At 40.0% G+C, this 57,671-nt stretch carries 52 protein-coding genes and 1 other RNA gene (2 of these 53 cut by a window edge); 27 read left to right on the top strand and 26 right to left on the bottom strand.

Annotated features, from left to right (window positions below):
- The 4 genes from HPE63_RS03325 to HPE63_RS03310 all read right to left on the bottom strand — a co-directional run.
- Window positions 1-339: the 5' portion of a hypothetical protein gene (locus HPE63_RS03325; protein WP_188312799.1), read on the bottom strand. 303 nt of this gene lie to the left of the window's left edge; only the first 339 of its 642 coding nucleotides appear in the window; it begins with the start codon at window positions 337-339; its stop codon lies beyond the left edge, outside the window.
- An 11-nt stretch (window positions 340-350) separates the two neighbouring features.
- Window positions 351-1,223 carry a BKACE family enzyme gene (locus HPE63_RS03320; protein ID WP_188312798.1) on the bottom strand — a complete coding sequence of 291 codons (873 nt, stop codon included), beginning with the start codon at window positions 1,221-1,223 and terminating at the stop codon, window positions 351-353.
- A 629-nt stretch (window positions 1,224-1,852) separates the two neighbouring features.
- The gene (locus HPE63_RS03315) at window positions 1,853-2,416 is read right to left on the bottom strand and encodes a hypothetical protein (protein ID WP_188312797.1); all 564 of its coding nucleotides are present in this window, start codon (window positions 2,414-2,416) and stop codon (window positions 1,853-1,855) included.
- Between the two features lie 30 nt (window positions 2,417-2,446).
- The gene (locus HPE63_RS03310) at window positions 2,447-2,890 is read right to left on the bottom strand and encodes a hypothetical protein (RefSeq protein WP_188312796.1); all 444 of its coding nucleotides are present in this window, start codon (window positions 2,888-2,890) and stop codon (window positions 2,447-2,449) included.
- Window positions 2,891-3,130: 240 nt separating this feature from the next.
- Between HPE63_RS03310 and HPE63_RS03305 the strand changes: the two genes are divergently transcribed.
- Genes HPE63_RS03305 through HPE63_RS03285 form a run of 5 tightly spaced genes read left to right on the top strand, consistent with a single transcriptional unit; the run spans window position 3,131 to window position 7,745 of the window.
- Window positions 3,131-4,240, top strand: coding sequence for a DUF2891 domain-containing protein (locus HPE63_RS03305; RefSeq protein ID WP_188312795.1), 1,110 nt, complete (start codon window positions 3,131-3,133; stop codon window positions 4,238-4,240).
- Window position 4,241: 1 nt separating this feature from the next.
- Entirely contained in the window at window positions 4,242-5,435 is a 1,194-nt protein-coding gene (locus HPE63_RS03300; RefSeq protein ID WP_188312794.1) for an Nramp family divalent metal transporter, read from the top strand.
- Window positions 5,436-6,179, top strand: a complete 744-nt coding sequence (pxpA, locus tag HPE63_RS03295) for a 5-oxoprolinase subunit PxpA (protein WP_188312793.1) — start codon at window positions 5,436-5,438, stop codon at window positions 6,177-6,179.
- Window positions 6,176-6,913 carry a 5-oxoprolinase subunit PxpB gene (gene pxpB / locus HPE63_RS03290; RefSeq protein ID WP_188312792.1) on the top strand — a complete coding sequence of 246 codons (738 nt, stop codon included), beginning with the start codon at window positions 6,176-6,178 and terminating at the stop codon, window positions 6,911-6,913. The genes pxpA and pxpB overlap by 4 nt, the downstream gene beginning before the upstream one ends.
- Window positions 6,906-7,745 carry a 5-oxoprolinase subunit C family protein gene (locus HPE63_RS03285; RefSeq protein WP_188312791.1) on the top strand — a complete coding sequence of 280 codons (840 nt, stop codon included), beginning with the start codon at window positions 6,906-6,908 and terminating at the stop codon, window positions 7,743-7,745. Before pxpB ends, HPE63_RS03285 begins: the two co-directional genes overlap by 8 nt.
- Here the strand turns inward: HPE63_RS03285 and HPE63_RS03280 are convergent.
- Together HPE63_RS03280 and HPE63_RS03275 are read right to left on the bottom strand one after the other, a co-directional pair.
- Window positions 7,742-8,470 carry a nitroreductase family protein gene (locus tag HPE63_RS03280; RefSeq protein ID WP_188312790.1) on the bottom strand — a complete coding sequence of 243 codons (729 nt, stop codon included), beginning with the start codon at window positions 8,468-8,470 and terminating at the stop codon, window positions 7,742-7,744. The genes HPE63_RS03285 and HPE63_RS03280 overlap by 4 nt on opposite strands.
- 4 nt (window positions 8,471-8,474) lie before the next feature.
- The gene (locus tag HPE63_RS03275) at window positions 8,475-9,839 is read right to left on the bottom strand and encodes an aldehyde dehydrogenase (protein WP_188312789.1); all 1,365 of its coding nucleotides are present in this window, start codon (window positions 9,837-9,839) and stop codon (window positions 8,475-8,477) included.
- 357 nt (window positions 9,840-10,196) lie between these two features.
- Between HPE63_RS03275 and ilvD the strand changes: the two genes are divergently transcribed.
- The 8 genes from ilvD (at window position 10,197) to HPE63_RS03235 (ending at window position 21,264) form a co-directional block, all read left to right on the top strand.
- On the top strand, window positions 10,197-11,873 hold the full coding sequence (ilvD, locus tag HPE63_RS03270; RefSeq protein ID WP_188312788.1) for a dihydroxy-acid dehydratase: 1,677 nt from the start codon (window positions 10,197-10,199) through the stop codon (window positions 11,871-11,873).
- Between the two features lie 75 nt (window positions 11,874-11,948).
- Window positions 11,949-13,682, top strand: coding sequence for a biosynthetic-type acetolactate synthase large subunit (ilvB, locus tag HPE63_RS03265; RefSeq protein WP_188312787.1), 1,734 nt, complete (start codon window positions 11,949-11,951; stop codon window positions 13,680-13,682).
- Between the two features lie 78 nt (window positions 13,683-13,760).
- Window positions 13,761-14,291, top strand: coding sequence for an acetolactate synthase small subunit (ilvN, locus tag HPE63_RS03260; protein WP_188313150.1), 531 nt, complete (start codon window positions 13,761-13,763; stop codon window positions 14,289-14,291).
- A 41-nt stretch (window positions 14,292-14,332) separates the two neighbouring features.
- Window positions 14,333-15,808 (top strand): ketol-acid reductoisomerase, encoded by a 1,476-nt coding sequence (gene ilvC / locus HPE63_RS03255; protein WP_188312786.1) that lies wholly within the window; start codon window positions 14,333-14,335, stop codon window positions 15,806-15,808.
- Between the two features lie 77 nt (window positions 15,809-15,885).
- Window positions 15,886-17,136 (top strand): threonine ammonia-lyase IlvA, encoded by a 1,251-nt coding sequence (gene ilvA, locus HPE63_RS03250; RefSeq protein ID WP_188312785.1) that lies wholly within the window; start codon window positions 15,886-15,888, stop codon window positions 17,134-17,136.
- A 132-nt stretch (window positions 17,137-17,268) separates the two neighbouring features.
- Window positions 17,269-18,846, top strand: coding sequence for an NADP-dependent glyceraldehyde-3-phosphate dehydrogenase (locus HPE63_RS03245; protein ID WP_188312784.1), 1,578 nt, complete (start codon window positions 17,269-17,271; stop codon window positions 18,844-18,846).
- Between the two features lie 156 nt (window positions 18,847-19,002).
- Window positions 19,003-20,256 carry a serine hydrolase domain-containing protein gene (locus tag HPE63_RS03240; RefSeq protein ID WP_317172893.1) on the top strand — a complete coding sequence of 418 codons (1,254 nt, stop codon included), beginning with the start codon at window positions 19,003-19,005 and terminating at the stop codon, window positions 20,254-20,256.
- Window positions 20,257-20,421: 165 nt separating this feature from the next.
- Window positions 20,422-21,264: a DUF4493 domain-containing protein gene (locus HPE63_RS03235; RefSeq protein ID WP_188312782.1), complete on the top strand. Its 843-nt coding sequence runs from the start codon at window positions 20,422-20,424 to the stop codon at window positions 21,262-21,264.
- 102 nt (window positions 21,265-21,366) lie between these two features.
- Here the strand turns inward: HPE63_RS03235 and leuB (HPE63_RS03230) are convergent, their stop codons facing one another.
- The 5 genes from leuB (HPE63_RS03230) to leuC all read right to left on the bottom strand — a co-directional run bounded on the left by leuB (HPE63_RS03230) (window position 21,367) and on the right by leuC (window position 26,492).
- Window positions 21,367-22,422: a 3-isopropylmalate dehydrogenase gene (gene leuB / locus HPE63_RS03230; protein ID WP_188312781.1), complete on the bottom strand. Its 1,056-nt coding sequence runs from the start codon at window positions 22,420-22,422 to the stop codon at window positions 21,367-21,369.
- Between the two features lie 63 nt (window positions 22,423-22,485).
- Window positions 22,486-22,719, bottom strand: coding sequence for a four helix bundle protein (locus HPE63_RS03225; RefSeq protein ID WP_394355013.1), 234 nt, complete (start codon window positions 22,717-22,719; stop codon window positions 22,486-22,488).
- Between the two features lie 169 nt (window positions 22,720-22,888).
- The gene (locus tag HPE63_RS03220; RefSeq protein ID WP_188312780.1) at window positions 22,889-24,406 is read right to left on the bottom strand and encodes an alpha-isopropylmalate synthase regulatory domain-containing protein; all 1,518 of its coding nucleotides are present in this window, start codon (window positions 24,404-24,406) and stop codon (window positions 22,889-22,891) included.
- A 30-nt stretch (window positions 24,407-24,436) separates the two neighbouring features.
- A complete protein-coding gene (gene leuD / locus HPE63_RS03215; RefSeq protein WP_188312779.1) occupies window positions 24,437-25,033 on the bottom strand; it encodes a 3-isopropylmalate dehydratase small subunit in 597 nt (198 codons plus the stop codon).
- Between the two features lie 43 nt (window positions 25,034-25,076).
- Window positions 25,077-26,492: a 3-isopropylmalate dehydratase large subunit gene (gene leuC, locus HPE63_RS03210; RefSeq protein ID WP_188312778.1), complete on the bottom strand. Its 1,416-nt coding sequence runs from the start codon at window positions 26,490-26,492 to the stop codon at window positions 25,077-25,079.
- A gap of 191 nt (window positions 26,493-26,683) precedes the next feature.
- On the opposite strand from leuC, the gene HPE63_RS03205 reads away from it, so the two are divergent.
- The 4 genes from HPE63_RS03205 to fsa all read left to right on the top strand — a co-directional run bounded on the left by HPE63_RS03205 (window position 26,684) and on the right by fsa (window position 29,797).
- Complete coding sequence (locus HPE63_RS03205; protein WP_188312777.1) at window positions 26,684-27,793, top strand: DUF2911 domain-containing protein; 1,110 nt, start codon at window positions 26,684-26,686, stop codon at window positions 27,791-27,793.
- A gap of 264 nt (window positions 27,794-28,057) precedes the next feature.
- Window positions 28,058-28,156, top strand: an RNA gene (gene ffs, locus HPE63_RS03200) — signal recognition particle sRNA small type.
- Between the two features lie 125 nt (window positions 28,157-28,281).
- On the top strand, window positions 28,282-29,091 hold the full coding sequence (locus HPE63_RS03195) for an SDR family oxidoreductase (protein ID WP_188312776.1): 810 nt from the start codon (window positions 28,282-28,284) through the stop codon (window positions 29,089-29,091).
- Between the two features lie 52 nt (window positions 29,092-29,143).
- Window positions 29,144-29,797: a fructose-6-phosphate aldolase gene (gene fsa / locus HPE63_RS03190; protein WP_188312775.1), complete on the top strand. Its 654-nt coding sequence runs from the start codon at window positions 29,144-29,146 to the stop codon at window positions 29,795-29,797.
- Between the two features lie 60 nt (window positions 29,798-29,857).
- Here the strand turns inward: fsa and HPE63_RS03185 are convergent, their stop codons facing one another.
- Window positions 29,858-31,243 (bottom strand): transaldolase, encoded by a 1,386-nt coding sequence (locus HPE63_RS03185; protein ID WP_188312774.1) that lies wholly within the window; start codon window positions 31,241-31,243, stop codon window positions 29,858-29,860.
- Between the two features lie 174 nt (window positions 31,244-31,417).
- Between HPE63_RS03185 and HPE63_RS03180 the strand changes: the two genes are divergently transcribed.
- Together HPE63_RS03180 and HPE63_RS03175 are read left to right on the top strand one after the other, a co-directional pair.
- Window positions 31,418-33,046 carry an ABC-F family ATP-binding cassette domain-containing protein gene (locus HPE63_RS03180; RefSeq protein WP_188312773.1) on the top strand — a complete coding sequence of 543 codons (1,629 nt, stop codon included), beginning with the start codon at window positions 31,418-31,420 and terminating at the stop codon, window positions 33,044-33,046.
- Window positions 33,047-33,072: 26 nt separating this feature from the next.
- Window positions 33,073-34,200: a hypothetical protein gene (locus HPE63_RS03175; RefSeq protein ID WP_188312772.1), complete on the top strand. Its 1,128-nt coding sequence runs from the start codon at window positions 33,073-33,075 to the stop codon at window positions 34,198-34,200.
- 17 nt (window positions 34,201-34,217) lie between these two features.
- Here the strand turns inward: HPE63_RS03175 and HPE63_RS03170 are convergent, their stop codons facing one another.
- Entirely contained in the window at window positions 34,218-34,937 is a 720-nt protein-coding gene (locus HPE63_RS03170) for a hypothetical protein (RefSeq protein WP_188312771.1), read from the bottom strand.
- Between the two features lie 212 nt (window positions 34,938-35,149).
- Between HPE63_RS03170 and HPE63_RS03165 the strand changes: the two genes are divergently transcribed.
- On the top strand, window positions 35,150-35,725 hold the full coding sequence (locus HPE63_RS03165; RefSeq protein WP_188312770.1) for a fasciclin domain-containing protein: 576 nt from the start codon (window positions 35,150-35,152) through the stop codon (window positions 35,723-35,725).
- Here the strand turns inward: HPE63_RS03165 and pheT are convergent.
- Window positions 35,717-38,143, bottom strand: a complete 2,427-nt coding sequence (gene pheT, locus HPE63_RS03160; RefSeq protein ID WP_188312769.1) for a phenylalanine--tRNA ligase subunit beta — start codon at window positions 38,141-38,143, stop codon at window positions 35,717-35,719. The two genes, HPE63_RS03165 and pheT, sit on opposite strands and share 9 nt — an antisense overlap.
- Window positions 38,144-38,273: 130 nt before the next feature.
- On the opposite strand from pheT, the gene HPE63_RS03155 reads away from it, so the two are divergent.
- Entirely contained in the window at window positions 38,274-39,512 is a 1,239-nt protein-coding gene (locus HPE63_RS03155; RefSeq protein WP_188312768.1) for a TlpA family protein disulfide reductase, read from the top strand.
- Here the strand turns inward: HPE63_RS03155 and leuB (HPE63_RS03150) are convergent.
- Together leuB (HPE63_RS03150) and HPE63_RS03145 are read right to left on the bottom strand one after the other, a co-directional pair.
- Window positions 39,505-40,623 carry a 3-isopropylmalate dehydrogenase gene (gene leuB, locus HPE63_RS03150; protein ID WP_188312767.1) on the bottom strand — a complete coding sequence of 373 codons (1,119 nt, stop codon included), beginning with the start codon at window positions 40,621-40,623 and terminating at the stop codon, window positions 39,505-39,507. The two genes, HPE63_RS03155 and leuB (HPE63_RS03150), sit on opposite strands and share 8 nt — an antisense overlap.
- Window positions 40,624-41,796 (bottom strand): 2-isopropylmalate synthase, encoded by a 1,173-nt coding sequence (locus HPE63_RS03145; protein WP_188312766.1) that lies wholly within the window; start codon window positions 41,794-41,796, stop codon window positions 40,624-40,626.
- A 146-nt stretch (window positions 41,797-41,942) separates the two neighbouring features.
- Between HPE63_RS03145 and HPE63_RS03140 the strand changes: the two genes are divergently transcribed.
- Together HPE63_RS03140 and HPE63_RS03135 are read left to right on the top strand one after the other, a co-directional pair.
- Window positions 41,943-43,487, top strand: coding sequence for a hypothetical protein (locus HPE63_RS03140; protein ID WP_188312765.1), 1,545 nt, complete (start codon window positions 41,943-41,945; stop codon window positions 43,485-43,487).
- 8 nt (window positions 43,488-43,495) lie between these two features.
- The gene (locus HPE63_RS03135) at window positions 43,496-44,353 is read left to right on the top strand and encodes a DMT family transporter (RefSeq protein ID WP_223198033.1); all 858 of its coding nucleotides are present in this window, start codon (window positions 43,496-43,498) and stop codon (window positions 44,351-44,353) included.
- A gap of 28 nt (window positions 44,354-44,381) precedes the next feature.
- On the opposite strand, the gene HPE63_RS03130 is transcribed toward HPE63_RS03135, so the two are convergent.
- The 4 genes from HPE63_RS03130 to panB are packed head-to-tail and all read right to left on the bottom strand — an operon-like array spanning window position 44,382 to window position 46,976.
- Window positions 44,382-44,909, bottom strand: a complete 528-nt coding sequence (locus tag HPE63_RS03130; protein WP_223198032.1) for a DUF4252 domain-containing protein — start codon at window positions 44,907-44,909, stop codon at window positions 44,382-44,384.
- 41 nt (window positions 44,910-44,950) lie between these two features.
- Window positions 44,951-45,643, bottom strand: a complete 693-nt coding sequence (locus tag HPE63_RS03125) for an RluA family pseudouridine synthase (RefSeq protein ID WP_188313147.1) — start codon at window positions 45,641-45,643, stop codon at window positions 44,951-44,953.
- 2 nt (window positions 45,644-45,645) lie between these two features.
- On the bottom strand, window positions 45,646-46,128 hold the full coding sequence (gene lspA, locus HPE63_RS03120; protein ID WP_188312764.1) for a signal peptidase II: 483 nt from the start codon (window positions 46,126-46,128) through the stop codon (window positions 45,646-45,648).
- Window positions 46,129-46,157: 29 nt separating this feature from the next.
- On the bottom strand, window positions 46,158-46,976 hold the full coding sequence (gene panB / locus HPE63_RS03115; protein WP_188312763.1) for a 3-methyl-2-oxobutanoate hydroxymethyltransferase: 819 nt from the start codon (window positions 46,974-46,976) through the stop codon (window positions 46,158-46,160).
- 135 nt (window positions 46,977-47,111) lie between these two features.
- Between panB and HPE63_RS03110 the strand changes: the two genes are divergently transcribed.
- Both HPE63_RS03110 and HPE63_RS03105 read left to right on the top strand, forming a co-directional pair.
- Window positions 47,112-47,570, top strand: a complete 459-nt coding sequence (locus HPE63_RS03110; RefSeq protein ID WP_188312762.1) for a nuclear transport factor 2 family protein — start codon at window positions 47,112-47,114, stop codon at window positions 47,568-47,570.
- A 42-nt stretch (window positions 47,571-47,612) separates the two neighbouring features.
- Window positions 47,613-48,545, top strand: coding sequence for a 3-keto-disaccharide hydrolase (locus tag HPE63_RS03105; protein ID WP_188312761.1), 933 nt, complete (start codon window positions 47,613-47,615; stop codon window positions 48,543-48,545).
- A 33-nt stretch (window positions 48,546-48,578) separates the two neighbouring features.
- Here HPE63_RS03105 and HPE63_RS03100 read toward each other — a convergent pair whose 3' ends face one another.
- From HPE63_RS03100 to HPE63_RS03080, 5 genes are all read right to left on the bottom strand, one after another.
- A complete protein-coding gene (locus HPE63_RS03100) occupies window positions 48,579-49,190 on the bottom strand; it encodes a nitrogen regulation protein NR(II) (protein ID WP_188312760.1) in 612 nt (203 codons plus the stop codon).
- A 271-nt stretch (window positions 49,191-49,461) separates the two neighbouring features.
- Window positions 49,462-50,328 (bottom strand): pirin family protein, encoded by an 867-nt coding sequence (locus tag HPE63_RS03095; protein ID WP_188312759.1) that lies wholly within the window; start codon window positions 50,326-50,328, stop codon window positions 49,462-49,464.
- 174 nt (window positions 50,329-50,502) lie between these two features.
- On the bottom strand, window positions 50,503-50,874 hold the full coding sequence (locus HPE63_RS03090) for a VOC family protein (RefSeq protein WP_188312758.1): 372 nt from the start codon (window positions 50,872-50,874) through the stop codon (window positions 50,503-50,505).
- A 30-nt stretch (window positions 50,875-50,904) separates the two neighbouring features.
- Window positions 50,905-51,657, bottom strand: a complete 753-nt coding sequence (locus HPE63_RS03085) for an SOS response-associated peptidase (RefSeq protein WP_188312757.1) — start codon at window positions 51,655-51,657, stop codon at window positions 50,905-50,907.
- Window positions 51,658-51,768: 111 nt separating this feature from the next.
- Window positions 51,769-54,309 carry a DUF559 domain-containing protein gene (locus HPE63_RS03080; RefSeq protein ID WP_188312756.1) on the bottom strand — a complete coding sequence of 847 codons (2,541 nt, stop codon included), beginning with the start codon at window positions 54,307-54,309 and terminating at the stop codon, window positions 51,769-51,771.
- A 139-nt stretch (window positions 54,310-54,448) separates the two neighbouring features.
- On the opposite strand from HPE63_RS03080, the gene HPE63_RS03075 reads away from it, so the two are divergent.
- Both HPE63_RS03075 and HPE63_RS03070 read left to right on the top strand, forming a co-directional pair.
- Window positions 54,449-56,539, top strand: coding sequence for a M1 family metallopeptidase (locus tag HPE63_RS03075; protein WP_188312755.1), 2,091 nt, complete (start codon window positions 54,449-54,451; stop codon window positions 56,537-56,539).
- Window positions 56,536-57,447 carry a patatin-like phospholipase family protein gene (locus HPE63_RS03070; RefSeq protein WP_188312754.1) on the top strand — a complete coding sequence of 304 codons (912 nt, stop codon included), beginning with the start codon at window positions 56,536-56,538 and terminating at the stop codon, window positions 57,445-57,447. The genes HPE63_RS03075 and HPE63_RS03070 overlap by 4 nt, the downstream gene beginning before the upstream one ends.
- A 60-nt stretch (window positions 57,448-57,507) precedes the next feature.
- Here HPE63_RS03070 and HPE63_RS03065 read toward each other — a convergent pair whose 3' ends face one another.
- A protein-coding gene (locus tag HPE63_RS03065; protein ID WP_188312753.1) for a DUF7935 family protein crosses the window boundary here: on the bottom strand, window positions 57,508-57,671 show its 3' end. Its footprint extends 355 nt past the window's final position; only the last 164 of its 519 coding nucleotides appear in the window; the start codon falls outside the window, past its right edge; it ends in the stop codon at window positions 57,508-57,510.

Genomic DNA, 57,671 nt, shown 5'->3' with positions numbered 1-57,671 from the left:
AATAAACATATAGGCCGCAATATCTTTATTATGACGTAAACCAATACAAATTTGCCCTTCTTGATATCCACGGAGCAATTCTTCCTCAGGTAAACCTCTCCTTGACTTACCGATGGATTTTATTTCTACGATATCAATATATTCAAAGGAATATTCCTCAGGATTCCCCTTGATTAAAGGTTGTTCACATTCTGAATCCGCTTCCTTCACCCAATAAAACAAATCAAAGTCCAAGCCAATTTTTGCCATCCGATTCCTTATCCCATACAGAAGGAGTCCATTCCGTAATATGTTAAAAAACCAGTGTATTCTATAAAATTTACCCTTATTTACTTCCATAAACAAGCATATTATGTAACCGATTCCCTGCCAAATTTCCCAGGTCCTTGCGCGATTTTCATCTTGGTTCGAAATTCTGCAGGCTTCATTATTTTTCTATCATTTGCTTCTGCAATGGTATGTATTCTTAGTATCAGGTTCGCATTAGTGGCCAAAGTAGTTCGTTCAGAATCAAACCAAATATTATCCTCTATTCCTACACGAACCCCCCCCCCAATGGCTATTGACAGTGAATTCATTTTCAGCTGATCATTGCCTATTCCCGCTAGACTCCATAATGCCTCGTCTGGCAGGTCATTTACCATAACGCCAGTATGTAACAAATTGGCCTGGGCACAAGCGATATTTCCCAAAAGCAGATTAAAATAAAAAGGGGGCTGTAATAACTCCTTTCGAACTAGGTATTTAGCATAATTCAACATACCAATATCAAACACTTCCAGTTCAGGAACAATACCTTTCTCCTTCATTATGGAAGCTAAGTCTTGTACCATTTTTGGGGAATTGATACTGGCCGTGGCATTAAAGTTCAGGGAACTTAAAGTTAAACTTCCCATGTCCGGTTTTAATGCTCCTTCTAGAAATAAAGGATCTGCTCGTTGTTCCAATTCCCCAAAATCCCTACCGCTCAATGATACACAGATAACAAGTTCTGGAGCGAATTTACGAATGCCTTCAATAATTTGGGCATATATTTCCTTATGATACGTAGGATTACCGGTTATTTTATCCCTAGCATGTAAATGGACCATAGTGATTCCTATTTCATGAGCCTTATGAACGTCCTCAACGATTTCTGAAACACTGATTGGTACATGTGGGGTCATCTCCTTAGTAGGTATCATACCCGTTGGAGTGAAATTGACTATTAGTTTCTTGTTCATAATCAACAAGGTAAATCCATATACCAAAATTAAAAACTATCTCGGATATAAAGCAACATTTATTGGTCAATGGACCTTTTGTGCCAAATCACTTTTTTTAACTTACATATATTATCGATAGTACTAGAATTTAATGGTAAGTATGGCTCAAGGCTTATTAAATTGGGTAGGATAAATATGTGATGTCGACATCCGTTGTCAGCAAATGTAAGTCACCAAAGTTTCGGTTGATAGCTGTTCTTTGTTTTCAAACACTGAACAGAAGCACATATATGGCCCATATAAAGCAAAAGGCGCAAAAAGCGTATAAAATGTAAGATGGGGTAGTTTTTTTATTCATTCGACTGTATTTGTTATATATAGATAACAGAAGAATTCATAATAAACTTCTTTAAGTTCGTGTAAAGGGATGAAAATTCGATGTGGGACCATATCTTGGTTTAAGGGTAAAAATTATCTGTAAAGACCCACGACCATAATTTTAGAAATCCTATAATCAGTGCAGTTTAACGCTGGATACGATTTTATCTTTAGAATACTTCAAGAATAAGGACTAGTGTCTCAGAAATATTAACAGTGACTTAATACTTGACAACACCCAATAAACGGAGTATGATCATGATTGAGGGTTACAATTGATATTCCCCATTATTGGAATCATCGTTTTGCAATCCACTACCCACAAATGTATCCCTGAAAATATAAGCACATACAATAGCTACTCCCATAGCTAGTAACGAAATCGCATATTCCCAATTCAGGATTTTAAGTAGACTCCCGGAGATTATAGCCAAGGTTCCGAAAACCATGGCTAAATTCCAAAGTAATTGCAGGGACTTGTTTGTTGACTTTAGATCGCCATTAATAAAATAAGTTGCACCTTCCAAAACGAACCAAAGTATAAATGAAATTGCAATGATAGCCTGAAAAAAGAGGGTATAAGGCAAATCCAAAAGGTTGAAAATACCATTCACCGCCCAGAAAGAGACCATGATAAGTTTATTATAGTCCATAAACTGTTTTGTCGGTTTTTTCCAGAAACGATATCCATAGAGTAAGCCTACTGTAGCAAAGCAAAAAAACATAATCTCAGTGGCCATAGGCCACGCCAGTATTTTCATTGCCACACCAATTAAAAGGGCAATGGATAAAATACGTAATGGCAAAGTCAATACTTTTTTAGATGGACGCATAGCAGTGTTTTTTTTAATTTACGGCATAGACTAAATCACTTTAATGTTAGCCTTTAATCCTTCCATTATTCCAAGGATGTTATTTACGGTTTCCTTTAAATAATGCTTTATCAAAACATGCGGAATTCGAATGGTGGTAAATCCATTTTTAAATGAGTGCATGGTTCTTTCCAGATCATTGATGGCCTGTTCATGGGTCATCATATGATATTCCGCATCTATTTCAATATTTAGTTTTACCCTGGAAATAGCGATATCGACAGATTTTTTACCGTCCCACCATTCCAACATGGCCTGAACACCAGCTCCTTTTAGGCCATAATACAATTGAATGGCCTCAATAGGTGTGTTTTTTGTCTCGATCAACTTTACCATTCGGGTATGGTGGTTACCACAAAGTTCAACACCTAACTGGTCCATTGAATTTCTATGATCTAAGTAATCAAGTTTCTTACTACATTCTAAGCACGTCATTTAATTAAATTGATTTTGATTTGGGATAATAATAACCCTGTACTTTCACGATTATTATAAATTTTCGATGTATGACACCCCACTTTTAGACGAACTGCAAATTATTAGATGAACGGCATCAAAAAATGTTAAAACTGTGGTGAAATGCATATTTTCTACCCTTGTATTTTTTGGACTTTGATTGCGGTCCTGATTGATCTATTTTGTTTAACTTTAGAATTCATTTTTAGATGAGATTATATGACTTTGAAACATAGAGGATTTAATGCAATACTATTGATGCTAGTACTGATGGTAGGTTGTAAAAAAGGGTCGGAACAACAAAACACCCAAACAAATGATGTGGTATCGCCAAAATTGAACTTAATGCAAGCCAATAGGTTGGCCAGTTTGCCCTTTGGATGTATACAGACCGAATATCCCAACAAGTTGGGCCAAACACTACATGATTCAACACATCTAAAAAATCCAAAAACTTTACACCCCGCATTCTATGGCTGTTTTGATTGGCACTCATCGGTTCATGGTCATTGGTCTTTGGTTTCTCTCCTAAGACAATTTCCTGAGGTAAACGAAGCTGAGGCGATTCGCGCCAAACTTATCGACAATTTATCCAAGGAAAATATAGAGGGAGAGCTAGCATATTTCAATATGGAAGGCAATGCAACCTATGAACGCACCTATGGCTGGGCTTGGTTATTGAAGCTAGCCGAGGAACTGCATACCTGGGACGACCCAATGGCTAAAGAATTGGATGCAAACCTACAACCATTGGTTGAGATCATTATCAAAGGATATATTGATTTTCTTCCCAAACTGAATTATCCCATTCGGGTTGGGGAACACAGTAATACGGCTTTTGGAATGTCCTTGGCATGGGACTACGCACAAACAACAAACCATATTGAACTTAAGAAGGTAATAGAAAATAGTGTAATCCGCTTTTACATGAGTGACATTGAGTGTCCCTTGAACTGGGAACCTAGTGGATTTGATTTTTTATCCCCTTGTCTACAAGAAGTTGATATTGTACGAAAGGTCTTATCTAAAGAAGAGTTCAAAAAATGGTTCAAATCTTTCCTGCCAATGATGACGAATACTTCTTTTACCTTAGAACCAGGGAAAGTTTCAGATAGAACCGATGGTAAGCTAGTGCATATCGATGGACTTAATTTTAGTAGGGCATGGTGTTTATACGGTATTGCGGAAACCCTGCCGGAATATGCCCATTTAAGAAATATTGCAGATGAGCATATAACTTATTCATTACCGAGTATTGTTGATGGTAATTATGAGGGGACACATTGGCTGGGAACATTTGCCTTATATGCGCTAAACCACTCGGAATAATATGTTTAAAAAAATTGGCCCTGGGGTATTGGTGGCAGCGGCCTTTATTGGACCAGGTACGATAACCGCCTGTACTCTGGCTGGTGTCGGTTTTGGGTTTGCCCTATTATGGGCCCTGTTGCTTTCGATAATTGCAACCATTGTACTGCAAGAGATGTCTGCCCGATTAGGTATAATTACCCAAAATGGGTTGGCCAACGCCATCAAAAACGAATTACATACACCTTGGATTCGAAATTTGTTCATGGGAATTATTTTGGCAGCTATCGTAGTTGGAAATGCGGCCTATGAAGCAGGTAATATTGGCGGTGCCACGCTGGGATTGAATGCGTTGTTTGGTGAGGAAAACGCACTTTATTATCCCTATGTCATTGGAATCTTGGCTTTTATTTTGTTGTACATGGGGAATTATAAAACTTTGGAAAAAGTATTTGTAACCTTGGTAATCATCATGAGCCTTTCTTTTCTTTTAACGGCAATGATTACCAAACCCAACATCCTTAGAATATTGGAAGGCATGTTCGTTCCCAAGATACCTACGGATAGTTTATTGATGATCATTGCCTTGGTGGGCACGACGGTCGTACCGTATAATTTATTTCTTCATGCTTCTTTGGTCAGTGAAAAATGGAAGTCGAAAGATGATTTAAAAACGGCAAGAAAGGACACGTTCATGTCAATAGCCTTGGGCGGTTTGGTCTCCATGGCAGTAGTCATTGCCGCCGCGGCCATTCCAGGAAAGGAAGTGGTCAATGTTATGGATTTGGCAAAAGGTTTAGAACCATTATATGGCGATAGTGCCCGATATTTTATGGGAATCGGATTGTTTGCAGCAGGGATTACTTCGGCCATAACAGCTCCCTTGGCAGCCGCATATGTGACCAATAGTTGTTTTGGATGGAATGTAGGGTTAAAGGATTTTAAATTCAGGATAGTGTGGATGATTATCCTTGCGATCGGAGTGGTTTTTCTTTCCTTAGGTATCAAGCCTATTGAAATCATCAAATTTGCCCAGGTGGCAAATGGATTATTATTGCCGGTGATTGCCATCTTTCTGCTATGGATAGTCAATAAAACATCGGTCATGGGGAAATATAAAAATTCTTTACTACAGAATTGTTTAGGGTTCGTCATTATTTTATTGGCAATTCTATTGGGTGCAAAAAGTATAATCAAGGTACTGGGTATTTTTTAGATGGGGAAAAGATATATCGATATTAATTGTGATGTAGGGGAAGGTATAGGCAATGAAGCCGAATTACTTCCTTTGGTTTCTTCCTGTAATATTGCTTGTGGGGGACATGCAGGGGATATCAAATCAATGACCCGAACCGCGAAATTGGCCAAAAAACACGGAGTTCATATCGGTGCCCACCCTTCCTATCCTGATCGAAAGAATTTTGGGCGTGTTTCCATCGATATCGGATCACATGAATTAGTAGATAGTTTACAAGAACAGATTAAGAACCTTAAGGCGATATTGGACAAGGAGCAACTGGCATTGCACCATATTAAACCCCACGGGGCCTTGTATAATGATATGGTCTATAACCAAGAACTTTCAGATTTGTTTTTAAATGCCTTGGAATCCTACAAGGAATCCGTTTTTTTATATGTACCTCCTGGTTCTGTAATATCCCAAAAGGCTAAAGAAAGGGGATTTAAAATAAAATTGGAGGCATTTGCCGATAGAACTTATAATCCCGATCTGGGATTGGTTTCCCGAACATTGCCCGGTGCCGTACTTAATGAACCAAAAGCGGTTTTGAACCATCTCCTCAAAATGGTAATCAACGGTAAGGTAACGACAATTGATGGGGGCGAAGTTTCGCTTAAGGCAAATACCTTCTGTTTGCATGGTGATACCCCTAATTCATTACAAATTTTAATGTACCTTTCGGAAGAATTGCCCAAGCAAGAAATCTATATAAAAAAGTGACAGACTATCCGATTTCAATAAGACCCTTTGGTGGACATGCTGTTTTGGTCGAATGGCCAAATATAGTAGATGAGGCTATTTTAGAGGACATCATCCAGTTCAAATCATGCCTCAAACAGCGTTTTCTGGATCCAAGAGAATGGGAAATGGTTCCAGCCTATAATTCACTTACCTTGATACATAACAAGAATATAATCGAATATCGACCTATAAAGGCGAAATTAAAGACTTGGTATGGCAAAAGAGAAGTCGCAAAACTGGCCAACAGATACCTATGGAAGTTACCGGTATGTTATGATTTGGATTTTGCTATTGATTTAGAGGAGGTGGCCGAAAAATTGGGGACGTCCATTGAGAAAATCATTGAATTGCATTGCTCCCATGTTTATACGGTATACGGCATCGGATTTTTACCTGGTTTTATGTATCTCGGAGGCTTGCCGAAAGCGTTGGAAGTTCATCGGCGGGCAGAGCCAAGACTAAAGGTTGTCAAAGGTGCTGTGGGTCTTGCCGGTAAGCAAACTGGAATATACCCCCAAGAATCACCTGGAGGATGGAATATTATAGGGAATTGTTCCATTCCCATTTTCGATGCCAATAGGGACGAACCCTGTCTAGTCAACGTGGGCGATAAAATTCAATTCTATTCAATTTCCAGGGCAGAATATGATTTATATAAGATTGAAGGGGAAGTAGGGATTTATCAATTTGATAAAATAAAGTTAGATGCTTAAAGTACTGAAATCTGGTTTTTATACGACCATACAGGATGAAGGTCGTTTTGGGTATCGGGATAAGGGGGTACCAGTATCCGGGGCAATGGATATTACTGCAGTCCGAAATGCTAATCGGCTTTTAGAAAACGATGACAATGATGCCGTATTGGAAATTACGATGACCGGGCCAACATTGCAATTTGAAGAGGAAACCTTTATCGTATTGGCTGGGGCTGAAATGTCTGCAACACTGAACAACACCCCAGCATCGAATTATAAAATACACAAAGTAAATGCAGGTGACATCCTTTCGTATGGAAAACTACTCAATGGTTTTAGGAGCTATTTGGCCATTAAGGATGGGTTTAAAACGACCGAAGTTTTAGGGAGTCGCTCCCAATATTATCCGATTACCAAAAGGGGAAGTCTCAAGGACAATTCTGAACTGGAATATGAAATAGTTTCGTCTTTTAAACCAAAAATATCCGAATTAAAATCGGCATCACTCTTGGATGAGACCATTTTGGAGGTGTCCAAAGGTCCTGAATTTGAATTATTGGACGATGCACAATTGCAAAACCTGTTTTTCAAGGAGTTTACGGTCGCAAAGGAAAATAATAGAATGGGATATCAATTCAATGAAAAAATTAAGGGGCATAATCGGTCTATGTTGACCTCGGCAACCCTACCCGGTACTTTGCAACTTACCCCATCAGGCAGATTGATCGTTTTGATGAAAGATGGCCAAACTACCGGTGGGTATCCAAGAATTGTGCAGTTGAATGATAAAGCCATATCCATTTTGGCCCAAAAAAGAAGCAGGGACACCGTTTCCTTTAAGCTTGCCTAAACTTTCCTATACACCTCATCAAAAGGTATTCTAAATCTTGGGCCGTAAACACCTTCATTGTCACGTACACCACAGGCAATAACCATATTTATCTCACTCCCCCAAGGCAAGTCCAAAACTTTTTTGACCCTGAGCGTATCACTTCCTTCCATAGGACAGGTATCATAATTTATGGCAGCCATTGAAATCATGAAGTTTTGAGCTGCCAAGGCTGCACTTTTATGGGCTACGATACGAAGATCCGATTTGCGCACTTGCCTATAAACAGGTCTAAATAGGCCCACCAGTTGAAAAAACACATAACGAAATGCGCCTAAAATACCCAGAAACTCCGAATAGAGTGTAGGAATAAGCTTGCCATAATAATTCAACACGAATTTCTCCCTTGTTGAATATTCATCTTTGGCTTTATGCCCAAACCCTTTTTTTAAATATTCAAGATTGGCCTTGCTTCTTTTTCGCCAAAGATCTTTTCTTGCGACCACGACAACCATTTGTTTTGCTGTCTTTGCCGCGGGTTGATCAAAACAGGCTTTAGCCACAGCTTTGAGTTTGTTCTTATCGGTAACATGATAAAACTCCCATAACTGTAAATTACTGCTGGTAGGGGCGAGAGAGGCATTTATTAAACATTGACGTACTTTTTCGTCATCCAATTCCAAATCCTCCCTATATATACGGACGGAACGTCTGTATTCAATGGCTTCTGTAACTGTTTTTTCCATAGATTTAAAATAGATATTTTATCATTTTAACGATTTTCATAGGCAGATTATAAGGTGGATAGCGCAATGGGGCATCCAACCAAATGGCCTTTTTAATTATCGCTTTTTGATGGGAGAATATGTCGAAAGAGGTTTTGCCGTGATAAGCCCCAATACCACTTGCCCCAACACCACCGAATGGCAGCTTTTTATTGGTGATCTGTATGACCGTATCATTTATGGCACCACCACCGAAACTATAGGTATTGATGATTTTCTTTTGGAATTTCCTTTTGTTTGAGAATACATAGGTAGCCAACGGCTTTCCATAGCGCATTATATGTCTGCGAATATCATCCTCGGTCTCAAAGGCTATTATGGGAAGAATAGGTCCGAAAATCTCACCGGCCATTAATTTACTATCCATTCGGGGTTCATTGACTAAAGTAGGAGAAAGGTAGTTATCTTCATCATTACTCTCACCCCCAAAAATAATTTCCTCCCCCTTTAACATTGATTTTAATCTAGAATAATGTCCTAAGTTTACGGTACGGGAATAATCTGGGGATGCTTCCATATTCTCCCCATAAGCTTCTATTATTTTTTGCTTTAAGGCGTCAATCAATTTATCCTTTACATGTTTATGGACTAAGATATAATCTGAAGCAATGCAGGTTTGACCTGCATTCAGGAACTTTCCCCAAACTATTCGTTTGGCTGCAAGGGCTATGGAGGCCGTATCATCAACGATGCATGGGTTTTTGCCCCCTAATTCCAAAGTTACAGGGGTTAAGTGTTTAGCGGCGTTTTCATAGACGATCTGGCCAACTCTAGTACTGCCTGTAAAGAAGATATAATCCCACTTTTCGGCCAATAATTGTCGTGATACTTCAACGCCCCCTTCTACAACTGCAACATGTTCCTTAGGAAAAACCGTTGTGATAATCTCAGCAATTACCCTTGAGGTATTTGGTGTCGCCTCCGAAGGTTTAATAACCGCCGTATTACCGGCAGCAATGGCCCCGATCAGGGGTGCTATCGCTAGTTGAAATGGATAGTTCCATGGGGCGATGATCAAAACGGTACCATAGGGTTCTTTGTAAATCCAATCAGATGAAGGCCAATTCATCAAGGTAGCGGATTTTCTATCAGGCCTTGCCCAAAGATTTAGACTCTTAAGGACCAATTTCAACTCGGCAAGCACAAATTGGGTTTCTGCCGCTAGGGTTTCGAACTTGGGCTTTTTAAAATCGGCATAAATGGCATCACAAATATCATCTTCCCGTGCGACAATCTCTTTTTGTAATCTTTTTAAGGCGTTTTTCCTAAATGACACATCTTTGGTTTGCTGTGTTAAAAAGAATTCGCATTGTTTTTTTAAGATGTCCATAATAAAATCAAGAGATCAAATGTAGGAAATAAATCGATGACCAAAATGGGTTACGATGATAACTAAAGACAGCTTGCGATTGTCCAATTGGCGTAAGTGAATTTTATTTTTTCTTTTCTGGCACGGTGTAAATATTGATTTTCATGTCTTTGGAAGGTAAAACACCAAGGGTATTAAATGTATTGGATATGGTAGAAAAAGAACATATAAAATATTGGTTATCAATATATTATAATCATAATCAGGGTATTGGATTTAGAGCCTAATTCATTGTTGGGAATAAAGCATTTATGAAACAATTATATTTGATTGCGAAATTATAGTTCATAAGCAACATCAACAATAACGGTTTTCTTAATGGAATTGAATAAATATAGTAAAAATGTAACCCAAGACCCAACACAACCTGCGGCACAGGCCATGCTTTATGGAATTGGCTTTAAGGACGAGGATTTTAAGAAACCTTTAGTCGGTATTGCCAGTACAGGATATGAAGGCAATCCATGTAATATGCATTTGAATGATTTGGCCAAGTTGGTAAAGCAAGGGGTGAATTCCAAAGAAACCATTGGTCTTATATTCAATACCATTGGTGTTAGTGATGGAATCTCAATGGGGACTCCTGGAATGCGTTTTTCGCTTCCATCAAGGGATATCATTGCCGATTCGATGGAAACTGTTGTCCAAGGGATGTCCTATGATGCCTTAGTAACCGTGGTCGGATGCGACAAGAATATGCCCGGGGCCTTAATGGCCATGTTACGTTTGAATCGACCTGCTATTTTGGTGTATGGAGGAACTATTGCTTCTGGATGTCATAACAATAGGAAATTGGATATTGTTTCCGCTTTTGAGGCATGGGGAGAAAAAGTTGCGGGTACTATGGATGAGGCCGAGTATAAATGTATTATAAAAAAATCCATACCCGGTGCTGGGGCCTGTGGTGGTATGTATACAGCAAATACGATGGCATCGGCCATTGAAGCCTTAGGGATGTCATTACCTTATAATTCTTCCAATCCGGCAGACAATTATCTGAAGGAGAATGAATGTATTGAGGCTGGTAAGCAAATGCGGATTCTTATCGAAAAGGATATTAAACCCTTGGATATCGTTACAAGAAAATCGTTGGAAAATGCCATTAGATTGGTAACGATATTAGGAGGCTCTACAAATGCAGTACTTCATTTTCTAGCTATCGCCAGAGCGGCGGATATCGAATTTACTCTACAGGATTTTCAACATATCAGTGATACAACACCCTTTATAGCCGATTTAAAACCCAGTGGGAAATACTTAATGGAAGATGTTCATAGGGTCGGAGGTATTCCCGCAGTATTGAAGTATTTATTAAGGAATGGACTTTTACATGGCGATTGTTTAACGGTTACAGGTAAAACCTTGGCCGAAAACCTGGAAAATGTGCCCGATTTGGAAGAAGGTCAGGATGTTATTAGGCCTTTGGATAAACCGATCAAGGCTACTGGACATTTACGTATGTTATATGGTAACCTTGCAAAAAATGGTTCCGTAGCAAAAATAACGGGAAAGGAAGGCCTTCTGTTTAAAGGAACGGCAAAAGTATTCGATAGTGAATATGCTGCCAATGATGGTATTCGCAACGGATTGGTTAAAAAAGGGGATGTCGTAGTGATTCGCTATGAAGGACCCAAAGGAGGGCCAGGCATGCCCGAAATGTTAAAACCAACAGCTGCTATTATGGGTGCAGGTCTAGGAAAAGACGTCGCGTTGATTACCGATGGTCGATTTTCTGGGGGAACCCACGGTTTTGTCGTTGGGCATATTTCGCCCGAAGCACAGGACGGTGGAGTTATCGCTTTGGTGAAGAATGGTGATACCATTGTTATCGACGCTGAGACCAATTCTATAAATGTTGATGTTTCCGATAAAGAACTTGAGAAACGTAAATCCGAATGGGTTCAACCGGAACTAAAGTTTAAAAAAGGGGTATTGTATAAATATGCCCGATCCGTTTCATCCGCATCACAGGGTTGTGTTACGGATGAATTTTAAAAATAGAATCAAAAAATGCCCTATTTTGGGTTAGTACGGGGTGCAGTAATAAAAACACCCATTTAGTTAATAATTATGCAGACAGTAAAAGAAAAGAAAAAAGAGGCCAATTCGTCCACAAAGATCAAAATCAGTGGAGCGGAAGCGATTATACATTGTTTGTTGGCAGAAGGTGTCGAGATACTTTACGGATACCCTGGTGGGGCGATTATGCCGGTCTATGATGAGCTTTATAAGTTTCAGGATAAGTTGACTCATATTCTTACCCGCCATGAACAAGGGGCTACACATGCTGCCCAAGGCTATGCCCGTGTTACTGGCAGAGTGGGTGTGGCAATAGCGACTTCAGGTCCGGGAGCTACTAACTTGATTACAGGTTTGGCAGATGCCCAGATAGATTCTACTCCTATGGTTTGTATCACAGGGCAGGTGGCTAGACATTTGTTAGGCTCGGATGCATTCCAAGAGACAGATATCATTGGGATTTCAACACCAGTAACGAAGTGGAATTATCAGGTCACTAGAGCAGAAGAGATCCCAGAGATTATGGCGAAGGCATTTTATATTGCCAAATCTGGTCGACCTGGACCTGTATTGATTGATATTACAAAAAATGCCCAGTTTGATGAATTGGAATTCAGTTATGAACATTGTACGGGCATACGTAGCTACAAACCAGTCCCGACTCCTGATGAATCGGCTATCGATGCCGCTGCCAAATTGATAAATTCCGCCAAGAAGCCATTTATTGTTTTTGGGCAAGGTGTTATTTTAGGACATGCTGAAGAGGAGTTAAAAAAATTGGTCGAAAAAGCAGGAATACCGGCTGCATGGACCATTCTCGGTCTTTCGGCCATGGATTCGGACCATCCTCTAAATGTAGGTATGGTGGGTATGCACGGTAATTATGGACCAAATATCCTTACCAATGAATGTGATGTGCTAATCGCAATCGGTATGCGATTCGATGATCGTGTAACAGGAAATTTGGAGACATATGCCAAGCAGGCCAAAGTAATTCATTTTGAAATAGATCCTGCCGAAGTCAATAAAAATGTGAAAGCTGATGTTGCTGTTTTGGGTAATTCAAAGGATACATTAAATATGTTATTGCCTAAGATTAAGGAAAACAACCACGAAGCATGGCATAATGAATTCAAGGAAAAATATAAAATCGAGTTCGAGGCAGTAATAAAAGAAGAGCTGCATCCCACGAAGGAAGGACTTACCATGGCCGAGGTCATTAATGAGATTAATAATGTTTCACAACATAAAGCGGTTATCGTAAGCGATGTAGGTCAGCATCAGATGATTGCCTGTAGGTATTCTAAATTCAAACAATCCAAGAGTAATATTACTTCAGGAGGCTTGGGAACCATGGGATTTGCCCTACCAGCCGCCATTGGTGCCAAAATGGGCGCAATGGATAGGGAAGTTATAGCCATTATCGGTGATGGGGGCTATCAAATGACAATACAGGAATTGGGAACTATCTTCCAAAACAAAACCCCGGTTAAAATCGTGGTGTTGAATAACGATCATTTGGGAATGGTACGACAATGGCAAGAACTTTTCTTTGAAAGCCGATATGCCTCAACGGTTATGAGCAATCCTAATTTTGTCAAGATAGCGGAAGGATACGAAATAAAGGCCAAAAAGGTGACGGAACGTAAAGACCTAAAAAGCGCAGTAGCTGAAATGCTTGCCTCCAAGGACGCCTATTTCCTAGAAGTGAAAGTAGAGAAGGAAGATAACGTATTTCCTATGATTCCCTCAGGGGCTTCCGTATCAGACATTAGGTTAAAATAACGATAGAAAATAGAATTACTAATTAAATCAGCCCAAAAATGTTCTTTCAAATTTTGAATGGACAAGGGAGGAGGACTTATGAAAAAACAATGGTTTACAATTTCGGTCTATGCCGAAAATAATGTAGGATTACTGAATAGGATATCAGGGATATTTCTAAAAAGACACATTAACATAGAGAGCTTAAATGTCTCAAAATCAGAAATTGAGCATGTTTCCAAATTCACTATCGTGGTCAATACAACTGAGGATTGGACACGAAAAATAGTGCAACAGATCGAAAAACAGGTTGAGGTGATAAAAGCCTTCTATCATGATGATGACGAAATCATCTATCAGGAATCGGCGCTTTTTAAAATAGCATCGCATTTACTTTTTGATGAGCGACAAATTCAGAATATCATCAAGGAAAGCAATTCACAGATCGTGACCGTTTCCCGTGACTTTTTCGTTTTGGCCAAAACCGGACGTAGGCATGAAATCGATGAGATGCACGATGCCCTCGAACCCTATGGCATAATGCAATTTGTGCGTTCCGGACGTTTGGCGGTGTCAAAAGTTGAAATGCCGATAAGTACCATGTTAAACAATTTTCAATTAGATAAATAATCAATCCCTAGGGCAATTGGGGGTAAAAACCAGAATTAAAAATGACAAATTATTTCAATACACTATCATTACGGGATCAATTGACACAATTGGGAAAATGTCGATTTATGGATTCCAGTGAGTTTTCCGATGGTGTAACGGCTTTAAAAGGTAAAAAGATAGTAATTGTAGGTTGTGGGGCACAAGGTCTGAACCAAGGCTTGAATATGAGGGATTCCGGTCTTGATATTTCCTATACCCTTCGCGAAGCTGCGATCAAGGAAAAAAGACAATCCTTTATAAATGCCACTGAAAACGGATTTACAGTTGGAACGTACGAAGAATTGGTGCCCTCTGCAGATTTAGTCATAAATCTTACTCCGGACAAACAACATACCCATGTCGTCAGTGCCGTAATGCCCTTGATGAAAAAAGGAGCGACATTATCTTATTCCCATGGTTTCAATATCGTGGAGGAAGGAATGCAGATCCGAAAGGACCTAACCGTGATTATGGTAGCTCCGAAGAGTCCTGGTTCTGAGGTCCGTGAAGAGTATAAAAGAGGTTTCGGGGTACCTACATTGATTGCGGTGCACCCGGACAACGACCCCCAAGGGAAAGGTTTAGAGCAGGCGAAAGCCTATGCCGCCGGTACAGGAGGTCATAAAGCGGGAGTTTTGGAATCATCCTTTGTTGCCGAGGTTAAATCAGACTTGATGGGCGAACAGACCATTCTTTGTGGTCTATTACAAACAGGTTCCATCCTCTGTTTTGATAAAATGATCGAAAAAGGCATGGATCCAGGTTATGCCTCCAAATTGATACAGTATGGTTGGGAAACTGTTACCGAGGGATTGAAATATGGGGGAATTACCAATATGATGGATCGTTTATCGAACCCGGCCAAGATCAAGGCTTTTGAACTGTCCGAAGAATTAAAGAATATTATGCGCCCCTTATTTCATAAGCATATGGACGATATTATGAGTGGTCATTTCTCCAAGACCATGATGGAAGATTGGGCCAATGATGATAAAAATCTTCTGACTTGGAGGGCCGAAACTGGGGAAACCGCTTTTGAAAAGACGCCCGCTGGCGCTATGAAAATTAGTGAACAGGAATTCTATGATAATGGCGTTTTAATGGTTGCCATGGTACGTGCTGGGGTAGAGTTGGCCTATGAATCCATGACCGAATCCGGGATTATAGGTGAATCTGCCTACTATGAGTCCTTGCATGAAACCCCATTGATTGCCAATACCATTGCACGTAAAAAACTTTTTGAAATGAACCGTGTTATATCAGATACCGCTGAATATGGTTGTTACCTTTTCGATCATGCCTGTAAGCCTTTATTGGCCGATTTTATGAAAGGGATCGATACCGATGTCATCGGTAAGCATTTTGGCGAGGGCAAGGATAACGGGGTTGACAATGCCAAGCTCATTACGGTAAACAAAGCACTAAGGGAGCATCCGGTTGAGATTGTCGGGGCGCGTTTACGGGCATCAATGACCGCAATGAAACCTATCGTATAATTCAGTAGCATAAAGAAATGAAACGTATTTAGACCTGTCAGGATTTCTATACCTGGTAGGTCTTTTTATCTTTGAGTATGACCTATTTTCCAAAATTAGAGGATATAAAGGCCGCTGAGGCAATTATACGTAAGGTGGCACGGGTAACCCCATTGGATGAGAGCATTCGACTTTCAAAACAGTATGGGGCAACTATCCTTTTAAAAAGGGAAGACCTGCATCGGGTACGGTCGTACAAAATTCGTGGGGCCTTCAATAAAATAAGTTTCCTTACCCAGGAAGAACGTTCCCGAGGGGTTGTATGTGCCAGTGCCGGTAACCATGCCCAAGGGGTGGCATTCGCTTGCCATCATTTGGGTATCAAGGGGACCATTTATATGCCCTCGGTAACCTCAAAGCAAAAGATAGAGCAGACAAAAATGTTCGGGGGCGATTCGGTCACCATAGTGCTGGAAGGGGATACTTACGATGATTCCTCAAAAGCAGCATTGCAGTATTGTGAGGAACAGACTAAAACATTCGTGCATGCGTTCGATGATGAAAAGGTCATCGAAGGCCAAGCGACTATAGGATTGGAACTTTTGGAACAATTCAATGCGCCTATAGATTATGTGTTCGTTGCCATTGGGGGTGGTGGACTTGCCTCGGGGTTATGTGCCGTTTTTAGTAGGTTATCCCCAAAAACAAAAATAATTGGGGTTGAGCCCGAAGGGGCCCCTTCAATGAAAACTTCCATCGAAAAAGGGGAGAATACGCGATTGGAGACTATCGATAAGTTTATCGATGGTGCAGCTGTTCAACGCGTAGGGGATTTAACCTTTCCGATCTGTCAGAAATATTTACATGAAATTTGTACCGTTCCCGAAGGTAAGGTATGCCAGACCATTTTGGATCTTTACAATCGGGATGCCATAGTGGTAGAACCTGCAGGCGCTTTGACCATTTCGGCATTGGATGCTTATGCAGCGACCATAAAGGGTAAAAATGTGGTCTGCATCTTAAGTGGAAGCAATAATGACATTACCCGTACTGCCGAAATAAAGGAGAGAGCCCTGTTATATGGTAAATTAAAACATTATTTTATTGTTCGTTTTCCCCAACGCCCCGGTGCGTTGAAGCAGTTTGTAGCCGATATTTTGGGGCCAGAGGATGATATTACCCATTTTGAATATTCCAAAAAGTCGAGTAAGGAGAATGCCCCGGCCATCGTGGGAATAGAGTTGAAAAGCCCTGACGATTTACAGCCATTAATACAACGTATGAAGGCGAAAAACTTTTATGGGGAGTACTTGAATGATAAGCCTGATCTATTCCAATATCTTGTTTAGAAGCGTCACATTTATGGCCCAATTTCTTATATTAACCAACTTTGGGTTTTCTTTCGTTTTTCTTTCTCGGTATATCTATCAAGATCATCTAATTTTGTAATTGAACAAGAATTTAAATTTTTAAAGCGCATTATGGCTATACCAACAACATATCGTATTACAGAAACCTTAAATCAGACTACCTATCTCGTCAATGGGGAATTAAAGGAATGGAAAGGGAGTACTTCTAAGGTATATTCAACCATTTCAAGTACAGATACGTATAAACCTACCCTTTTGGGGAGCATTCCCGATATGGGGGAAAAGGAAGCTTTAGAAGCCTTGGATGCGGCAACAGGGGCTTATAATAGGGGTCAAGGGGCTTGGCCTACCATGTTGGTCAAAGACCGTATTGGCTGCATGGAGGTATTTGTGGAGAAGATGAAAACCAAGCGTGAGGAAATCGTTAAATTGTTAATGTGGGAGATTGGTAAATCCTTACCTGATTCCCAAAAGGAATTCGATCGTACCGTGGAATATATCTATGATACCATCGAGGATTATAAACAAATGGACCGTGATGCGGCCAAATTTCAAAAACACGATGGTGTTTATGCCCACATTAAAAGGGGGCCATTAGGGGTGGTATTGTGCCTCGGTCCCTACAATTATCCATTGAATGAGACTTTTGCCTTGTTGATTCCTGCCATTATCATGGGGAATACTACGATTTTCAAGCCTGCAAAGCATGGGGTGTTATTGATTACCCCGTTGATCGAGGCATTTAAGAGCAGTTTCCCGAAAGGAGTCGTGAATATCTTGTTTGGTAGGGGTAGGGCAGTGGCTGCCCCCATTATGAAAACTGGAAAGGTAGATGTTTTGGCTTTGATAGGAAATAGCAAATCGGCCAATGCCCTAATGAACCAACACCCTAAGAGTAATCGATTGCGACTGGTATTAGGCCTTGAGGCTAAAAACCCTGCTATAATATTACCGGACGCAGATCTTTCCTTGACCGTTGAGGAATGTTTGGCAGGCACCTTGTCCTTTAACGGGCAACGTTGTACCGCCCTTAAGGTGGTCTATGCCCATGAGAACATTGTGGATGGCTTCAATAGCCAATTTGCGGAGCGGGTAGATGCCTTGAAATTTGGAAATCCCTGGGATGATGGGGTTAAGCTGACCCCATTACCAGAACCCAATAAGTCGGATTATATCCAGGAATTGATAGATGATGCCTTAACTAAGGGAGCCAAAATTTTGAATAAAAAAGGCGGAAAACGCTTTGACAATTATATATGGCCTGCCGTTTTATATCCGGTGACCAAAGATATGCGGGTGTACCAGGAAGAACAATTCGGACCTGTGATCCCTATCGTACCTTTTAGCGATATAGAGGAACCGTTGAATGATATGGCGGAAAGTAACTATGGGCAGCAAGTGAGTTTGTTCGGTAAGGACGTGTATGCGGTGGCCCCATTGATCGATACCTTAGTGAATTTGGTCTGTCGTGTCAACTTGAACAGTTCGTGCCAACGAGGACCGGATGTCTATCCGTTTACAGGCAGAAAGGATTCTGCCCAATCGACCTTAAGTGTACATGATGCCTTACGTTCGTTTTCGATCAGAACCTTTGTGGCTTTTAAGGACAATGGACTTAATACCGAGATTATTGAAAAATTATTGGAAGCCAAGCTATCTAATTTCGTAAGTACGGATTATATTTTATAAGAACTGTCTTTATTGACTTTTTGATTCTAAGAACGCTCAGTGTTAAAAATCCAGGGCGTTTTTAGGTTTGTAACAATAAACCGTGGTATTTGCTAGTTGTAATATAAGTGTCGTTCAGTAATGGGGGGCACAACCAAATCTGATCAAACACTATTTGTGAGGCGATTTAAAATTTTCGCAGGATCTATATTCCTAGCAATTGCACTTCTATTCCTAATCATAAAGGGCTGGGCAAGCGATGCGGTTCATTCAACGGAGCCCCATACGATTAGTGAATCGGATAGAGACATAGTCGATGATGAAGCTGTTCGTCGATATCGATTGCGAAAGAAAGAATTGACCACGGCCTTAAAAAAGTATTTCGACAGTGCCATTGCTTCAGGGGATATCGTAGGGGCGGGCGTGAGCATCGTACAAGGCGATTCCATTCTGATTTTTGAAGGATTTGGAAAACGCAGCATTGATGGTAAAGCCAAAATTGATGGAAAGACCATATTTCGATTGGGATCGCTTTCAAAGGGATTTGCAGGCGTATTGGCTGCCAGTTTACAAGCTGATGGATTATTGGATTGGAACGATAAAGTTGTCGATTACATTCCGGGGTTTAGGTTCGGTGATAGTCTAAATACCCAAAAAGTAAAACTCTCCCATATTTTATCGCACAGTTCGGGTACCCCATACCACAGTTTTACTAATTTGGTAGAGGCCGGGTTACCGGTAGCCACCATTGCGCAGCGATTTCATGAAGTTACCCCCATCAGTGAACCGGGAGCAATGTACAGCTACCAAAATGCCATGTTTTCTTTGAGCCAAGAAGTGATGTATACCGTTACTGGCAAAGACATCAAGGATTTGCTTAACAATAGGTTTTTTAAACCTTTGGGTATGTCTACCATTTCAATGGAACACCATACCTTAACAGAAGCAAAGAATGTGGCGATGCCCCATGCTAGAAGAAAAAATGGATGGAAAAGCCTACCCTTAACGGATCACTATTACAATGCCGTAGTGGCCGGAGGTATCAATGCCAGTTCGTTGGACATGGCCAAGTGGATGCGATTCTTATTGGGTCACAACCCTGAGGTATTATCACCGGGTACCTTTCAAAAAGCTTTCAACCCTTTTGTTGAAATCGGTTACAACAACAAATACTACCAACGTTGGCCGGGCCACATACAATCGCATTATGGCTTTGGTTGGCGCATACATAAATTTCAAGAGGTCGATTCAAGAGAGACAAAAACCATGTACCATCATGGCGGAAGTGTCAATAATTACAGAAACGAGATCGCACTTTTCCCAGAAGCTGATCTAGGTATTTGTATCCTGTTAAATGGGAATTCCCGTCTTGCACAAACTGTTATTCCGGATGTATATGCTATCGTACAAAAGATGTATATCGACCTATAGCCAAGTTCAGGGATTTTCAATTTAGAACCAAACAATCTTAGGATTTGGTAGAAGGAAATTCACCTCAATTCTAATTTTATCGCATTCCTATCAAAAGGTTTGTTAACCTTTTGTTTATGCTGGCATTAATTCATAAACAAAGTAAAACAAACAAACCTTTTGATTATGAAAACAAAACTCAAAAATGCAGTATCGCTTTTAGCCCTTAGCCTATTTATACTGGCATGTAGCAAGGGTAATGAAGATTTGTCGCACCTTTATGAGGATGAGGCTGAAGTACCAATTGAAGTGGCCTTGGAACTAGGCTCAATATCGTTGAAACCGGTTATTAAAGACGTCATAATCGTCAATACAGGAAAGGCGCCAACACTAGATGAAGTTCTGGATTACATGGCTGTTTTGATACAAGACACTGAAGGTAATCAGGTTTTAAGTTCGAACTATCGTGATTTACCTGAATTTATAGAATTGGCCCCTGGGGATTACAGATTTTTTATGTCTAATTGGGTAAGTACGAGTGCCAGGTTTGACAATCCTATTCATGGAACAAACTCTTTGGGGTTCACTGTTACTTCTGGAGAAAATACCGTTTTAGCTTTTTCTTTAAAACTATTTGATGTTGCAACAACTATAAACCTATCGGATGCTGTTAAAACCAGTTATCCTGACATTTCAGTAAATGCTGGTGTTTTCAATTATTATAATGGAATTTCCAACAATCTAACATGGAATATAATTGATGATGGGAGAATTGGTTATTTTGATTTGGTAGAACGCGACAACCTCTTTCTAGGCAGTTTTAGCACAACTATTGGCGATATGACCATTGATATAACGGCTACTAGTGCCGCAGGGGCTCCAATTAATGTAACTTCAACTTACACAGGTGTTAGTGCAAATGAACATTATGTCATTAGCATTGAACAATCAAGTGCCACTACATTAAGTTTGAGCATTACCTTGAATGATGAAATCGTAATTAACGAAACGATTACTTTTCCTAATTAAGTATGATAAGATATTTACTGATATAATAAACAAACCAAACCCAATGAGTAATCATTGGGTTTGGTTTATGGGTTTCCCTACTTCGCAGGAATGACAATTATATTAAATATTAGCGGCCAACCAATCCCCAACTTCACTGGTCTTATAGGCTTTAGCACCATCTGCAAGGTCTTCGGTCACTACGCCTTCGGCCAAGGATTTATTGACCACATCGCGAATGGCTTGGGCCTCCTCGGTCAGATCCATATCTTCAAAAAGCATGGCTGCGGATAATACGGTGGCCAACGGATTCGCAATATCCTTGCCCGCCGCTTGTGGGTACGACCCATGGATGGGTTCGTACAACGACACCTTGCTCCCGACTGAGGAAGAGGGCATTAAGCCCATAGAGCCCGAAATCACAGAAGCCTCATCGGTTAATATATCCCCAAACAAGTTGGCGGTGATCATTACATCATAGGCTTTGGGCCATTGCACCAAACGCATGGCGACAGCATCTACAAACTCATAGGAAACCTCCACTTCGGGATAGTCTTTTTCCATCGCCTGTACGGTTTCACGCCATAGTCGGGAAGATTCAAGCACATTGGCCTTGTCCACACAACATAATTTTTTAGAACGTTTCATGGCCATTTCAAACCCTTTTTTGGCCAAACGTTGTATTTCGAACCGTTGGTAGGTCATGGTATCAAAAGCCGTATCGCCCCCATCTTTTCTACCCCGTTCCCCAAAGTAAATACCCCCTGTCAATTCGCGGAGTATGATCAAGTCGGTTCCTTCGATTCGTTCCCTTTTTAGCGGTGATTTGTCTATTAAGGAAGGAAAGGTAAAGGTCGGCCGCACATTGGCGAACAGCCCTAGTTTTTGTCGCATTTTCAATAATCCTTGCTCTGGCCTTACTTTGGCAGAGGGATCGTTGTCGAACCTTGGGTGACCAATGGCACCGAACAATACCGCATCGGCATTTGCACAGATTTCATGGGTTTCATCCGGATAGGGTTCCCCAACGGCATCAATGGCCGCAGCTCCCGTCAAAGCGGGTTTCCAGTTGATTTCATGGTTGAATTTCTTGGCAATGGCATTGGATACTTTTACCGCCTGATCGATGACCTCTGGTCCTATACCGTCTCCTGCTAAAAGGGCTATGTTTAATTTCATTCTTTTTTGGGCTTTACGCTGAACGCTTTACGCTATGCGCAAAATGTTGTCGTTTGTTATTAGTTAAATTTTGTTTATTAAATTAGTTATACTTCTTCTGATTCTGTCCACTTTATCATTTAGCTCAGAAAAAATTTCCTCTTTTATATATTCTAAATCTTTAGCAAGAATAGTAAAATATTCAAGTTCACTGGTAGATCCTCTGGCTATAGTGAGAAAGCGTTTAAATTCCGCATCAGATTCTCTTCCGCAACCTTCAGAAATATTTGAAGGAATCGAATATGCAGCTCTTCTCATTTGACTGGTAATACCAAAGTTTTCATCCTTTGGAAAAGTTTTTGTTAAGCGATAAACTTCTCAAGTAACTTCATGACCTAATTCCCAAACTTTATATTTTTTATAATCCCTCATCTATTTTTTACCAAAATTGAAAGCGTATAGCGTATGGCGTTAAGCGAATAGCGCTTTAAATAATATTCAACATTTTTTCAGTGGCTTTTATGGCCGAAACGGTTTGATCGGAATCCAATCCACGGGTAATAAATTCCTTTCCGTTATTATCCCAAGAGATAATCGTTTCACAAAGGGCATCAGAATTACTTCCGGGAGGAATACGTACCGCATAATCCGTAAGTTTAGGGAATTCCCGTTTCTTTGATTTATAAATCTTGCGCAAAGCATTCATAAAGGCATCGTATTGTCCGTCTCCTTGGGCATGGGCTTCATGCAGCTCGCCATTGATTTCCAATGCCACTGTCGTTGAGGGTTTTAGGCCTTTAGAGTGGGTTAGGACGTAGGATTTAACAAACACCTTTTGCTGATACCCACCACTGTTCAATACATCGGAAATGATAAAAGGTAGGTCTTCCTTCGTTACACGTTCCTTTTTATCGCCAAGTTCAATGATGCGTTGGGTAACTTTTTTGAGTTCCTCATTATTCAAGGTAAGGCCCAACTCCTGTAAATTCTTTTGGATATTGGCTTTCCCAGAAGTTTTTCCCAAGGCATATTTACGCTTACGTCCAAACCTTTCGGGCAAGAGATCATTAAAATAAAGATCTTTTTTACTATCGCCATCCGCATGGATCCCCGCAGTTTGGGTAAATACATTATCGCCCACAATGGGTTTATTGGCGGGTATTCCAAAACCCGTAAAGGCAGAAACCAATTTACTGACCTTGTACAAAGAGGATTCGTTGACAGCTATTTCAACTTCAGGAAGAAAATCATTGATAACTGCGACCACACTAGCCATGGGTGCATTACCTGCGCGTTCACCCATACCGTTTACGGTAAGATGAATGCCATGGCAACCAGCTTTTATAGCTTCCATGACATTGGCCACACCTAGGTCATAATCATTGTGTCCATGAAAATCGAAATGTATATCAGGATATCTTTTGATAATCTGGGATAGAAATTCGAAAGTCTCATTATGTGTCAATACCCCAAGCGTATCGGGCAAAAGTATGCGTTCAACAGGTTGTTTCGTCAAAAAATCAAGGTATTGAAAAACATAGCCCTTTGAATTTCGCATCCCGTTACTCCAATCCTCTAGATAGACATTGGTTTTGATCCCTTGTTTGCTGGCTTGCTGCAACGTTTTGGAAATATCCTCAAAATGTTGTTCCGGTGTTTTCTTAAGTTGATGGGTAAGATGGTTCAAAGAACCTTTGGTCAACAGGTTCTGCACTTTTGCACCGGCTTTCTCCATCCATTGCAACGAAACGCCCCCATCGACAAAGGTCAATATCTCAACCCTATCTAAATAGTCTTTTTCGGCAGCCCAATGTGTAATTTCCTGAACCGCCTTTAATTCCCCTTCAGAAACCCTGGCTGATGCAATTTCAATACGATCTACCTTAAGCTCGTCCAGAAGTAATTTGGCCAAGGTAAGTTTTTCGGATACCGAAAAGGACACTCCCGAGGTTTGTTCCCCATCACGCAGGGTGGTGTCCATTATTTCAATCCGTCGCTTATTCATTTATAGGGAACTTTATGATTAATATTGCGCTTACAGGGGTGTATCTTGAGCGTATTCGCTGATCTTATCCTTAATGTTGAGTAAGTAATCAATATCATCGAAACCGTTGGTCATGTTCGCTTTCTTATAGTCATTAATCTCGAAGCTTTCCTTTTCCCCTGTAGCAAGAATGGTGACAGACTGCTCAGGAAGATCGATTTTTAATTGGGTTTTGGGATCTACTTCGATAGCTGTAAAGATCTTATGAAGAAATTCAGGACTCACCTGAACGGGTAAAACCCCTATATTTAAACAATTGTTTCTAAATATATCCGCAAAGAAACTGGAGACCACACAACGAAAGCCATAGTCATAGACGGCCCATGCCGCATGTTCCCTTGAGGAACCGGAGCCAAAATTTTTTCCACCGACCAAGATTTTTCCGCCATAAATAGGATTGTTCAAAACAAAATCCTGTTTAGGTGAATTATCGGAATTATAACGCCAATCCCTAAATAGATTGTCACCGAAACCTTTACGCTCCGTTGCCTTTAAGAAACGCGCCGGGATAATTTGATCGGTATCCACATTCTCGATAGGCAGTGGTACCGCAGAAGAGGTTAGTATGTTGAATTTATCGTATGCCATGTTTAAAGTTAAAAGTTTGAAGTTAAAAGTATTGCGTTTTGCACTAAGCCATTTCCATCTCCATGAGATCTCTAGGATCGGTCACTTTTCCGGTGACAGCTGCTGCTGCGGCTACTAACGGACTCGCCAACAAGGTTCTGGAACCTGGTCCTTGGCGACCTTCAAAATTCCGGTTCGATGTACTTACCGCATATTTTCCTGCAGGAATCTTATCATCGTTCATAGCCAAACAGGCAGAACAACCAGGTTCGCGCAAGGTAAATCCGGCTTCCTCCAATATGTCGAGCAAACCTTCTTCCTTTATCGCGGACTCTACTTTATGAGATCCTGGTACCAACCAAGCCGTTACATTATCCGCTTTTTTCCTTCCTTTTACGATAGCCGTAAATGCCCTAAAATCTTCAATCCTACCATTGGTACAACTTCCAAGAAAAACAAAATCTATGGGTTTTCCAATCATATTCTCACCTTCATGGAAATCCATATACTTAAGCGATTTTTGGTAGGTTGCTGCACCGCCTTCAACGACATCAGCTGTTGGAATCGATTTGGAAATTCCGATACCCATTCCCGGATTCGTACCGTAGGTAATCATGGGTTCGATGTTCGATGCATCAAAAGTAATTTCTTTGTCGAACTGGGCGCCCTCATCGGTAAACAAGGTTTCCCAATAGGTCATGGCCTTGTTTAAAGCCTCACCTTTTGGGGAGAATTCCCGCCCTTGAACATAGGCAAAGGTCTTTTCATCAGGAGCAATCATACCGCCACGGGCCCCCATTTCAATACTAAGGTTACATACGGTCATTCGACCTTCCATCGTCATATCACGAAAAGCCTGTCCGGCATATTCCACAAAATAGCCTGTGGCACCTGAAGTGGTCAGTTGGGATATAATATACAAGGCAACATCCTTGGGCGTTACCCCTTTGTTTAGCGATCCCTCAACATTGATACGCATACTCTTAGGTTTGGCCTGCATAATACATTGGGTAGCCAGAACCATTTCTACTTCAGAAGTTCCAATACCAAACGCAATGGCCCCAAAGGCACCATGGGTAGAGGTATGTGAATCACCACATACAATGGTCGCCCCAGGTTGGGTAATCCCGTACTCTGGACCTACCACATGAACAATTCCATTTTTTTCATGGCCCAATCCCCAGTACGATATGCCATAAGTCTCAGCGTTTTGCTCCAAGGCCTTCAACTGATTGGCAGAAAGCGGGTCTTCAACGGGTAAATGCTGATTAATGGTGGGCGTATTATGGTCGGCCGTAGCAAAGGTCTTCTCGGGATGTAAAACCTTTATCCCTCGATTTTTTAAACCTAAGAAGGCTACTGGACTGGTAACTTCATGGACCATATGCCGGTCGATAAAGAGAACATCCGGGCCATTATCAATATGATGGACCACATGGGAATCCCAAACTTTGTCAAATAGTGTCTTTTTTGAACTCATATAATGCTATTTCTTCTAAGCGTGCAAAACTATTAAAACTAGCCTTTTTAGGGAAATTATTAGCGATGAAATTACGATGTTCAAACTGATATTATAGTTTAACATTAGCCTTGACTACTTTAACATAATGGTAAGTTAATTCCAATTCAACAATTAATACCTTGTTCTGCAAGAATCTAAATAACAATCCAATGAAAAAAAAGTACACAACAAATCCAATCGCAATGACCTTGATTCTAATGTTCTGTTTTATCAGTACATCGGCACAATTGAATCTTCCGAGGGGAAGTCAAATGGCGAAAATAACCCAACGCGTGGGCATTACCGATATTTCAATAGAATACTCAAGACCTAGTGTAAATGGAAGGGAAATTTGGGGGAAGCTAGTTCCGTATGGAATGAACAATCTAGGATTCGGAACTGCCAAAGAATCCCCATGGCGGGCAGGTGCAAACGAAAATACAGTCATAAAATTTAAGGATGATGTAAAAATTGAGGGGAAGACATTGCCAGCTGGCAAGTATGGACTTCATATGGTCATTCATGAAAATGATAAGGCTACAATTATTTTTTCAAAAAACCATACAGCTTGGGGAAGCTACTTCTATAACCCTTCAGACGATGCCTTACGAGTTGATGTGAATATGGCGGATACAGCACATACCGAACAATTAACCTATGCTTTTGATGAGGTAACGGCCAATTCGGCACTTGTAACCCTAAGCTGGGGAAAAAAGAAGATTCCTTTTAAGGTTGAAGTAGATGTTGCAGATATAGTGCTTTCGGACATACGCCAGAAGTTGGAAAATGAGCCAGGTTTTAATAGACAAACCTGGGAACAAGCTGCAAATTTCTCCTTGAACAATGGAGGTGATTTGAATGAAGCCTTAGGTTGGATAGAGGCCACTATAGCTGGACAATTCTTTAGTCAGAAAAATTTTAATAACCTCAGTATCAAGTCACAGATCCTCACTAAGCAAGGTAAAACCACTGAGGCGGCCGCCGTAATGGATGAAGCTTTGGATTATGCAACGGTTTTTGAAATTCATGGCTATGGTCGACAACTAATAGGTCAAGGGCAAAAGCAGAAGGCCATGGAGGTCTTTAAGCTGAATGCAAAGAAGAACAAAGGACAATGGCCTGTAGATTTTGGATTGGCCAGAGGGTATTCGGCTTTAGGAAATTACAAGACTGCGCTAAAACATTTAAAAATAGCTGCCACTAGGGCTCCTGACCAACCCAATAAGGATGCTATTGCAGGGTACCTTGTAAAAATTGAGAATGGGGAGGACATCAATTAAAAAACGAATCGCATGAACCGTAAAAACCCTGATTTGATCGTCAGGGTTTTTCTAGATTAACCCCTGTTCTTTTTCCAATCTCAATAATTCTGTATCTATAAGGAGAATGTATTGGCTATAATCGCAGCATCTTTCTTATTCAGATGTTACAGATCTTTAATTAGGTAGCTTTAAATCATTGGTAGACAATGACTTCATTATTAAGAGGTATAAATGATGATTGATTGGTTTATTTTTTGGTGTAAAAGATTGTATATTTGCACGCGGCAAGTCCTACACGACCAGCTCCTGTAGAATCCCCCAGGGTGGGAACGCAGCAAGGGTATACGGTCGTAGCGGTGCGATGTAGGTAGCTTGCCGTTTTTTTATTCTTCAAATCTTCCAGGAACTCAAATACCGTAATTCATTTTTTAAAGGTTTTCAACAATTCAATGATTTGGAATTGGCTTTTTATAGGACCTTTTTTTATTCGTTAATTTGCAACTATTATGGAGCAAAAAATAGTGCTTATAACCGGGGGCTCATCCGGGATAGGAAAGTCGATCGGTAATTTTCTAAAGACAAAGGGTTTTAAGGTTTATGGAACCACCAGAAATCTTACCAAATATCCTGATTTCAATGATTTTGATCTTTTGGAATTGGACGTTAGGAATACCACTACAATTAATAAAGCCGTTTCCATGCTCTTGGACAAGGAAGGCCGATTGGATGTATTGATCAATAATGCCGGGGTAGGTATCACAGGACCGATCGAGGAAACCCCACACGAGGAGATCCTAAAAGCCTTTGAGACGAATTTTCATGGGCCCTTACATATGATCAAGGCTGTTTTACCCCAAATGCGCAAACAAAGGAGCGGACTCGTTATTAATATTACCTCGATTGCCGGGTACATGGGTTTGCCTTATCGGGGTATTTACTCAGCAACAAAAAGTGCTTTGGAAATAACGACAGAAGCACTTCGAATGGAGACCAAGGATTTCGGTATCCAAATGACCAATTTGGCTCCAGGTGATTTTGCCACGAATATCGCCAATGGTAGATATCATGCCCCGATTTTAGACGATTCACCTTATAAAGAGGCCTATGGCGGCACTTTGAAGTTAATCAATGAGGATGTTTCTGGCGGGAATGACCCCGTACAGGTTGCCCTTAAGGTCTATGGTATCATAATGGCCAAAAATCCAAAGGTGCATTATAAAGTAGGATCATTTATGCAAAAGTTCTCCATTTTCCTGAAGAGGCTTTTATCGGATAAAGCATATGAGAAACTGCTATTAAACCATTATAAATTGTAAATTTGGTGGGTTCAAAAGTAGCAAGTCCTATTATTAATCAAATTCCAATTACATGAAGTTTTTTATCGATACAGCCAATTTAAATCAAATTAAGGAAGCCCAGGAACTAGGGGTGTTAGATGGAGTAACAACCAATCCATCATTAATGGCCAAAGAGGGCATTACGGGACGCAATAATATCTTAAAACATTATGTTGATATCTGCAACATTGTAGATGGGGATGTTTCTGCTGAAGTTATAGCCACAGATTTTAAGGGCATGATCAAAGAAGGAGAGGAATTGGCGGATTTGCACGAGCAAATTGTGGTAAAGGTGCCCATGATCAAAGATGGGGTAAAAGCATTAAAATATTTTTCGGATAAAGGTATACGTACAAATTGTACGCTGGTCTTTTCAGTAGGGCAGGCTTTATTGGCTGCAAAAGCTGGGGCCACCTATGTATCCCCTTTTATTGGGCGATTGGATGATATTTCTACCGATGGACTTAATTTAATTGCCGAAATACGTCATATATATGACAATTATGCGTTTGAAACGCAAATATTAGCCGCATCTGTGAGGCATACGATGCATGTAATCGATTGTGCCAAATTAGGGGCCGATGTAATGACAGGACCTCTTTCTTCTATTGAAGGTCTTTTAAAACATCCGTTGACCGATATTGGGTTAGAAAAATTCCTGGCGGATTATAAGAAGGGTAACTGACAGTAACTTTAATCCCAGCACTAAATAAATAGACCCGAAGGCCATTGGTTTTCGGGTTCTTTATTTGAAGGAACGATAAATATCCCCGAATGCATCTACGATCAATTCATTCTCAGCGATAATACATTTGTTCATTGGGTAAACGATCAATGCCTTTGTCAGTTCTTCAAAGTTATCGGCGCGATATTGGTTTTCAGCATCTAGACCTTCCATGGGTAAGAGTGATTTCCATTCATCCAAATTGGTCTCTACATTAATACCGACATACGTATACGAAGGTTCTTGTTGGGTTAAATATCTAATACGTTTCGAAATATCGTTCAGATGTTTTTTATTGGCCGCAGACCAAAAGTAGAAGACGGTTTTCCTATCTTTTGAGATACTGGGCAGGGAAACCTTATCCCCATTAAAGTTGGTAACCTTGATTTCAGGGATTCTTTTATTGGGTTGAATGTTTTTAATGCCTTCGTAAAGATCGTCGATTTCAGCAATATGTTTGTTATTACCTGATAAGGCGTGGAAAACTTCCATGAAAATATTAATATTTTCTTCAGTATCGTGTACCTTCAATAGGTAATCAACGGCTACATTCCTAAAAAGGTTATCCTTTAATTCCTTTTCTATCACCAAGCTATCGATTAGTTTCAATTTGTGTTTATTGAAATGAAGATGGTTTTTTGCCATGTTATCCTTAATGTCACAACCATGGGTACAGGACATGTATGATAAATTACCAAAGTGGTTGACCATAAATTCATAATAGGGCCTTAGATAGGTTAAGTCCTTGTTATTATAGGTCAGGTCTTTTCTGTAGGCATAATACTCCTTGGTTAACTTTGGAACTGTTTTTTCCTTGGATAATCTTTTATGTTTAAAGGGGTAACGTTCCTTGAATTTTGCATAATTATATACGACGTCCGCCGTAGCGATTTCCATTTCCTTTTTCGTCAAGGGAAACTCAAGATTAAGATCGTTTAATAGATCCAACTTCATTTGTTGTAATGAATCGACTTTTCTACTGAAGTCTTCTGCATCTAATAGATAGTACTGATCGATAAGATATTCTTCTCCCTCATTAGCCAAAAAAATCTCCAACATGAAATTGTTTATCTCCTCACCAGTCCCCGAAAAAACAAGAGATTCATCAAAATCTACCGTATTTAAACGCAGCATAAGGCTGTCCCCTTTATCAAGGTATACATATTGTAATTCGGGAGCATGTTTAAAATGGTAGAGTCCATCTTCGATTGAATCCAGTTTAAAGGAAAACCTATTGTTCGCATCCAATGCGGAAGAATCAATTACAACATCGCCCTTATAAAGAACTACATGTTTGCTGGTTGGGTTTACGATTTCACCGCCGAAAAAAACATTGGGGGAATTTTTCTTGCTTTCGCTACAACCTGCTAAAAGAAATAGAAACAGATAAAGTAAACTTTTATTCATAGATGAATATGTACTATGTCCACAAAATTAATGAACCCATATATGGCACCCTGTTAATTGCGAGTTAAAAAAACATACGGTTTAGTTAAGATATTCTCAGTATTTAAGGGCGAAGATTATTGGTCTAGGCGTATAAATTTGACTATTTTTGCACGGATTTTAAAAAAGAGGAATATGTTATCGGTTTCAAATTTATCTGTACAATTTGGCAAACGCGTGTTGTTTGATGAAGTTAATGTTTCGTTTACCCAGGGGAACTGTTATGGGGTCATTGGCGCCAATGGGGCCGGTAAAAGTACCTTCTTAAAGATATTATCCGGACAAAAAGACCCAACTTCGGGCCATGTTCATTTAGAGCCGGGCAAGCGTATGTCCATTTTAGAGCAAGATCACAATGCCTATGATGAAAACACGGTCTTGGAAACCGTGGTCATTGGCAATAAACCCCTCTTTAAAATTAAGAATGAGATTGATGCCCTTTATGCCGATTATACGGATGAAAATGCTGATAAAATAGGGGAACTACAGGTTCAATTCGAAGAAATGAACGGATGGAACGCCGATAGTGATGCGGCGGCCTTATTGTCTAATTTGGGTATCCATGAAGAATTACATTATACCCTAATGGCCGAAATGGATTCTAAATTGAAGGTCAGGGTGCTTTTGGCCCAAGCCCTTTTTGGAAACCCTGATGTATTGATAATGGATGAGCCAACGAACGATTTGGATTATGAAACGATAGGATGGCTCGAAAACTTTTTGGCGGATTATGAAAATACAGTGATAGTGGTTTCCCATGACCGTCACTTCCTTGATGCCGTATGTACGCATATTGCGGATATTGATTTCGGGAAAATGAACCTGTATTCAGGGAATTATACATTTTGGTACGAAAGTAGCCAATTGGCGGCTCGACAACGCGCCCAACAAAATAAAAAGGCAGAGGAAAAGGCAAAGGAACTGCAGGAGTTTATCATGCGATTTAGTGCAAACGTAGCCAAAAGTAAACAGGCCACCTCTCGAAAGAAAATGCTGTCAAAATTAAAGGTCGAGGATATAAAACCTTCCAGTAGAAGGTATCCGGCCCTGATTTTTGACCGTGAGCGGGAAGCGGGAGATCAAATATTGAACGTTCAGGGATTAAAAGCCACTTCCGAAGACGGTGATTTATTATTCGATAAGGTCACCTTGAATTTGGCAAAAGGGGATAAGGTGGCAATTATTTCCCGTGACTCAAGGGCCACTACCGCTTTTTACGAAATATTGAATGCCAATAAAAAACCAGATTCGGGAGAATTTCAGTGGGGTGTGACCACAACACAGTCGTATCTGCCAGCAGATAATTCAGATTTCTTTACCCAAGACATCAATTTGGTCGATTGGTTGCGCCAATGGGCCAAGACCGAAGAAGAGCGCGAAGAGGTCTATATCAGGGGGTTTTTAGGTAAAATGTTATTTAGTGGGGAAGAAGCCCTCAAAAAGTGTACAGTCCTTTCAGGAGGGGAAAAAGTACGATGTATGTTGAGCAGAATGATGATGATCCGAGCCAATGTGCTCATGCTCGATGAACCTACAAATCACCTGGATCTTGAAAGTATTACCGCATTTAACAATTCGCTTAAGAATTTTAAAGGAACTGTCCTATTTACTACACATGACCATGAATTTGCCGAAACCGTGGCAGATCGTATCATAGAATTGACACCTACAGGCAACATTGACAGGTATTTAACGTTTGATGAATATATGTCCGATAAGACTATAAAGGAGCAACGTAACAAGATGTACGGGGTGACGGTATAGTTTACGCGGCGCCTAAATCTTACATTATGAAAACCTATGGCATTTTTTATGCTCTTTTGGTATTTGTGGTCTTTGGGTGCAGTTCTTCAGAAGTTACTGATATTCCCAAAGAAGAAGAAGAGAGCTTTTACAACGCAGATTATGTATTGCTTCAAAGTAACAACGATCAACTATCGGTCCAATTGCTCAATGCTACGGAGTCTACGATGAATCTCAGCGGTGCCCAAAGCACCTTTGAAAGTGTTTTGTTGCCCGAGATAACTTTCCGGCAAGGGACAACCTTTGCGTATTATAGCAGATTAACCGAATGTAGCGGACAAGTTACCATTCACGATTTCAAGGATGATACGGCTAGTACCTATGCACTATTTGGCGATTTGGTGGAATGTAACCTTAATACCACATCAATTGCCATTAAAGATGGGATCCTATATGTGTCCTATGTGGTCGAAGAGACCGCTAAAATCAGTAAATACTATGTCAGGGCCATAGATCTTGCCATTGAGGAAGATAATTTTATTGATATAGAATTGGATAAAAAACCGCTGCAAATGGACTATGCCAATGGTCGTTTATTCGTATTGACCATAGATTTGGAAATAACCGATGAAAATTCGTTATCGGTTATCGATATGGGATCCCAAACGTTGATCCACGAAATTGGATTGGGATATGATGTGGAACGGATTTTCGCGGATACCGATCAGAATATGATCATTTCGTACCAAGAATTGCATACGGTATTAAACAGCATTACCATGGGTGTACAATATATTAGCTACGAAGATGGTAAGGAACCCATGTTTTATAGTTCTAAATCCAACTCGTTTGATAGTGAGGGAAGGTTATTTTATATTCGACCTGAAACTGAATTTTCTGGAATTCCGGCAATATATGATTTCTCCGATAATCTGGCATTGTTATATTACTATGCAAACTTTCTAACGGCTTCCCAATTGGAATTTGAGTTTAACATAGGGAAAACGACCATGATAGGTTACGATGATATAAACAACGTTATGTTGGTAGGTTATCAAAAAAAGGATGACGAAAGCAATGGTGGACTTCTACGGATACAATTGGAGCCCGAACCTGAGTTTTTGGATAACCTGGATATCAATGGAATCCCCTATGCGGTGTTCTATCAAAACTAAAATACTTTTGAAAATATTCAGTAATTGAAATACCTGCTATTCCAAATGGCATGGTTAAAGTTCTTTCCTTTGGCAAAACCATAGAAAATAACAACCCCAACCGCTGATTTGAATATAAACAGGAACAACAACCAGAACTCATACCCCGTATTCGTTTTTGAGAAAAGTTCCATGGGAATCAGTAATGTCGTTAAATAGCTTAAGACGAATACAGTAATGGCAAGGTTAACTATATTCTTGAAAGGCCACATAAACGTCTTCCGCAAGGGGTGTAGGTCATTGCCCCATTTATGGATAAAATAAAAATAATCATTGCCAAGGGTAACAAATAATAAGGGGTCGTCCTTATCCTTTAATTTGAACAGTTTTGAAGGCGCGATTATCTTAAAGTTCGAAAGTACAGTATTGTGCTCTTTTTCAAGATGTTGGATTTTTGAGATTGCTTCCTGAGGAATATCGCCCTTGAAATATTTTGAATCCAAGAATCGGAGGCGGTAATCGGTGCAAATCTTACGTATTTGGTCTAGGTGATATATATTTTCAGAGGCCAAAAGGTCAAAGTTGAAATGGGAGGCGGCTCTGGGATTTCCATGCATTAGGTCATTTTCTATCCTATCCTTATGCTTCTCCCCAGCTTCGAAAATTTGCTTGATTTCTTCCAGAATATCGATACTATCGAATTCCTTCAATTTCGCCTTTTGCAACACTTGCTCTATGTCTGTTTTCTCTAATTTCATAGCATTTCAATTATCGATACATCCAAATTTAAAAAAATTACGGAAGTATCAAATTTTCGAGTGTTAAACCTCAATTGTTAAAAATATGTTAAATTCTATGAAGCGCATGGTACGACAGTGACAGACACGGTCTTTTATTGTATATTGTCGATCATTCGATGCATTTCATCGATGAAATACTATCAAGCCCTAAATACCTAAATAGAACCTAAATGAAATGTTATGTCCCCCAGCTGGTCTTGTTGACTCTTTTTTTGACTTTTTTCGCCTCCGCCCAAGACCGTTATCCAAACTCAGAAAGTAACTTATTGGCAATGGATTTTCAGGAATCCATTAATTGGAATACCGAAAACTCCGGTAATCATGATACGTTATCTGCAGCCATGAAAGCCGCAGGATTAGACAATGTGTTGAGCTATGATGGACCGTTCACGGTTTTCGCACCTTCGGATCAAGCCTTGGATACTTTGTTTTCAGATACGGCCACTGACTTGTTCGAACCAGAAAATAAAGGTGCCTTACAGGCTCTTTTACGATATCATATAATTGCCGGCGAATTTACAGCCTCCAGAATTCTCAGAGCCTTATGCAGGGGTGGAGGTAAAGCTACTTTTATGACCGTACAAGGTGAATCCCTTACGGCTACAATAAAAGGTATAGATATTGTTTTAACCGATAGTTTTGGAAATACAGCAATGATAACCACGGCCGACGTAAATCAATGTAACGGGATAATCCACGAAATAGATAGTGTGATTTTGCCTCGGAACGCTACCTTTTTACCTTAATTCGGCACCGAGTTCATTTTCATACTGATACTGCAATTTCGACATTATTTTGTCAATCTGCTTGTCCGTCAGTGTCTTATTATCATCCTGTAAAGTAAAGCTTACTGCATACGATTTTTTTCCTTTAGGCAGTTTCTTCCCAGTATACACGTCAAATAGATTTACATTTTTCAAAAGCGTCCGTTCTGTTTGGAAAGCAATATCATGAATTCTTTTAAACTCGATATGCTCATCTAATAGCAATGCGAAATCGCGTTTTACCTCCGGATATTTCGGGATGGGCTTGAATTTTATTTCTGTCTTGGGGACCAATTCAACTATGGTGTCCCAGTTAAAATCTGCATACAACACCTCCTGTTTTAGATCAAAACGTTTGGTTACGGTTTTATCAACGACCCCAAAATGTACTAGCTTCCTTTTATTGCATGAGAATGTCAATCCTTCTGAAAATAGGGTATTTTCCAAGGGGTTAGAACTAATATCCGTAATGCCCAATCGGGTTAAAGTATTCACAATAACCGATTTAAAGAAGAAAAAGTCTGTTTGTTTTTCTGGGGAAGCCCAACCTGTATTGTTCCTGTTTCCAGAAACAAATAGACTCAGATGTTTGTTCTCAACATACTTATCGGTAAAATGATGATAGGTTTTCCCGAATTCAAAGAGCCTCAGATTTCGATTTTTACGATTTATGTTATACGATATGGTTTCAAGACCATTCATTAGCATACTTTGGCGCATTACCGATAATTCCGTGCTCAAAGGATTCAGTATAGTTACTGACTGTTCACTTTTTAGCTCCTTTAAGCCTTCAACATAATCAGGAGAGGTAAGGCTATTGGTCATTATTTCATAAAAACCCCGTGCGGCAAGGAAATCGCCGATGATATCTTGTAAATTATAATCCTCATATTTTGAAATAGGGGCAATAGAGGCATTCAATTTATCCCCGAATGCAATATTATTATAGCCATAAACCCTTAAGATTTCTTCGATGACATCTACTTCGCGCTGAACATCGACCCTATAAAAAGGTATTACCAATCCCATTCCGGATTCTGTCACATTTTTTACTTTGATCTCAAGGGAAGCCAAAATAGATTTAATAGTATCTCTAGGGATTTTCTGGCCAATAAGGTTGTCAATTTTATCAAATGTCAAAAAGACCTGGTTATCGTTTTTCTTGATTGGATAAAGATCAACGATATCCGAGGTAATATCACCACCGGCAATTTCTTTGATTAATAGTGCCGCCCGTTTTAGGCAATATTCCACATTTTCAATATCGACACCCCGTTCAAATCGGAAAGACGCATCGGTATTCAAACCGTGTCGTTTGGCAGTTTTTCGAATGGCAATTGGGTCAAAATAGGCGCTTTCCAAAAAAATAGATCTGGTATTTTCAGTGACTCCGGTGTTGATTCCTCCAAAAACACCTGCAATGCACATAGGCTTTTCAGCATCACATATCATAAGATCTTCTTCATGGAGTTCCCTTTCGACACCGTCCAAGGTCATGAATTTAGTCCCCTTGGGCAATGTTTTGACAATTATCTTCTTACCAAAAATTCGATCGGCATCAAAAGCATGTAAGGGTTGTCCCATTTCATGTAAAACATAATTGGTAGCATCAACCACATTATTTATAGGGCTAAGACCGATGGCCTTTAACCTATCTTTTAACCAATTCGGAGAAGGTTGCACAATTAAATTGCTCAGGGTAACCCCGCAGTACCTGGGCGCTAGGGTATTGTTATCAACCATCACATCTATCTTCAGGGACCTGTTGGTAATATGAAAATGACTGGTTGAAGGTGTGATCATTTCTATTGCGACTTCTTTTTGTTTAAGACCCGCTTTTAAGTCCCTCGCAACACCATAGTGACTCATGGCGTCGGCCCTGTTCGGGGTAAGGCCAATTTCAAAAACCTCATCGTTCTCAAGCTCAAATACTTTGGCACATGGGGTTCCAGGCACCAAGGAATCACTTAAGACCATAATGCCGTCATGGCTATCACCAAGACCCATTTCATCTTCGGCACAGATCATTCCATGACTTTCCTCCCCGCGGATCTTACCTTTCTTTATCGTAAAGGCTTCCCCGTCTTTTGAATATAACGTAGTTCCAATTGTGGCTACGGGCACTTTTTGACCTATGGCTACATTCGGTGCCCCGCAGACGATTTGAAGTGGATTTTTTTCGCCAATATCTACAGTGGTTAATTTAAGTCGGTCAGCATTTGGGTGTTGTTGGCAAGTGAGTACATGGCCTACAACTATACCTTTAAGGCCACCTTTTACGGTCTCATAAGCTGAAATGCCTTCCACCTCTAAACCCAAATCGGTCAAAAGCTCACCTGTTTTATTGGCCTCCCAATCTATTTTGAGAAATTGTTTTAACCAGTTGTAAGATATGTTCATTGGCTTAATTTAAAGCTGGTAAAGATAAAACAATGATATAAGACATTCAATACAGTTGTGATTGATTTGTTTTTATTTTTTTATGTACGATGATTTTCATTTCTTCGACATATGGTACGAAATTAAAATTATGCAAAAAATCGGATTGTTCCTATCGGCATTTATCTTATGTATCTCTTGTGGAAAACACCGGGATTCAAAACTCTCTGAAGGGTTTTGGCTTGCTGAATTGCAGACTCAAGATAGGGAAATATTACCTTTTAATTTTGAATTAAAGCGGGATAAGGGGCAATTGACCATCAATATTATTAATGCTGATGAAGTTATCAAGGTTGATGAAATTGAGGTCCTGAAAGATTCCATAGTAATTCGATTACCTGTTTTTGAAGGATACATAGCGGGGAATTATACAGATACAACGATTACTGGGAAATTCATCAAAGAAAGTCTTAATCGCATAGTTCCTTTTAAAGCTACTCATGGGAAACGCGATAGGTTTAAAAGTAATAGGGAGCCTATGCTCAGTATTTCCGGTATATGGGAAACGGAATTCAGTCCAGATACCGATCATAGTTACTTAGGAAAGGGAATATTCACTCAGGTCGGCAATAAAGTCAAGGGCACCTTCAGGACAACCACAGGTGATTATCGATACTTGGAGGGGGTAATGGATGGTGATATAATGAAAGTCTCGACGTTTGATGGGGCGCATGCTTTTTTATTCACCGCAAAAGCGACGGATAGTAGTTTATTGGGCATATTTTATTCGGGCAATCATTTTCAAGAACCCTTTGTTGCAAGAAGAAATGAAAGTTTTGAATTACCCGATGAGAATTCCTTGACATACTTAAAACCAGGCTATGATAAATTCACCTTTGCTTTTCCCGATTCCGATGGGCGTTTGGTTTCCTTAACGGATGAACGCTTCAGGAACAAGGCCATGATCATACAGATTATGGGTACTTGGTGCCCCAATTGCCTTGATGAATCAAAATTTCTGGTCAATTATTTAAAGGATAACCCAGAAGTTGAAGTTGGAATCGTGGCTTTGGCATTTGAATATGCCAAAACCGAGGAAAAGGCGTTTCAACGCATCGATAGGTTAAGAACGGCTTTAGGTATCGGGTACCCTATTTTACTGGCTCAATATGGTACTTCGAGTAAAATAAAGGCACACGAAAAATTACCGATGCTGAATCATTTACTATCGTATCCAACAACGATTTATATCGATAAAAAGGGTGAGGTAAAGAAAATCCAAACAGGATTCAATGGTCCGGCAACCGGTGAAAAATATGATGTGTTCAAGAAAGAGTTCGATGTATTCGTAAGGCAATTGTCTTCAGCCCAAGACGATTTTATTAAATAATCGTTGATTGTCCCAAGCCTATATTCTCATCATTGATGTTCAAGTTGTCATCAACATCAACAATATTTTTCGAGATAAAATCCCCAACGCTAGATGTGCCATATTTAGTGCTTCCCATGATATCCATAGTCACTATCTTTTTCCTGAACGATTTATGAACAGCTGCGACAACAGCATTAAACTCTTCTTTAAGTCCAAAATGATTAAGAAGTAGGGCAGCGCTTAAAATTGCGGCAATTGGGTTGGCAATATCCTTACCTTTCGCCTGTGGATAGGAACCATGAATAGGTTCGAACATGGCATAGTTGGTCCCGACCGAAGCGGAGGGTAATAATCCCGATGATCCTATAAGCACATTGCATTGGGCAGAAAGAATATCACCAAACATATTATCCGCCAGGATGACATCAAAAGAAGTTGGTTTTAGTGTCATCAATATTGCGGCATTGTCAATATACATATTGGTCAATTCTACCTCTGGATAACTTTCAGCCACTTCGGCAACGACCCTTCGCCAGAGTCTTGAGGTTTCCAATACATGGGCTTTATCGACTAAAGTCAGTTTTCCTTTTCTTTTTTTGGCAGCTTTAAAAGCCATATGGGCCACGCGGCTTATTTCTTCTTCGGTATATCTACATAAATCCGTTGCCACTGTTCCATCGGCACTTAAACTTTTTTCCCCAAAATAAATGCCACTGGTAAGCTCACGATATATTACTAAATCGGTTCCAGTGATGACACTCCTTTTTATTGGAGAATTGTTTATGAGTGCCGGGAAAACTTTAACTGGGCGAATATTTGTGAAAAGGTCCAATTCCTTGCGTAAATACAAAAGGCCGTCTTCAGGGCGAATTTTGGCATTGGGGTCATTGTCGTATTTTGGGGTGCCTATAGCGCCGAACAAAATAGCATCGGAAGATTTACAAAGCTCTATGGTGGCATCGGGAAGAGGATTTCCTGTTTGGTCCATGGCTGCAGCGCCGATCAATCCTTCGGTAAAAGTAAATTGATGGCCAAAATTTTCCTCAACCGCCAATAGGCATTTGACAGCTTGGGCCAGTACTTCAGGCCCTATGCCATCGCCACCTAAAACAGCAATATTCAATTTCATTTACGAAACACTTTCAATTTTAATATTACTTTTTTCGACGATTTCATGTATGTCCTTATCAACAACTTCCTTTTTCCTATCCGCGTACTTTAAAAACTCTTCATAGACCCTATCCAATTGTACTTTGGTCAGTTCGTAACCGACTTTTTTCGCCCGATAGGCCAAAGCAGCCCTCCCACTTCTCGCGGTGAGTAGAATGGATGATTCATTTACCCCAACATCGGCAGGATCCATAATCTCATAGGTTTCCCTATTTTTGATTACGCCATCTTGATGAATACCAGAACTATGGGCAAAGGCATTGGCGCCTACAATGGCCTTGTTGGGTTGCACTACCATTCCCATTTTTTCAGAAACCATGAGACTGGTATCGTACAATAATCGACTATTGATATTTGTGTCTAACCCAAGGTAAGGGTGTTGTCTTAGGATCATGACCACTTCTTCCAAGGATGTATTGCCTGCCCGTTCACCGATACCATTAACGGTACATTCGATTTGCCGAGCACCATTGATGACTCCAGCTATTGAATTGGCCGTTGCCAAACCAAGATCATTGTGGCAGTGACAGGAAAGAATCGCTTTATCGATTCCAGTAACATTTTCTTTGAGGTACTTCATTTTAGCGCCATATTCCTCTGGCAGGCAATAACCCGTAGTATCCGGGATATTCAATACAGTTGCCCCAGCTTTGATTACGGCTTCACAAACTCTTGCCAAGAACTCATTATCTGTTCGGCCGGCATCCTCCGCATAAAACTCTACATCTTCAACGAAAGATTTGGCATACTTGACCGCGCCTATTGCCCGTTCGAAAATGGCCTCCCTATTCGAATTGAATTTATGTTGAATGTGCGAATCTGAAGTTCCTATACCTGTATGTATTCTTGGGGTTTTGGCATATTTTAAAGCCTCGGCCGCTACTTCAATATCTTTTTTTACTGCACGGGTCAAACCACAGACCGTAGCGTTTTTTACAACTTTGGCAATTTCCATCACCGATTTAAAATCCCCCGGGCTCGACCTGGGGAATCCCGCTTCGATTATATCCACCCCTAATTCATCAAGTCGCCTGGCGATGACCAATTTCTGTTTCTTGTCCAACTTACATCCAGGAACCTGTTCCCCATCACGCAGCGTGGTATCAAAAATATGTACTATATCTTTACTCATTATATTATTGTAGATTTACTAGCATTTACGAATATATAACCAATGGTACAACCGAATTGTATTTTAGGTTTGTATTTACAACGTTAAGTAACTTTTTGGTTCGTCTAAAGCATTAATATACAACAATTTAAACTATATAGATTACGATGACAAATGCACATAAAGATGCATTGTTTGTTCTGGTAAAATCGCTCTCCAAGTCCGAAAAGCGTCAATTTAAACTGTATGTCGGCCGGTTGGGAGTAAATACTGATGCTAAGTTCTTGGCATTATTCAATTTATTGGACAAAATAAAGCAATATGACGAAAAGGTAATTATGGATAGCGGGATTGTTAAAAAATCGCAACTTTCCAATTTAAAGGCCCATTTATACAAACAGATTCTGGTAAGTCTCCGTTTAAATCCCGTAAATCAGAATATTAGGGTACAACTGCGTGAGCAATTGGATTTCGCGACCATTCTGTATCAAAAAGGTCTTTACAAACAGAGTTTGAAAATCCTGGATAAAACCAAATATGTGGCTATCGAAAATGAGGAGAAGAATATAGCCTATGAAATAGTGGAACTCGAGAAAATAATCGAGACACAATATATTACTAGAAGTATTCCGGATAGGGCCGATGAATTAGCGATACAAGCCAAACAGTTGTCCGAGCAGAATGTAATGACCAGTAAGCTTTCGAACCTATCATTACAACTATATGGTCTTATGCTCAAGGTAGGATATGTCCGTAATGATGGGGATTTAAAAATGGTGAAGACCTATTTTAAGAACAAGTTGCCCAAATACAACATCGAAGACCTCGGATTTCGAGAGAAATTATGGCTGTATAAAGCGCATTTATGGTATAGTTTCTTGATCCAGGATTTTCTTTCCTGTTATAAATACGCCAAAAAATGGGTGGATCTTTTTTATGAGAATGAAAAAATGATCCAACTGAACCCTGTCTTTTTCCTAAAGGGAAACCATTATTTGCTAGAGTCTTTATTTTTTGTAAAATACAGTTCCCAATTTAAAGAAACGCTGCAAAGATTGGAAGCCAGGGTTGAGGCGAAGGATTTTCCCAAAAATGATAATATTGCGTCCCTGGCCTTCCTGTATATAAATGCCAATAGATTGAATCTTCATTTTATGGAGGGTACTTTCAACAAAGGGCTATATCTGGTCAAAATTATTGAATACGGCATCAATAAGCATAAACAACGTTTGGATGCGCACCATATAATGATCCTGTATTATAAAATTGCCAGTCTTTATTTTGGGAATGGCGATAATAAGAATTGTATTTTATACTTAAAGAAAATCATTGACAACAAAAATTTAAAAATGCGTGAAGACCTAATGTGTTTTGCAAGGGTCTTAAGTTTAGTTGCGCATTACGAGGCGGGGATGGACTATCACATGGAACTTCAGTTGAAAAGCACCTATAAATTTTTGATGAAAATGAATGATCTTCATGCTGTTCAGAAAGAGATGATAAAGTTTTTACGTAACCTTGGCAACATCTACCCGAGTGATCTTCGTAACGAATTTCAAAAACTCTATAACGAACTTAAAAAGTATGAAAACCACCCTTATGAAAAAAGGGCCTTCCTTTATCTGGATATTCTTTCATGGCTAGAGAGCCATTTGGAGAATAAACCGGTTGCCCAGATCATTCGTGAAAAGGCGATGCAACAAACAAGATAAGCTCCGGTTTGAGAAATAAACAGCATCTTTCCCATCTGTTGGAAATTAATCTCGCAATGCTCTTTATCAGCACTTCCGGGGCATTGGGAAGGTACGTCCAATTACCGGTACCCGTTACCATAGCAACAAGGGGGGTGTTGGCGTTTTTTCTATTATTTCTTTTTTGCCGATGGAAAGGAATTTCCTTACATATTCGTTCTGGGGACAGGTTTATGGTCCTCTTAAGTGGCGTTTTGATGTGTTTACATTGGTTAACTTATTTTTATGCCCTTCAAATGTCAAATGTGGCATTGGGAATGTTGTCGCTGTTCACTTATCCCGTAATCACGGCATTTTTGGAACCTTTGATTCTTAAGACCAAATTTCAACGGATACATGTTTTATTGGGAATTCTTGTTTTATGTGGGCTTTACTTTTTAACCCCGGATTTAGATTTTGGAAACTCCAAAACACTAGCCCTGGTTTTAGGTGTTACCTCTGCCTTGTTCTACGCTTTAAGAAATATCATTTTAAAATCCAAGGCAGCCAGTTACCACGGTTCTATGTTAATGGTTTACCAAACCGGGATTATAGGATTCTTATTATTACCCGCTTTTTTCTTTATTGATGGGCAAACACTGCTATCGCAATGGGAAGGCATCATAGCGCTGGCCGTTTTGACCACAGCCATAGGTCATACTTTGTTCCTAACGACCTTCAAACATTTTTCAATGACATCGGTAAGTATAATCAGTAGTATCCAACCGATATACGGTATTCTGATCGGTGCCATTTTTTTATCAGAAATCCCTACAGTCGCCACCATTATAGGGGGTACGTTTATATTGGGGTCCGTGGTCATTGAAAGTATCCGAACTTCCCGATAAGGTTTTGATGGGTAAAGGGCAATTCGCCTTAGGGTTGATTGATGCCTGGAGTTTCAGGATTGAACTGTTTTATAAGGCCATCACCCATTTTACCAAACTCATTGTTCTTGGCCATTTCGCGCACTTTTACAGGGTCGAAATCCCCATTAAAATAAAGGAATGAACCATTTAGGTTGTCATTGTTGTAAATCAATATCTCCTTTACACTATTGCACTTTTCACGAATGGATACTACATTTCTTTTTAAATCGTCATTTTTACGATATACCTCAATAAAAGAATTACCTGTGATACCATTCATTTGGTTGTTCAGAAATTGTGTCCTTGCCGGGGTAGCACTGGGAAAGCGCATATATCTCAAATCCTTGGTATTCCCAACAAGGGATTGCATTTCTGGTGAAATGCCACTAATTAAAGTGAGCATAAACCGGGGAATGCGAATGGCCGTAACTTGGTTGTCGTTTTTGTGGGCGTTGTAAAAAGTGTCGATGGAGTTATAACTTCCGCAAGAGGCTGAAAGAATCAGACCGATAAGTAAAAATGCTCTTTTGATCATGGTATAGTGTATGTTTAGGATTTAAAAGTAGCAAAAAAACATCAACAAGCATTCCAAACTGGATCATCGGGTACGGGGGCGATAATCTCAAGGGATTCTTTTTGTACAGGATGTATCAATGATAAGCCCCGTGCATGTAGATGAATACTCCCATCTTTATTACTACGGTCAAAGCCGTACTTGAGATCTCCTTTGATAGGGCAACCGATGGCCGTTAATTGCGCCCTTATCTGATGATGCCGTCCCGTTTTTAAATCGATTTCCAACAAGAAATAATTATCCAGTTTCTTGATCAATCGGTAATCCAATACCGCTTTCTTACTGTTATTTACCTCAGTACTGTTGGCATAGGATTTATTTTGCTTTGTGTTTCGAAATAACCAATGGGTAAGGGTATCATGACTTTTGGGAGGCTTATTCTTTACCACGGCCCAATATGTTTTTTTCGCCTCTTTTTCAGCAAATAGTTTATTTAATCGGGTTAAAGATTTTGAGGTTTTTGCAAAAACCACGATTCCCGAAGTAGGTCGGTCCAATCTATGGGCGACTCCTAAAAAAACATTACCAGGTTTGTTATATTTTTCTTTGATATACTGTTTAACGATCTCACTTAAAGGGATATCCCCGGTTTTATCTCCCTGTACAATATCTCCAGGACGCTTATTGACGACGATTAAATGGTTGTCTTCGTAAAGGAGTTGAAGATTTTTTGATGTAGATCGCGTATTCGACATCATTAAATGGATAAATTTCTATAACGCAATGTCAAAAAGAGTAAAAGAAAAACCCCTATAGTCACGGAAACATCGGCCATATTAAAAATACCTGTTTTTAAAATGCCTATTTTAATCTGGAAAAAATCGGTGACCGAACCATAGGCAATTCGGTCTATAAGATTTCCCATTCCACCCCCGATTACAAAAGCAAAAGCAAGAACCAACCAACGATTAAGGTTTGTTTTTTGTAGGGTCCTGGCCAATAAGATCAACAATACGATCAGTGGCAGTCCTTTTAGAAATATCATTTTAACTAGGGGAGGGAAGCCTTGGCCAAAACCAAGCATGGCCCCGGTATTCTCTACATTGGTCAAAATCAAATTGTCATTCACCACTTGTATATAATCCATCGGTTCAACATGTTTGCGAACCAGGTCCTTGGACCATTGATCGCATCCAATGTTCAATAAAACAAAAAGGACTATGCTTAATCTTTTCAACATTTACCTCGTGCTATGGATGATACTCTTTATCAATATTGCTCTTCGTCATTTGGAAAATCCCTGCTTTTAACATCATCGACATACTGTGAAATAGCCTTACCCATATCTTCGTACAAATTCATGTACCTTCTTAGAAAACGGGGATTGAACTCGTGGGTCATACCCAATAGGTCATGAATCACAAGTACTTGTCCATCGGCATGTTTGCCACCTCCGATACCTATGGTAGGAATCGAAAGGCTTTCAGAAACCCTTTTAGTCAATTCGGCAGGTATTTTTTCCAAAACGATGGCAAAACATCCAAGGCGTTCCAATAATTGGGCATCGGCAATTAATTTGTCGGCCTCTTCTTCCTCTCTGGCCCTTACAGTATAGGTGCCGAATTTATAAATCGCTTGGGGGGTCAAGCCAAGATGTCCCATTACTGGAATACCTGCATTCAAAATTCTTTTTACCGATTCCTTAATCTCCTCACCACCCTCGACCTTAACGGCATGAGCCCTACTTTCTTTCATGATACGAATTGCTGAACGTAAGGCTTCCTTAGGATCACTTTGATAACTGCCAAAAGGAATATCAACGACCACAAGTGCTCTCTTTACCGCCCTAATCACCGAGGAGGCATGATAGATCATTTGATCCAAGGTGATGGGTAATGTGGTTTCATGTCCTGCCATCACATTGCTTGCAGAATCGCCTACTAGGATTACATCGACATTGGCCGCATCCACAATTTTCGCCATCGAGTAATCATAAGAGGTGAGCATGGAGATTTTTTCACCGTTATTTTTCATTTCAATAAGCGATTTAACGGTTACCCTTTTATATTCTTTTTTGGCTGTTGACATTGAATTCTATTTAAGACCGATAAAAGTAATGATTTTGTGTCTGTTTTAGGCTTGTGGGTTATGATTTTTAGAATGTTCGTCACCTAGATTGTCCTTTTACGATTTTAACTTATTTTTGATGAAAATATGGTGGGGATGAAAAAATTTATGCCGTTTTTACTATTTCTTATGTTTTTGAATATAACAGCCCAAGAAAATCAGGAAACCAAAGTGCGGCAAACGATTGAAACATTTTTTAAAGGCTTCCATACAAAAGATACCTTGTTAATAAAAGAAACTGTTTCTGAAGAAATCATTGTCCAGTCCATAGGAGCTGATAAAGACGGTAAAGCCACATTACGGAAAGAGGATTTCAGTAGATTTTTAAATTCCATAGCGAGTATTCCCGATTCTGTGGACTTTCGAGAGAAAATCCAGTCATACAATATACAAACCGATGGTACAATGGCCAACGCATGGACACCCTATGAATTTTGGTATAACGGTACGTTCAGCCATTGCGGTGTAAATTCGTTCCAATTGTTCAAAAATGGCAGCGATTGGCAGATTATATACCTCATCGATACCAGAAGAAGGGAAGACTGTTACGACTAGAATCATTTATAACATATAAAAACCTAATAAATATATTTTACAATGAACACTAAATATCTAAAGGCATTTGCGATTATTATTGTGACGTTACTTACATTTCAACTAAGTGCGCAGGAGTCAAAGTCAATCGAAGGAAAATGGAATTTAACCTTATCCTATGATGGCAAGGAAGTGCCTTCTTGGTTAGAAATAAAGCATTCTGGCCTTAGTACCTTGGTGGGCCGATTTGTTTTTCTGAATGGAAGCGCAAGACCTATTTCCAAGATTAATTTCGAAGATGGTAAATTTTCATTTTCCATTCCGCCCCAATGGGAAGAAGGCCAAGATTTACAATTTAATGGCGAATTGGTAGATGACCATGTAAAGGGAACCTTAGTGTATGCGGATGGAAAAACATATACATGGGTTGGGACCAGAGCCCCTAAATTAAGCTACAATCCTAATCCTGTTTGGGGAGAACCTAAGGCTTTGTTCAATGGCAAAAACCTTGATGGATGGCATGCAACGGGTGAGAATCAATGGGTAGTTAAAGACGGAATCTTGACCAGCGATAAAGCAGGCGCTAACTTGGTAAGTGATGAAAAGTTCAATGATTTTAAATTGCACTTAGAATTCCGTTATCCCGAAGGAAGCAATAGCGGAATTTTCCTTCGAGGAAGATATGAGGTTCAAATCGCCGATAATAAGGGATTGGAAGCTTCCGATATTTTGTTCGGAGGTATTTATGGTTTTCTTATACCCAACGAAATGGTTGCAAAAGCAGCCGGTGAATGGCAAGAATATGATATAACCTTAATCGGTAGGCGGGTAACCATTGTGGCCAATGGTATAGAGATAATCACCGACCAAAACATTCCAGGTATGACTGGGGGTGCATTGGATAATAACGAGGCCGAGGCTGGTCCATTTATGATTCAAGGTGATCATGGTCCTGTGGAATTCCGAAGTATCGTAGTTACCCCGATCATTAACTAAATCTAAATTTAAGGGTGAATACTAACACCTTGATCAATCCTCCTTGTAAAGATGTTCACAAGTGGGGCAGATTGTCAAGGTATAATTGGCAGGTAGTTTTTTGACCCAGCTTGGGACCCAATCCCAGATTTCGGGCTCATCTGCCCGTTGTGTGTGTCGACAATTGCTACATTGTAGAATGCGTCCTTCAGCATTAAAATATCTATGTTCAATGGCATGAAACGTTTCCCGGTTCATATTGCTCATGGGTAATTTGAACATTTCGGTATGTATAATCAATATTCCTTCTTTATTCTGTAAGGGGTATGCCGTTTGATGGAAAAAACGATATTTCTTATTACTCGAACATTCATATTGATGATGCCAAACTTTGCCGGTCCGTATTGTTTTTTTATACTTATTCCGAAAGTATAGTTTCAATCGAATTCCCCCAAAAGATTTCAAAACCGAAGTGCCCAATACTATTTGTTGTGCCGAGGATTTATCAAATCCATTTTTGTTTGCGAATTCAAACCAAGCCGGATTGAAGTAAATAAACTTTAAATCATTCGATAAGGCGTAAATAGCGTTTTTACTACTTTCCAATACCTCGAAATTAAAGTCACCTAGTTTATCCAAAAAACTATTGTTATACCTTTTCAACATTTTTAAACTTGTTAGTTAAATGCCTGAAGATTGTTCTGGGTAGGATAAAGGGGGCGTAGTGAAGTGAATAAATATAGTTAATTACTTGAAACTAGATCATAATTTATTTATTAATATATTTCTTAGTACTAATTTTAGGTTCAATTCTAAATGGAATATTCCAAATTTCTTAGGCGTTGTAGATTTGTTATTTCCCAATTTTTAAAAGAGAACTTCAAGATAGTATCCCATAATAACATTTGTGAGGCACTTTTGGCGCTAAATAGAATCTTTACTCTTCAATTAAAATCCCCATTTTTCCCATTTGGTAATCGCGCATGGCTTCGAGAATCTGTGTTTCAGTATTCATTACAAAAGGCCCTTGTTGCACCACTTTTTCATTCAATGGAGCACCTGAAAGTAGCAAGAAAGATGCGCCTTTTTCAGCAGAAATGGTTATGCTATCTCCTTCATCTTCAAAAACGATCAGGCTTTCTTTTTCCACCAAACCAAAATCCTTGATTTTCACTTCCTTGTTAATGGTATATACCATACTATTAAATCCTTTGGGTATTTCCAAAGTTGCCCTACCTTGGTCTTTCGCTGTACACCACAGAATGAGTAAATCGCTTTCCGTTGTGATTTTTCCATGCAAATCACCATATATTCCAGCTATCAACTTACTGCTTATCTGCAAATCCTCAGAAAAAAATACGGGCATTTTATCTTCTGGTACATATTGATACTTAGGAGGTATCAATTTTTTTGATGCAGGGGAGTTTATCCAGAGTTGTATTATTTCATTCGAACCATGTCTATCTATTAAAGCTTGGGAAGGGCGTTCACTGTGAACGATACCTGCGCCGGCGTGCATCCATTGAACTTCGCCTTTTTTTGCAATTTGGTTATTACCATGACTGTCGCGATGATGAATTTCACCATCGATGATAAAGGTGACCGGTGAAAAACCCCTATGTGGATGGGGCCCTATACCTTGGTGAATGGCCTTTGCATTTTTTCGGTATTTAAATTCGCCATGGTGCAGCAGTAGAAAGGGATCCACTTGATTTACTTTCTGGGTGGGCAGCGCTTGTTTTAAAGGAATGCCCCCCATATCAATATCGAAAGCAGGGATCAATGTTTTAACTTTTTTATTCATAGTACAGAAATTTGCGCAATATCGAATGCCTTTTAAAGATGCAGGCGAATCCATCTATAGTCGTAGGTAGCATTAAACCCTTACTTGCCAAATGTTCTACTAAAGCGAAGTTTCAGGATTTGATTCTGTTATGCCTAAAGTGCCAATGTAATCAGAGTTTGTCTTCAGCATTCGCTAAACATGTTGGTCGATAAGTATGGTGTTTCCATCGGGATCCATAAAAACAATACTCGCTGGGCCCGATGTATTTTCATCAGCTTCCCTAACAAGTTCAACCCCCTTTTTTCTTAATTCGCTTTGAATTTCCCTAACATCCACATAGGAGTCCAGCTCCTTGGCATTAGCATCCCATCCCGGATTGAAGGTGAGAATATTGTTTTCGAACATGCCTTGAAAAAGCCCTATTATAGTATCGGCGTTCTTCATAATTAGATAATTGCTTTCCATTTTACCTGCAAAAACTGAAAAGCCCAAATTTTCATAAAACTGTTTTGAAGTCTTAAGATCTTTGACGCTCAGACTTACCGAAAATGCTCCTAGTTCCATATGTTTGGTTTTTGTTGAATTTATGGTTTTTTATTTAAATTCCAATTCTTCATATTCAAAAGGATGGGAAATTTCCGCTACATTGCCCAAATATTCCTTTCCCCTTAATCGTCTAACGGTGTAAGCTTCCAATTCGCTATCGGGATAGGATTGAATAAGTACTTCTGTGGTATTTTGACATCCTGGAGAAAGCCATTTATCCTCGAGCTCAGTGGGAAGGATCAACGGCATCCGAGCTTCCTTTAATTTAGGGTTGTTATGTATTTTGGCCAATAGGGAGTTGCCTTTTGTGGTAACAATGGTAAAGGTTTTTAAGGTGCCCCCATCGTCATTTTCCCATTCACTCCATAATCCGGCGAGGGCTATAGGCATTTTGTCCTTTCGGTGTATAAAAAACGGGTAGGTTTTACCTTTAAAATGGTGATGTTCATAAAATCCATCCACATAAACAATACAGCGATTGTTTTGGGCCGCTGTCCTGAAGGCCGGTTTTTCGAAAATAGTTTCCCCACGGGCGTTCAGTGTACTGTTCCATATTTTATTTTGTTGCTGACCATCTTGTACCCAATGGGGAACAAGGCCCCAGGTCGCAATTTCAGGAAAATCGGGGGAACGGTTGGTATAAATGAGGAGTTCCGGATGACTAAAACCTGAGGCATGATGAATGGGAAGATCGGTCAAGGGAATCAATTTTTCCATGATTTCCTCAACTGCCTGATAATCCTGTTCCCTTTGCGCCTTGGCCAATTGTGCCTCTAAACTTGCTTTGATGTCGTAACACATTGATAAATACCTATTACTACAATTCGGTTTGTTAGAACTATTAAATACACTTTGGTAATGTACAAATTACAAAGATTTAAGTAAGATTCCTGTTTTATAATGTATAGGTCTTCAACTTATATATTTCCAGATACGCTTGTGCTTCACCATTTGGGCATAGGTATGGCGAATAATCAAATTCTCTTGGCTTTCCAAGCTGGGGTCTTCTTTTAGGATTTTAAGGGCATACCAACGTGCGGTTTTAAGGATATCATTGTCCTTAACGATATCCGCGATCTTTAAATTCAGGATGCCACTTTGTTGGGTGCCCATTAAATCACCGGGCCCCCGCAGTCTTAAGTCCACCTCGGCAATTTCAAAACCGTCATTGGTACGTACCATGGTTTCCAATCGGGTTTTTGCTTCAGAGGATAATTTGTGGCTCGTCATTAAGATACAATAACTTTGGTCGGCCCCGCGCCCTACGCGTCCCCGTAATTGATGCAATTGGGACAACCCGAAACGTTCAGCACTTTCAATGATCATGACCGATGCATTGGGCACATTCACTCCGACTTCGATTACCGTCGTGGCTACCATAATATGGGTTTCTCCTTTTACAAAACGGGCCATCTCATAATCCTTGTCCGCAGGTTTCATTTTGCCGTGTACTATGGATATCTGGTAATCGGGTAGGGGAAACTCCCGAACTATGCTCTCATAGCCATCCATTAAATCCTTATAATCCAAAGCTTCCGATTCTTGTATCAATGGATAGACCACATAAATCTGTCTACCTTTTTTAATCTCGTCTTTTATAAATCGAAATACTTTTAATCGATTGGAATCATAACGATGTACGGTTTTAACGGCTTTACGACCAGGAGGAAGCTCATCGATCACGGAAATATCCAAATCCCCATACAGACTCATGGCCAGGGTTCGAGGTATTGGAGTTGCGGTCATGACCAGAATATGGGGCGGAAAAGCCCCTCCAACCTCCCCGGAGGGGAGGCTATCCAATCTTGCTTGTATTTTTTTGAGAACAGAATCAATGGCACCGATTACTTCTTGATTTTTAAACCGTATGACACTGTATCCCAAATCTTTTAGGATTTTAGTTCTTATTTCATCGGCTTCTAATTGAGAGGGGGTATTATGATATGCACCATCTACTTCAATTACAATCTTTTTAGATAAGCATACGAAGTCAACGATAAATTCGTCAATTACATGCTGCCTTCTAAACTTTACCCCCAGTTGTTTGGTCTTTAACTGCTCCCATAGAATTCTTTCGGCTTCTGTAGTTTGTTTTTTTCTTTCCAGCTGATTTTGTTTTAAAAGGCTATAGGCAGAAGGTCTGACAGTTTGGTATTTGCGGTGAATTTCATTCACCCTCCCTTTGGGAGGGGTTTGGGGTGGGCGTCCTTTGTGCCATAATTTGGAGCGCTGTGCCACCCCAAAGCGATGTTGCTCGTCTACGATGGCCAAGCCTAGGTTTTTATATTGCACCTTATCTTCCAAGAGGGCATGGGTGCCTATTAGGATCTGCAATTCCCCGTTTTCCAATTGTTCATGGATGATATTTCGATCTGACTTTTTGGTAGAACCGGTCAATAAGGCACAGGTAACGTCCATATTGTCCAGAAGTTCCTTGATGCCATTGTAATGCTGGTTGGCCAGAATTTCGGTAGGGGCCATTAAACAAGCTTGGAATCCATTATCTATGGCCAAGAGCATGGTCATCAAGGCCACAATGGTCTTACCAGACCCCACGTCACCCTGTAGTAAACGGTTCATCTGAGCATTGCTACCCAAATCGGCCCTAATTTCTTTGATGACTCTTTTTTGGGCATTGGTCAAGGTAAAGGGAAGATGATTTTTGTAAAATCCATTGAACAATTCGCCTACTTGGTCAAAGTTGAAACCCTTTATCTTTTGCTTGCGCAACATTTTTTTGGTGAGTAGTTGTAGCTGTATATAGAACAATTCCTCAAACTTTAAACGAAATTGGGCTTTGGCCAAAGACGCTTGGTCCTTTGGGAAATGAATATTGAACAGGGCATCACTTTTTGAGAACAATTTTAGTTCATGTAGTAAAGGATCTGAAAGGGTTTCCATGAACTTGCCATTAGACTCTATAAACAATTGCTGTAAAAGCTTACTCACCACACGATTGGTAATTCCGCTATTCCCCAATTTTTCAGTAGACGGATAGATGGGCTGCATGGAAACCTTAACGCCTTTCTCATGCTCGGATAGCAGTTCCAATTCGGGATGCGGCATAGAGAATTTCCCATTGTACCAATTGCAACGCCCAAAAATGACATAGGGCATATTCAACTTCAGGTTTTCCCGAATCCATTTCTGGCCTCGAAACCACACGAGTTCCATTTCACCGGTATCATCAATAAAGGTGGCCACCAGACGTTTTCCTTTCTTTTGCTCAACGGTTTTTATATGAATGATCTTGCCTACGATTTGTACATCGGCACCACTTCGCTGTAATTGATTGATTTTATAGTACTGGGTCTTGTCGATATAGCGATTTGGAAAGAGATTCAAGAGATCCTGATAAGTGCCAATACCCAACTCCGACTCAAGTAGCTGTGCCCTATGGGGGCCAACCCCTTTAAGGTAGGTGACTGGTGTTTGTAAGTAATTGGCATTCATGTGATAAAAATAGGGGTAAAGCAGTTTAGATGCAATTCTAATTTAATACCCTACTTAATGCACTTTCTCAATCGTTTCTCCTTAAAAATGACTTTCTTGTGCCTAGCGACATTTGGTAAAAACATCGTAATTTTATGCTATGCTTGCACGATGTTTCTTCTTGTTACTTTTTGGTATTTCCACTACTTGTTTGTTTGCCCAACATCAGGATAAAGTAGATTTTACCCATGCCAAGGCAACTATTTCAGTCTATCCTGATTCCAAACAAATTCAAGGCTATGTTTCCTATGAGCTTAAAGTTTTGAAGCAAATCGATTCCGTGTTTCTGGATGCCAAGAACATGACGTTTCAATCGGTTCGCTTAAACCGCAGAAAAAAACGATTCGAAAATGACGGTAAGCACCTTATTCTACATCACAATTTTAAAAAAGGTAAAACCTATAATATAGGGTTGGAATACAATACCAATCCTAAACAGACGGTCTATTTTATGGGGGTAGAAGATGGTATTAAAGGAAATGAACAGGTCTGGACCCAAGGCCAAGGTAAATATACGAGCTACTGGTTGCCCAGTCTTGATGCTATGGAAGAGAAAGTGGAATTCGACCTGAGCCTTTCCGCTGATGACGATTTTGAGGTGATTGCCAATGGGGTCCTCAAAAATGTACAGAAGGCGGGTCACCTGAAAACATGGTCGTTTGATATGAACAATCCAATGAGTAGCTACCTTGTGGCTTATGTGATTGGAAATTATGACAAACAGGAATTGACTACTACCAGTGGCATCCCGATTGAAAATTATTATTATCCACAGGACAGTTTAAAAGTAGAACCCACATATCGGTACACAAATCAACTCTTCGATTTTCTTGAAATTGAAATCGGGGTTCCCTATCCGTGGCAGAATTACAAACAGGTACCCGTCCGTGATTTCCTGTATGCCGGTATGGAGAATACGGGAGCGACTATATTCTCCGATGCATATGTTATAGATTCCGTTGCCTTTGTTGATAAGAATTATGTGAATGTCAATGCCCATGAATTCGCCCATCAATGGTTCGGGAACCTTGTGACCGAAAAAGATGGAAGCCACCATTGGTTACATGAGGGTTTTGCTACGTATTATGCGTATCTCGCAGAAAAAGAAATCTTTGGAGACAATTATTTTTATTGGAAATTGTACGAAACGGCCCTGCAATTGTACGAACAGTCCAAAGACGGAAAAGGGAAGTCCCTGACCGATCCAAAAGCGAGCAGTCTTACATTTTATGAAAAAGGGGCTTGGGCCCTTGTTATGCTAAGATATCAAATAGGCGATCAAGCCTTTAAGAAGGGAATCAAGACCTATCTGCAAAAATACCAATACCAAAATGTGACCATTGAACAGTTTATTAAAGAAATGGAATTGGCAAGTGGGACCGACCTTCACGCCTATAAAAGTGAATGGTTAAATGCAACTGATTTTCCTTTCGAAAAAGTACAGTCCTATCTTTCCGAACATTCAACTTCCGTCGCAGCTTTCCTAAAGTTAAAATGGGAACTGACCACTAGTTTGGAGGATAAAACCAACATAATTCAGAAATATTGGGATTCTGCAGACCCAGAACTTAAGACCCGGATCATTTCAAAATACCATAAATCCTTAACGAATGAAATGATTCTTCATGGTTTTGAGAGCAATGACATCAAGATTCGACAGGCCTTGGCCCTTATTTATGATAAGGTACCGCTTACCTTACAAGCACAGTATGAAACCTTGTTAAATGATGATAGCTATCTCACCAAAGAGATTGCCCTATATCGATTATGGATTTCATTTCCCCAAAATCGGGCAAAATATCTGGACCTTACCAAAGGTATTATTGGTTTGCCCCATAAAAATGTGCGAATACTTTGGTTGCTATTGGCGGCTTTGACCAAGGATTACGATACAGAAAGGAAAGAAGATTATATTACCGAACTGTTCGCATATACGTCACCCACATACGGGATGGAAACAAGACAAACCGCCTTTGGGATCCTAAGTGAGGTTTTCGAATTCCAGGACCAAAACCTGTTGGACCTCATGAATGCTTCGGTACACCATTCATGGCAATTTCGAAAATATGCAAGGGATTTGCTAGATACACTTTTGAAAGATGATGAGCAGAGAAAACGGATCAATGGGCTTTTAAAACAGTTGAATGAGGAAGAACTTCGTTATATTAGAACTAAATTAAAGTTGCAATGAGAGCTATGGTCATATCGGGTGGTGGAAGCAAGGGCGCCTTCGCAGGTGGTGTGGCCGAATATTTAATGCGTGGGTTGAACTATAATTACGACCTTTTTTTAGGCACTTCTACCGGTAGTTTGTTGATTTCCCATCTAGCCCTTCAAAAAATCGAAAAAATAAAGGAGGTTTATACCTCAGTAAACCAAGATAGTATTTTCAGTAACTGTCCCTTTGTTATCCAAAAAAAACATGGGGTTGAGAGCATTGGTATCGACCACTGGAACGTGATGAAAAACTTTTACCGCGGGAGTAAGACGTTTGGGGAAAGTCATAATTTATTGAAACTAATCCGAAATACCTTGACCGAAGAAGAATTCCATATTCTTAAAGAAGGCCCTAAGGATATTGTGGTCACCGTATCCAATCTTTCGATGAACCAAGTCGAATATAAATCGATCAACGATTTTAATTATGATGAATTCTGTGAATGGATATGGATTTCCTGTAATTATACCCCCTTCATGAGTTTGGTCAGAAAAAATGGTTGCGAATATGCCGATGGCGGATTGGGTTCAATGGTGCCCATTGAAGAAGCCATAAAACGGGGAGCAACGGAAATCGATGCCATTATCCTTCAAACCGAAACGACCTTGTTTAATCGTTTACCATCGAAGAATGCCTTTGCATTACTGACCGCAATGTTCGCCTTTATGTTAGATCGAATTGAACATCAGAACATACGAATAGGTAAATACGTGGCCAATCATCACGATGCGGTAATCAACTTTTATTATACCCCGGCCATTTTAACGACTAATTCCCTGATATTCAACAAAGAAAAAATGACGGCTTGGTGGGAGAGTGGTTATAATTTCGCCAAGTACAAGAACTTGGAAACTTCCCAATTAGAACTGAATGTAGAATGATTCTATAACTCAGGAGTGCTGGCTATTTCCTGTAGATTATCAACCGACGATTTTTTAATGCTACCACAGTTCCCCGATTTCCTTCTTTACGTAAGAAAGGGCAGTGGCCGAAGGCGATTGTTTGTCCATGGTTTGATTCAGGATATCTTCCCGAAGCTTATCAGCAGAATCTGTTTCGCTCAAGGCCGCCTTGCGGATCATTTGGATGGTAGCACTCTTGGCTG

Source organism: Maribacter arenosus (assembly GCF_014610845.1).
Classification (GTDB): Bacteria; Bacteroidota; Bacteroidia; order Flavobacteriales; family Flavobacteriaceae; genus Maribacter_A; species Maribacter_A arenosus.
This window is presented reverse-complemented; position numbering and strand designations above follow the sequence as displayed.

Coding starts and splice junctions, on each gene's coding strand:
- HPE63_RS03105 (WP_188312761.1), top strand. CDS start 47,613: ATGAACACTAAATATCTAAAGGCATTTGCGATTATTATTGTGACGTTA.
- HPE63_RS03280 (WP_188312790.1), bottom strand. CDS start 8,470: ATGGAAAAAACAGTTACAGAAGCCATTGAATACAGACGTTCCGTCCGT.
- ilvC (WP_188312786.1), top strand. CDS start 14,333: ATGACAAATTATTTCAATACACTATCATTACGGGATCAATTGACACAA.
- ilvD (WP_188312788.1), top strand. CDS start 10,197: ATGGAATTGAATAAATATAGTAAAAATGTAACCCAAGACCCAACACAA.
- pheT (WP_188312769.1), bottom strand. CDS start 38,143: ATGAACATATCTTACAACTGGTTAAAACAATTTCTCAAAATAGATTGG.
- HPE63_RS03145 (WP_188312766.1), bottom strand. CDS start 41,796: ATGAGTAAAGATATAGTACATATTTTTGATACCACGCTGCGTGATGGG.
- HPE63_RS03245 (WP_188312784.1), top strand. CDS start 17,269: ATGGCTATACCAACAACATATCGTATTACAGAAACCTTAAATCAGACT.
- panB (WP_188312763.1), bottom strand. CDS start 46,976: ATGTCAACAGCCAAAAAAGAATATAAAAGGGTAACCGTTAAATCGCTT.
- HPE63_RS03220 (WP_188312780.1), bottom strand. CDS start 24,406: ATGAATAAGCGACGGATTGAAATAATGGACACCACCCTGCGTGATGGG.
- HPE63_RS03205 (WP_188312777.1), top strand. CDS start 26,684: ATGAAAAAAAAGTACACAACAAATCCAATCGCAATGACCTTGATTCTA.
- HPE63_RS03090 (WP_188312758.1), bottom strand. CDS start 50,874: ATGGAACTAGGAGCATTTTCGGTAAGTCTGAGCGTCAAAGATCTTAAG.
- HPE63_RS03175 (WP_188312772.1), top strand. CDS start 33,073: ATGAAAACCTATGGCATTTTTTATGCTCTTTTGGTATTTGTGGTCTTT.
- fsa (WP_188312775.1), top strand. CDS start 29,144: ATGAAGTTTTTTATCGATACAGCCAATTTAAATCAAATTAAGGAAGCC.
- leuD (WP_188312779.1), bottom strand. CDS start 25,033: ATGGCATACGATAAATTCAACATACTAACCTCTTCTGCGGTACCACTG.
- HPE63_RS03095 (WP_188312759.1), bottom strand. CDS start 50,328: ATGAATAAAAAAGTTAAAACATTGATCCCTGCTTTCGATATTGATATG.
- HPE63_RS03165 (WP_188312770.1), top strand. CDS start 35,150: ATGAAATGTTATGTCCCCCAGCTGGTCTTGTTGACTCTTTTTTTGACT.
- HPE63_RS03170 (WP_188312771.1), bottom strand. CDS start 34,937: ATGAAATTAGAGAAAACAGACATAGAGCAAGTGTTGCAAAAGGCGAAA.
- HPE63_RS03070 (WP_188312754.1), top strand. CDS start 56,536: ATGAGAGCTATGGTCATATCGGGTGGTGGAAGCAAGGGCGCCTTCGCA.
- HPE63_RS03195 (WP_188312776.1), top strand. CDS start 28,282: ATGGAGCAAAAAATAGTGCTTATAACCGGGGGCTCATCCGGGATAGGA.
- HPE63_RS03085 (WP_188312757.1), bottom strand. CDS start 51,657: ATGTGTTACGACATCAAAGCAAGTTTAGAGGCACAATTGGCCAAGGCG.
- HPE63_RS03185 (WP_188312774.1), bottom strand. CDS start 31,243: ATGAATAAAAGTTTACTTTATCTGTTTCTATTTCTTTTAGCAGGTTGT.
- leuB (WP_188312767.1), bottom strand. CDS start 40,623: ATGAAATTGAATATTGCTGTTTTAGGTGGCGATGGCATAGGGCCTGAA.
- HPE63_RS03130 (WP_223198032.1), bottom strand. CDS start 44,909: ATGATCAAAAGAGCATTTTTACTTATCGGTCTGATTCTTTCAGCCTCT.
- HPE63_RS03075 (WP_188312755.1), top strand. CDS start 54,449: ATGCTTGCACGATGTTTCTTCTTGTTACTTTTTGGTATTTCCACTACT.
- HPE63_RS03155 (WP_188312768.1), top strand. CDS start 38,274: ATGCAAAAAATCGGATTGTTCCTATCGGCATTTATCTTATGTATCTCT.
- lspA (WP_188312764.1), bottom strand. CDS start 46,128: ATGTTGAAAAGATTAAGCATAGTCCTTTTTGTTTTATTGAACATTGGA.
- HPE63_RS03315 (WP_188312797.1), bottom strand. CDS start 2,416: ATGCGTCCATCTAAAAAAGTATTGACTTTGCCATTACGTATTTTATCC.
- HPE63_RS03310 (WP_188312796.1), bottom strand. CDS start 2,890: ATGACGTGCTTAGAATGTAGTAAGAAACTTGATTACTTAGATCATAGA.
- HPE63_RS03140 (WP_188312765.1), top strand. CDS start 41,943: ATGACAAATGCACATAAAGATGCATTGTTTGTTCTGGTAAAATCGCTC.
- HPE63_RS03235 (WP_188312782.1), top strand. CDS start 20,422: ATGAAAACAAAACTCAAAAATGCAGTATCGCTTTTAGCCCTTAGCCTA.
- HPE63_RS03320 (WP_188312798.1), bottom strand. CDS start 1,223: ATGAACAAGAAACTAATAGTCAATTTCACTCCAACGGGTATGATACCT.
- HPE63_RS03110 (WP_188312762.1), top strand. CDS start 47,112: ATGAAAAAATTTATGCCGTTTTTACTATTTCTTATGTTTTTGAATATA.
- ilvB (WP_188312787.1), top strand. CDS start 11,949: ATGCAGACAGTAAAAGAAAAGAAAAAAGAGGCCAATTCGTCCACAAAG.
- leuC (WP_188312778.1), bottom strand. CDS start 26,492: ATGAGTTCAAAAAAGACACTATTTGACAAAGTTTGGGATTCCCATGTG.
- HPE63_RS03080 (WP_188312756.1), bottom strand. CDS start 54,309: ATGAATGCCAATTACTTACAAACACCAGTCACCTACCTTAAAGGGGTT.
- HPE63_RS03180 (WP_188312773.1), top strand. CDS start 31,418: ATGTTATCGGTTTCAAATTTATCTGTACAATTTGGCAAACGCGTGTTG.
- leuB (WP_188312781.1), bottom strand. CDS start 22,422: ATGAAATTAAACATAGCCCTTTTAGCAGGAGACGGTATAGGACCAGAG.
- pxpA (WP_188312793.1), top strand. CDS start 5,436: ATGGGGAAAAGATATATCGATATTAATTGTGATGTAGGGGAAGGTATA.
- HPE63_RS03125 (WP_188313147.1), bottom strand. CDS start 45,643: ATGTCGAATACGCGATCTACATCAAAAAATCTTCAACTCCTTTACGAA.
- ilvN (WP_188313150.1), top strand. CDS start 13,761: ATGAAAAAACAATGGTTTACAATTTCGGTCTATGCCGAAAATAATGTA.
- HPE63_RS03275 (WP_188312789.1), bottom strand. CDS start 9,839: ATGGACATCTTAAAAAAACAATGCGAATTCTTTTTAACACAGCAAACC.
- HPE63_RS03300 (WP_188312794.1), top strand. CDS start 4,242: ATGTTTAAAAAAATTGGCCCTGGGGTATTGGTGGCAGCGGCCTTTATT.
- HPE63_RS03100 (WP_188312760.1), bottom strand. CDS start 49,190: ATGTTGAAAAGGTATAACAATAGTTTTTTGGATAAACTAGGTGACTTT.
- HPE63_RS03285 (WP_188312791.1), top strand. CDS start 6,906: ATGCTTAAAGTACTGAAATCTGGTTTTTATACGACCATACAGGATGAA.
- HPE63_RS03305 (WP_188312795.1), top strand. CDS start 3,131: ATGACTTTGAAACATAGAGGATTTAATGCAATACTATTGATGCTAGTA.
- HPE63_RS03225 (WP_394355013.1), bottom strand. CDS start 22,719: ATGAGAAGAGCTGCATATTCGATTCCTTCAAATATTTCTGAAGGTTGC.
- ilvA (WP_188312785.1), top strand. CDS start 15,886: ATGACCTATTTTCCAAAATTAGAGGATATAAAGGCCGCTGAGGCAATT.